Source organism: Mycobacterium paraseoulense (assembly GCF_010731655.1).
Lineage (GTDB): Bacteria > Actinomycetota > Actinomycetes > Mycobacteriales > Mycobacteriaceae > Mycobacterium > Mycobacterium paraseoulense.
This window is the reverse complement of record NZ_AP022619.1, coordinates 1,031,361-1,087,168: the sequence shown is the minus strand read 5'-3', so window position 1 is coordinate 1,087,168 and position 55,808 is coordinate 1,031,361. Positions and strand designations below refer to the sequence as shown.

General features: G+C 66.1%; 56 protein-coding genes and 1 pseudogene (2 of these 57 cut by a window edge). 24 read left to right on the top strand and 33 right to left on the bottom strand.

Annotation, left to right across the window (positions count from 1 at the left end):
• Nucleotides 1–41, top strand: the 3' end of a protein-coding gene (locus G6N51_RS04770; protein WP_083170876.1) for an aldo/keto reductase. The gene continues 931 nt to the left of window position 1, outside the view; only the last 41 of its 972 coding nucleotides appear in the window; its start codon lies beyond the left edge, outside the window; the stop codon is at nt 39–41.
• 57 nt (nt 42–98) lie between these two features.
• On the opposite strand, the gene G6N51_RS04765 is transcribed toward G6N51_RS04770, so the two are convergent.
• From G6N51_RS04765 to G6N51_RS04755, 3 genes are all read right to left on the bottom strand, one after another.
• Complete coding sequence (locus G6N51_RS04765) at nt 99–1,199, bottom strand: NAD-dependent epimerase/dehydratase family protein (RefSeq protein WP_083170874.1); 1,101 nt, start codon at nt 1,197–1,199, stop codon at nt 99–101.
• Nucleotides 1,196–1,726, bottom strand: a complete 531-nt coding sequence (locus G6N51_RS04760) for a nuclear transport factor 2 family protein (protein WP_083170872.1) — start codon at nt 1,724–1,726, stop codon at nt 1,196–1,198. Before G6N51_RS04760 ends, G6N51_RS04765 begins: the two co-directional genes overlap by 4 nt.
• Before the next feature lie 62 nt (nt 1,727–1,788).
• Entirely contained in the window at nt 1,789–2,589 is an 801-nt protein-coding gene (locus G6N51_RS04755) for an acyl-CoA thioesterase (protein WP_083170870.1), read from the bottom strand.
• A gap of 123 nt (nt 2,590–2,712) precedes the next feature.
• On the opposite strand from G6N51_RS04755, the gene G6N51_RS04750 reads away from it, so the two are divergent.
• The 3 genes from G6N51_RS04750 to G6N51_RS04740 all read left to right on the top strand — a co-directional run bounded on the left by G6N51_RS04750 (nt 2,713) and on the right by G6N51_RS04740 (nt 5,671).
• A complete protein-coding gene (locus G6N51_RS04750; protein ID WP_083170868.1) occupies nt 2,713–3,942 on the top strand; it encodes an acyl-CoA dehydrogenase family protein in 1,230 nt (409 codons plus the stop codon).
• A gap of 12 nt (nt 3,943–3,954) precedes the next feature.
• Nucleotides 3,955–4,821 (top strand): hypothetical protein, encoded by an 867-nt coding sequence (locus G6N51_RS04745; RefSeq protein WP_083170866.1) that lies wholly within the window; start codon nt 3,955–3,957, stop codon nt 4,819–4,821.
• 67 nt (nt 4,822–4,888) lie between these two features.
• The gene (locus G6N51_RS04740) at nt 4,889–5,671 is read left to right on the top strand and encodes an SDR family oxidoreductase (RefSeq protein ID WP_083170863.1); all 783 of its coding nucleotides are present in this window, start codon (nt 4,889–4,891) and stop codon (nt 5,669–5,671) included.
• On the opposite strand, the gene G6N51_RS04735 is transcribed toward G6N51_RS04740, so the two are convergent.
• From G6N51_RS04735 to G6N51_RS04720, 4 genes are all read right to left on the bottom strand, one after another.
• The gene (locus G6N51_RS04735; protein ID WP_083170860.1) at nt 5,664–8,579 is read right to left on the bottom strand and encodes an MMPL/RND family transporter; all 2,916 of its coding nucleotides are present in this window, start codon (nt 8,577–8,579) and stop codon (nt 5,664–5,666) included. The two genes, G6N51_RS04740 and G6N51_RS04735, sit on opposite strands and share 8 nt — an antisense overlap.
• A complete protein-coding gene (locus G6N51_RS04730) occupies nt 8,576–9,010 on the bottom strand; it encodes an MmpS family transport accessory protein (RefSeq protein ID WP_174814293.1) in 435 nt (144 codons plus the stop codon). Before G6N51_RS04730 ends, G6N51_RS04735 begins: the two co-directional genes overlap by 4 nt.
• A 197-nt stretch (nt 9,011–9,207) precedes the next feature.
• Nucleotides 9,208–9,828 (bottom strand): TetR family transcriptional regulator, encoded by a 621-nt coding sequence (locus G6N51_RS04725; RefSeq protein ID WP_083170854.1) that lies wholly within the window; start codon nt 9,826–9,828, stop codon nt 9,208–9,210.
• 81 nt (nt 9,829–9,909) lie between these two features.
• Entirely contained in the window at nt 9,910–10,839 is a 930-nt protein-coding gene (locus tag G6N51_RS04720; protein ID WP_083170851.1) for an alpha/beta hydrolase, read from the bottom strand.
• A 137-nt stretch (nt 10,840–10,976) separates the two neighbouring features.
• Between G6N51_RS04720 and G6N51_RS04715 the strand changes: the two genes are divergently transcribed.
• Nucleotides 10,977–12,344 (top strand): aldehyde dehydrogenase family protein, encoded by a 1,368-nt coding sequence (locus tag G6N51_RS04715; RefSeq protein ID WP_372510250.1) that lies wholly within the window; start codon nt 10,977–10,979, stop codon nt 12,342–12,344.
• 78 nt (nt 12,345–12,422) lie between these two features.
• Here the strand turns inward: G6N51_RS04715 and G6N51_RS04710 are convergent, their stop codons facing one another.
• Nucleotides 12,423–13,082 (bottom strand): maleylpyruvate isomerase family mycothiol-dependent enzyme, encoded by a 660-nt coding sequence (locus G6N51_RS04710; RefSeq protein WP_083170848.1) that lies wholly within the window; start codon nt 13,080–13,082, stop codon nt 12,423–12,425.
• 1,137 nt (nt 13,083–14,219) lie between these two features.
• Between G6N51_RS04710 and G6N51_RS04705 the strand changes: the two genes are divergently transcribed.
• Nucleotides 14,220–15,368 carry a cytochrome P450 gene (locus G6N51_RS04705; protein WP_142274900.1) on the top strand — a complete coding sequence of 383 codons (1,149 nt, stop codon included), beginning with the start codon at nt 14,220–14,222 and terminating at the stop codon, nt 15,366–15,368.
• A gap of 234 nt (nt 15,369–15,602) precedes the next feature.
• Here the strand turns inward: G6N51_RS04705 and G6N51_RS04700 are convergent, their stop codons facing one another.
• Nucleotides 15,603–16,337, bottom strand: coding sequence for an MBL fold metallo-hydrolase (locus G6N51_RS04700; RefSeq protein ID WP_083170842.1), 735 nt, complete (start codon nt 16,335–16,337; stop codon nt 15,603–15,605).
• A gap of 97 nt (nt 16,338–16,434) precedes the next feature.
• Here G6N51_RS04700 and G6N51_RS04695 point away from each other — a divergent pair, with 97 nt between their 5' ends.
• The gene (locus G6N51_RS04695; RefSeq protein WP_083170839.1) at nt 16,435–16,830 is read left to right on the top strand and encodes a winged helix-turn-helix transcriptional regulator; all 396 of its coding nucleotides are present in this window, start codon (nt 16,435–16,437) and stop codon (nt 16,828–16,830) included.
• A gap of 268 nt (nt 16,831–17,098) precedes the next feature.
• Here G6N51_RS04695 and G6N51_RS29400 read toward each other — a convergent pair whose 3' ends face one another.
• The gene (locus G6N51_RS29400; protein WP_264054588.1) at nt 17,099–17,221 is read right to left on the bottom strand and encodes a hypothetical protein; all 123 of its coding nucleotides are present in this window, start codon (nt 17,219–17,221) and stop codon (nt 17,099–17,101) included.
• Between the two features lie 66 nt (nt 17,222–17,287).
• Here G6N51_RS29400 and G6N51_RS04685 point away from each other — a divergent pair, with 66 nt between their 5' ends.
• Complete coding sequence (locus tag G6N51_RS04685; RefSeq protein ID WP_083170836.1) at nt 17,288–18,250, top strand: alpha/beta fold hydrolase; 963 nt, start codon at nt 17,288–17,290, stop codon at nt 18,248–18,250.
• 275 nt (nt 18,251–18,525) lie between these two features.
• On the opposite strand, the gene G6N51_RS04680 is transcribed toward G6N51_RS04685, so the two are convergent.
• Both G6N51_RS04680 and G6N51_RS04675 read right to left on the bottom strand, forming a co-directional pair.
• Complete coding sequence (locus tag G6N51_RS04680; RefSeq protein ID WP_163750646.1) at nt 18,526–18,981, bottom strand: lipoprotein LpqH; 456 nt, start codon at nt 18,979–18,981, stop codon at nt 18,526–18,528.
• A 154-nt stretch (nt 18,982–19,135) separates the two neighbouring features.
• Nucleotides 19,136–19,381 carry a hypothetical protein gene (locus G6N51_RS04675; protein ID WP_083170831.1) on the bottom strand — a complete coding sequence of 82 codons (246 nt, stop codon included), beginning with the start codon at nt 19,379–19,381 and terminating at the stop codon, nt 19,136–19,138.
• A 417-nt stretch (nt 19,382–19,798) separates the two neighbouring features.
• On the opposite strand from G6N51_RS04675, the gene G6N51_RS04670 reads away from it, so the two are divergent.
• The 3 genes from G6N51_RS04670 to G6N51_RS04660 all read left to right on the top strand — a co-directional run bounded on the left by G6N51_RS04670 (nt 19,799) and on the right by G6N51_RS04660 (nt 21,835).
• Nucleotides 19,799–20,128, top strand: a complete 330-nt coding sequence (locus tag G6N51_RS04670; RefSeq protein WP_232078206.1) for a hypothetical protein — start codon at nt 19,799–19,801, stop codon at nt 20,126–20,128.
• 206 nt (nt 20,129–20,334) lie between these two features.
• Complete coding sequence (locus G6N51_RS04665; RefSeq protein ID WP_232078204.1) at nt 20,335–20,766, top strand: hypothetical protein; 432 nt, start codon at nt 20,335–20,337, stop codon at nt 20,764–20,766.
• Between the two features lie 250 nt (nt 20,767–21,016).
• A complete protein-coding gene (locus G6N51_RS04660) occupies nt 21,017–21,835 on the top strand; it encodes an alpha/beta fold hydrolase (RefSeq protein ID WP_083170822.1) in 819 nt (272 codons plus the stop codon).
• A gap of 109 nt (nt 21,836–21,944) precedes the next feature.
• On the opposite strand, the gene G6N51_RS04655 is transcribed toward G6N51_RS04660, so the two are convergent.
• From G6N51_RS04655 to G6N51_RS04635, 5 genes and pseudogenes are all read right to left on the bottom strand, one after another.
• Complete coding sequence (locus tag G6N51_RS04655) at nt 21,945–24,209, bottom strand: putative bifunctional diguanylate cyclase/phosphodiesterase (protein WP_083170819.1); 2,265 nt, start codon at nt 24,207–24,209, stop codon at nt 21,945–21,947.
• 248 nt (nt 24,210–24,457) lie between these two features.
• Nucleotides 24,458–25,543: a methyltransferase gene (locus G6N51_RS04650; RefSeq protein WP_083170816.1), complete on the bottom strand. Its 1,086-nt coding sequence runs from the start codon at nt 25,541–25,543 to the stop codon at nt 24,458–24,460.
• A 425-nt stretch (nt 25,544–25,968) separates the two neighbouring features.
• Nucleotides 25,969–26,352: a DUF4267 domain-containing protein gene (locus G6N51_RS04645; protein ID WP_083170814.1), complete on the bottom strand. Its 384-nt coding sequence runs from the start codon at nt 26,350–26,352 to the stop codon at nt 25,969–25,971.
• A gap of 45 nt (nt 26,353–26,397) precedes the next feature.
• Nucleotides 26,398–26,587, bottom strand: a pseudogene (locus G6N51_RS29535) (NIPSNAP family protein); the annotation flags it as partial.
• A gap of 53 nt (nt 26,588–26,640) precedes the next feature.
• Nucleotides 26,641–27,117 (bottom strand): DUF1772 domain-containing protein, encoded by a 477-nt coding sequence (locus tag G6N51_RS04635; RefSeq protein ID WP_083170799.1) that lies wholly within the window; start codon nt 27,115–27,117, stop codon nt 26,641–26,643.
• A gap of 98 nt (nt 27,118–27,215) precedes the next feature.
• On the opposite strand from G6N51_RS04635, the gene G6N51_RS04630 reads away from it, so the two are divergent.
• Nucleotides 27,216–27,806 (top strand): TetR-like C-terminal domain-containing protein, encoded by a 591-nt coding sequence (locus G6N51_RS04630; protein ID WP_083170770.1) that lies wholly within the window; start codon nt 27,216–27,218, stop codon nt 27,804–27,806.
• Between the two features lie 83 nt (nt 27,807–27,889).
• On the opposite strand, the gene G6N51_RS04625 is transcribed toward G6N51_RS04630, so the two are convergent.
• The 4 genes from G6N51_RS04625 to G6N51_RS29040 all read right to left on the bottom strand — a co-directional run bounded on the left by G6N51_RS04625 (nt 27,890) and on the right by G6N51_RS29040 (nt 30,985).
• On the bottom strand, nt 27,890–29,425 hold the full coding sequence (locus G6N51_RS04625; protein WP_083170768.1) for a hypothetical protein: 1,536 nt from the start codon (nt 29,423–29,425) through the stop codon (nt 27,890–27,892).
• Nucleotides 29,426–29,470: 45 nt separating this feature from the next.
• Nucleotides 29,471–30,280 carry a PPOX class F420-dependent oxidoreductase gene (locus G6N51_RS04620; RefSeq protein ID WP_083170766.1) on the bottom strand — a complete coding sequence of 270 codons (810 nt, stop codon included), beginning with the start codon at nt 30,278–30,280 and terminating at the stop codon, nt 29,471–29,473.
• 120 nt (nt 30,281–30,400) lie between these two features.
• Nucleotides 30,401–30,631 (bottom strand): DUF167 domain-containing protein, encoded by a 231-nt coding sequence (locus tag G6N51_RS04615; RefSeq protein ID WP_083170764.1) that lies wholly within the window; start codon nt 30,629–30,631, stop codon nt 30,401–30,403.
• Nucleotides 30,632–30,664: 33 nt separating this feature from the next.
• A complete protein-coding gene (locus tag G6N51_RS29040; protein ID WP_083170761.1) occupies nt 30,665–30,985 on the bottom strand; it encodes a hypothetical protein in 321 nt (106 codons plus the stop codon).
• Nucleotides 30,986–31,134: 149 nt separating this feature from the next.
• On the opposite strand from G6N51_RS29040, the gene G6N51_RS04605 reads away from it, so the two are divergent.
• Nucleotides 31,135–31,833 (top strand): DUF899 domain-containing protein, encoded by a 699-nt coding sequence (locus G6N51_RS04605; protein WP_083170758.1) that lies wholly within the window; start codon nt 31,135–31,137, stop codon nt 31,831–31,833.
• A gap of 14 nt (nt 31,834–31,847) precedes the next feature.
• Here the strand turns inward: G6N51_RS04605 and G6N51_RS04600 are convergent, their stop codons facing one another.
• Together G6N51_RS04600 and G6N51_RS04595 are read right to left on the bottom strand one after the other, a co-directional pair.
• The gene (locus G6N51_RS04600; protein ID WP_158086207.1) at nt 31,848–33,938 is read right to left on the bottom strand and encodes a putative bifunctional diguanylate cyclase/phosphodiesterase; all 2,091 of its coding nucleotides are present in this window, start codon (nt 33,936–33,938) and stop codon (nt 31,848–31,850) included.
• A 399-nt stretch (nt 33,939–34,337) separates the two neighbouring features.
• Nucleotides 34,338–34,694: a DUF732 domain-containing protein gene (locus G6N51_RS04595; protein WP_232078203.1), complete on the bottom strand. Its 357-nt coding sequence runs from the start codon at nt 34,692–34,694 to the stop codon at nt 34,338–34,340.
• Nucleotides 34,695–34,835: 141 nt separating this feature from the next.
• On the opposite strand from G6N51_RS04595, the gene G6N51_RS04590 reads away from it, so the two are divergent.
• Nucleotides 34,836–35,171 (top strand): hypothetical protein, encoded by a 336-nt coding sequence (locus G6N51_RS04590; RefSeq protein ID WP_083170750.1) that lies wholly within the window; start codon nt 34,836–34,838, stop codon nt 35,169–35,171.
• A 1-nt stretch (nt 35,172) separates the two neighbouring features.
• Nucleotides 35,173–35,733, top strand: coding sequence for an FKBP-type peptidyl-prolyl cis-trans isomerase (locus G6N51_RS04585; protein WP_083170747.1), 561 nt, complete (start codon nt 35,173–35,175; stop codon nt 35,731–35,733).
• A 25-nt stretch (nt 35,734–35,758) separates the two neighbouring features.
• Here G6N51_RS04585 and G6N51_RS04580 read toward each other — a convergent pair whose 3' ends face one another.
• The 3 genes from G6N51_RS04580 to G6N51_RS04570 all read right to left on the bottom strand — a co-directional run bounded on the left by G6N51_RS04580 (nt 35,759) and on the right by G6N51_RS04570 (nt 38,112).
• Entirely contained in the window at nt 35,759–36,202 is a 444-nt protein-coding gene (locus G6N51_RS04580; protein WP_083170744.1) for a limonene-1,2-epoxide hydrolase family protein, read from the bottom strand.
• A gap of 213 nt (nt 36,203–36,415) precedes the next feature.
• The gene (locus G6N51_RS04575) at nt 36,416–36,637 is read right to left on the bottom strand and encodes a hypothetical protein (protein WP_163750569.1); all 222 of its coding nucleotides are present in this window, start codon (nt 36,635–36,637) and stop codon (nt 36,416–36,418) included.
• A gap of 41 nt (nt 36,638–36,678) precedes the next feature.
• Nucleotides 36,679–38,112 carry an FAD-dependent oxidoreductase gene (locus tag G6N51_RS04570; RefSeq protein ID WP_083170742.1) on the bottom strand — a complete coding sequence of 478 codons (1,434 nt, stop codon included), beginning with the start codon at nt 38,110–38,112 and terminating at the stop codon, nt 36,679–36,681.
• Nucleotides 38,113–38,386: 274 nt separating this feature from the next.
• On the opposite strand from G6N51_RS04570, the gene G6N51_RS04565 reads away from it, so the two are divergent.
• Together G6N51_RS04565 and G6N51_RS04560 are read left to right on the top strand one after the other, a co-directional pair.
• A complete protein-coding gene (locus G6N51_RS04565; protein ID WP_083170740.1) occupies nt 38,387–39,070 on the top strand; it encodes a GAP family protein in 684 nt (227 codons plus the stop codon).
• Nucleotides 39,071–39,122: 52 nt separating this feature from the next.
• A complete protein-coding gene (locus G6N51_RS04560; RefSeq protein ID WP_083170732.1) occupies nt 39,123–39,896 on the top strand; it encodes a class I SAM-dependent methyltransferase in 774 nt (257 codons plus the stop codon).
• Between the two features lie 12 nt (nt 39,897–39,908).
• On the opposite strand, the gene G6N51_RS04555 is transcribed toward G6N51_RS04560, so the two are convergent.
• Together G6N51_RS04555 and G6N51_RS04550 are read right to left on the bottom strand one after the other, a co-directional pair.
• Nucleotides 39,909–41,144 (bottom strand): osmoprotectant NAGGN system M42 family peptidase, encoded by a 1,236-nt coding sequence (locus G6N51_RS04555; protein WP_083170729.1) that lies wholly within the window; start codon nt 41,142–41,144, stop codon nt 39,909–39,911.
• 194 nt (nt 41,145–41,338) lie between these two features.
• Nucleotides 41,339–41,566 carry a hypothetical protein gene (locus tag G6N51_RS04550; protein WP_083170727.1) on the bottom strand — a complete coding sequence of 76 codons (228 nt, stop codon included), beginning with the start codon at nt 41,564–41,566 and terminating at the stop codon, nt 41,339–41,341.
• A gap of 612 nt (nt 41,567–42,178) precedes the next feature.
• Here G6N51_RS04550 and G6N51_RS04545 point away from each other — a divergent pair.
• Complete coding sequence (locus tag G6N51_RS04545) at nt 42,179–42,925, top strand: sensor domain-containing protein (protein ID WP_083171025.1); 747 nt, start codon at nt 42,179–42,181, stop codon at nt 42,923–42,925.
• Nucleotides 42,926–42,950: 25 nt separating this feature from the next.
• Here the strand turns inward: G6N51_RS04545 and G6N51_RS04540 are convergent, their stop codons facing one another.
• Nucleotides 42,951–43,832, bottom strand: coding sequence for an HpcH/HpaI aldolase/citrate lyase family protein (locus G6N51_RS04540; protein ID WP_083170724.1), 882 nt, complete (start codon nt 43,830–43,832; stop codon nt 42,951–42,953).
• Between the two features lie 157 nt (nt 43,833–43,989).
• Here G6N51_RS04540 and G6N51_RS04535 point away from each other — a divergent pair, with 157 nt between their 5' ends.
• Nucleotides 43,990–44,913, top strand: coding sequence for a class I SAM-dependent methyltransferase (locus G6N51_RS04535; RefSeq protein ID WP_083170723.1), 924 nt, complete (start codon nt 43,990–43,992; stop codon nt 44,911–44,913).
• Nucleotides 44,914–44,994: 81 nt separating this feature from the next.
• Here G6N51_RS04535 and zwf read toward each other — a convergent pair whose 3' ends face one another.
• Complete coding sequence (gene zwf / locus G6N51_RS04530) at nt 44,995–46,494, bottom strand: glucose-6-phosphate dehydrogenase (RefSeq protein WP_083170722.1); 1,500 nt, start codon at nt 46,492–46,494, stop codon at nt 44,995–44,997.
• Nucleotides 46,495–46,658: 164 nt separating this feature from the next.
• On the opposite strand from zwf, the gene G6N51_RS04525 reads away from it, so the two are divergent.
• Nucleotides 46,659–46,841: a hypothetical protein gene (locus tag G6N51_RS04525; RefSeq protein WP_083170721.1), complete on the top strand. Its 183-nt coding sequence runs from the start codon at nt 46,659–46,661 to the stop codon at nt 46,839–46,841.
• On the opposite strand, the gene G6N51_RS04520 is transcribed toward G6N51_RS04525, so the two are convergent.
• Nucleotides 46,807–48,336, bottom strand: coding sequence for an FAD-dependent monooxygenase (locus G6N51_RS04520; protein ID WP_083170720.1), 1,530 nt, complete (start codon nt 48,334–48,336; stop codon nt 46,807–46,809). The genes G6N51_RS04525 and G6N51_RS04520 overlap by 35 nt on opposite strands.
• 124 nt (nt 48,337–48,460) lie before the next feature.
• Nucleotides 48,461–52,354, bottom strand: a complete 3,894-nt coding sequence (hrpA, locus tag G6N51_RS04515; protein ID WP_083170719.1) for an ATP-dependent RNA helicase HrpA — start codon at nt 52,352–52,354, stop codon at nt 48,461–48,463.
• Between the two features lie 177 nt (nt 52,355–52,531).
• Between hrpA and G6N51_RS04510 the strand changes: the two genes are divergently transcribed.
• The 4 genes from G6N51_RS04510 to G6N51_RS04495 all read left to right on the top strand — a co-directional run bounded on the left by G6N51_RS04510 (nt 52,532) and on the right by G6N51_RS04495 (nt 55,699).
• Entirely contained in the window at nt 52,532–53,494 is a 963-nt protein-coding gene (locus G6N51_RS04510; RefSeq protein ID WP_083170717.1) for a GGDEF domain-containing protein, read from the top strand.
• A 135-nt stretch (nt 53,495–53,629) separates the two neighbouring features.
• Nucleotides 53,630–54,403, top strand: coding sequence for an enoyl-CoA hydratase/isomerase family protein (locus tag G6N51_RS04505; protein ID WP_083170714.1), 774 nt, complete (start codon nt 53,630–53,632; stop codon nt 54,401–54,403).
• A gap of 95 nt (nt 54,404–54,498) precedes the next feature.
• Entirely contained in the window at nt 54,499–55,176 is a 678-nt protein-coding gene (locus tag G6N51_RS04500; RefSeq protein WP_083170711.1) for a cutinase family protein, read from the top strand.
• 268 nt (nt 55,177–55,444) lie between these two features.
• The gene (locus G6N51_RS04495) at nt 55,445–55,699 is read left to right on the top strand and encodes a hypothetical protein (RefSeq protein ID WP_083170708.1); all 255 of its coding nucleotides are present in this window, start codon (nt 55,445–55,447) and stop codon (nt 55,697–55,699) included.
• A gap of 35 nt (nt 55,700–55,734) precedes the next feature.
• On the opposite strand, the gene G6N51_RS04490 is transcribed toward G6N51_RS04495, so the two are convergent.
• Nucleotides 55,735–55,808 carry the final stretch of an MOSC domain-containing protein gene (locus G6N51_RS04490; RefSeq protein ID WP_372510284.1) on the bottom strand. It continues 739 nt past the right edge of the window, so only the last 74 of its 813 coding nucleotides appear in the window; the start codon falls outside the window, past its right edge; it ends in the stop codon at nt 55,735–55,737.

The window sequence follows — 55,808 nt, the reverse complement described above, 5'->3', positions numbered from 1 at the left end:
GCCATCACGCCGACGCGCAGATGGGATGGATCGACCGCTGATGTCGACGACGTGTGAGACATGCTGCGGCGCAAGAGCTTTTGGATGGAGCGGACTAGCTACTCGGCGGCGGCGAGCGCCGCGGCGCCGTAGTGCTTTTCGATGAGCGTCCACGGGTCGGCGTAGGGGCCCCGTCCCTCGAGCCGGCGCTGCACCTTCAGCACGGTACGCAGGAGCGGCCGCAATATCGGGCTCAGCAGTCGCACCACTGTGCGCGTGCGGCCCTGGGTTTCGGCGATCCAGGCCAGGGTCTGCGACCAGTCGTGTTGCTGGAAATCGAGCAGCGCCTGCGCTTCGGTGGTGTCATACCAGCCGGTGAAGCTCCAGCCGCGGTCGTCGCTCGGGTCGCCGGGCAGGCTGGCGGATGGGCCGAGGCCACCAAGGCCGACGGCTTCCATCAGGCCGTCCTCGAGTTCGCGCTGAGTGAGCACGTACGACTCGTTGCCGCCGATCAGTATCACCTTGCCCGCGATGCTGGCTTGCCGATCGACGCCGTTGGCGAAGGCCAGCGCAACATCGCGCGCATCCACCGCGTGCATGCGGTTGTCGCCGGGCATCGATCGCATCAGGAGCAGGGAGTCGCCGTTGACCGTCGTGTGCGTGTCCGGCGAGATGACCCCACCCAGCCGGAAGAGCGCAAACGGCAGGCCGCTGGCGCGGATCGCCGCCTCGGCGAGCACTTTGTCCTGACCGTATTGATCGATGGGATTGACCGGGGTGTCCGGGGTGATCCGCTCGGGCTGGCGGTAGGGGTTGCGAGAACCGTAGACCGCGGCGCTGGACGCCATCAGGAACAACGGCGGTCGGGGGAGTGCGGTGCACGCCGCCAAGAGATTCTCGGTACCGCCCACGTTCACCCTGCGGGCCAACGCGGGTTTGCGATACGACAGCGGGGACACGATCGCGGCGAGGTGAACGACCGCGTCGGGCTGATGGGTCGCGACGAGATCCCGTACTGCCTCGGCGTCCAGCAGATCGGCATAGGCGGGGATCAGCGTTCCCGAGTGCCGGGCGGCGACCAGCTCCCGTTCAACGGCGAGGGTGTTGTCGCTGCGCAGATCCATCGCGATGACGGTGCGTTCGCGGTCCAGCAGGATCTGCGTGCAACGTTTGCCGATTTGTCCGAATGCGCCGGTGACCAGAACGGTGGAGGCCGTCATCGGCTCATCACCACATTGGCGACTCGGCCGATCGTCCGGCGGATTCGGTCAGAGACGTAGAGGGAAAACACGGGAGTGACGATATCCTCTCGCAGTCGAGTTAGCTTGGAGCTCTTGATGAACCACTGCCCGGCGATGTTCTGGTAGGTCTCGTGGTAATGGCCGTAGCCCACCAGGGTCACGCCGGGGCCGAATCGAACCACGTCCTGCAGCGCCCACACGCCGCGCGCGGTCGTCGGGGACGTGAGCGTGATTTCGGGGGCATGCACCTGGTGGGCGGTGGCCTGGCCCGGCCGCCCGAGGGCCCTGCGCGTGAAGGTCACGAACTCGTCCGCACCGTCGATCACCTTGCCGCCGGCCTCGGCCGTGTCGCTGACGAAGTCATCGGTGAAGATGGTTCGCCACGCCGCCCAGTCCTTGGCGTCGAGGTGCCGGCAGTAGCGGGCCTTGAGCTGCTTGATGGATTCGATGGCCAGCAGCGCGCCGGCGTCCGCTTCGGTGACGCTGGGCTCCGCACGCTCGGTCATTGCGCCTCGATTCTTTCCCTGAGCATCCCGGCGTGACGTTTCACTGGCGAAGTGTAAACCTCTCAGCCTTTGAAGTAGACGACCTGATGCGTGGTGGCCAGCAGCACTCCGTCCCGTGCCCACACTTCGGCGCTCTGGTCGAAGTAGCCACCGCTGAATGTGTTGGCGTGCGCGGTGCACAGCACGAAGTCGTTGCCCAAGCCGTCGAGTTGCTGCTGGTCGGCGTGGAAGTAGGTCGTCAACGAGATCGTCCCCGCCGGGATGACGCGGCCGCGCCGCAGGAAGATCCGCGGGTAGAAGATGTCGCACAGCGCGGCCAGCGCCGGGTAGTCGACGGGTCGTTGGGCTCGGTCGCGCACCCACAAGGTGGTCGTCGAGGAGGCGCTGGGTTGCCCGTTCTTGCCGGGCATCGGACCTTCGACGTACCGCATGTCATAGAGGCTCGTCCATTGCACCAGGCCCGGATCGGTGGCAGGCAGCTGCTCCGGGTCCGGCACGCTCGGCGGGGCACTCTCGGTATCGGCCCAGCCGTCGCGGCGCACAGCGAACAGCGCCGTTGCCGTGGTCTTGACGCCGCCGTCCTGGCTGAGTTCGGCGATCCAGTGCTGGTTGGTGCGGTTGGTGCGCGCGGCCCGAAGTGAGAGGTCGAAGTCCCCGTCGGCGATGGGCGCGGCGTAGTTGACCGTCAATGCCAGCGGCTCGCCGACGCGCTCGGGTTGCGACTCGATGGCGCGCAGCATCACGGCGGCGGTGATACCGCCGAAGGGCCCCACCATGTTGGCCCATTCCGGATGGGTGCGCCCGCGCCGCACGTGCGTGCTCGTCGCTTCGAGGCGGATGGCGTCGTCGAAGGGATGTGTCATGAGTCGACCGCAGACTACCGACGGCGGACGCGCCGCCTCGCCGAGGGCGGGGTCTCGACTGCCTCAGCGCGCTGCTGTACAGTCGCCCAGCACAAGGTCGACGCTCGAATGAGAGGTCATCCGGTGACGTCGGAGTCGGTTGAGGAATTCCGGGGACGGGCCAGGGCGTGGCTGGCCGAGAACCTGCCGCGGCTGGATTCCGGAGACGCGATGGTCCTGCAGCGCGACGAACTGACCTCCTGGCAGCGCGCCCGCGAACTGCAGAAGAAGCTGTACGACGGCGGATTCGCCGGCATCTGCTTTCCGCGCGAATACGGCGGCCTGGGCTTGGGTTACGAATACAAGAAGGCGTTCGATGCCGAGGCGCTGGCCTACGAGACGCCACTGATGCTCAACGTTCCCTCTTTCGCCATCTGCTGCGCGACGATCCTCGACATGGGCAGCGAGGAGCAGAAGCGCACGCACATCGCGGCCGCGTTGCGCGGCGACGAAGTGCTGGTGCAGCTGCTGTCCGAACCCAGTGGGGGATCAGATCTGGCGGGCATCCTCACCCGCGCCGACCGCCGTGACGGGCGGTGGGTCATCAACGGCGCCAAGACGTGGAGCACGTGGGCGTTCGCCGCCGACTACGGCCTGTGCCTGGCCCGGACTGACTGGAACGCGCCCAAACACGAAGGGCTGACGATGTTCCTGGTGCCGCTGCGGCATCCCGGCGTCACGATCAACCGCATCAAGCAGGTCAACGGCTCGGTCGAGTTCTGCGAGGAGTTCTTCGACGACGTCGACGTGGGCGACGACGCCGTGGTGGGGGAGCCGGGGAAGGGCTGGGACGTCGCGTCGCGCCAGCTCTACCACGAACGCCGCAGTATGGGCGACGGATCGGAATACACCAGCGGACCGGGAATCGCTGAGGCTGAAGACATTTCGGTTGACCTGCTGGCCGTGGCCGAGAAGGCGAACCAGGCCGGCAGCGAACGAGTCCGCGAGATGGTGGGCAGGGCCCTGGTCCATCGGGCCGTGCACGGACAACTCAGCGAGCATGTCTTCCACGCGGTGACCGACGGATCCCTGCCGCCCGCCGCGGGATCGATCATCCGGCTGTTCATGGCCGAGGTGCACGACGTCGAAAACGACACCGCGTTGGCCGTCGCGGGCCCGGCGGCCGTGGTCGACGACGAGGCGGGGCTGCTCGACATCGGCGTCCGCTACCTGGGCCGTCAGATCGCCAGCATCGGCGGCGGAACCACCGAGATGGCGCGCAACGTGATCGGGGAGCGGGTCCTGAACCTGCCGCGCGAATACGCCGCCGACCGTGGCGTGCCGTTCAACCAGGTGCGGCACGGAAAAGCCTGAAGGGGGCCGGAATTGGGCGACCAGCTTCGTGACATCCGCGAGTTGGCGGGCGACTCCGAGGCCTACCGCGACGAACTGTATCGACGCTGGACCGGCCTGCTCAGCTACCGCTACATCGGCCGCAAACACTCCTCGATGGACCTCGGAGAGGTCGACGACACCGTCACCATCCGCCGGGACATGCGCAACGAAGCCGGGGGAATCATGGTGGCGCCGTTGGCCATTTCCTCCCCGGAGGGCTGCCAGACGGACATGGTCGCGGTCCCCAACCCGGTCATCGCGTCGGTTCAGATCATCGACCCCGGCTACGACGTCAACCGAGTCGAGATCCTCGGCTCCGGCATCGTGCACCAGGGCCGCACCATGGGTTACGGGCGATGCAAGATCGTCGACGCCGACAACCCCGGCCGGGTGATCGCCTTCAACGAGGGGCAGGGGGCGATCATCGGCATTCCGCCGGAAGGCCTGGGCCGGATGGACGTTTCGGGCACGGAACTGGTGATCGAGGACTCGCCGGACCTGCCGCCGCTCTGGCGGGCCTTCGGCGCCAGCAGGCGCACCGACGGCTACTGGGTGCTACCCGAGCTCAGTACCGAACTCGCTTCCCCGGATGCCGCGCTGCACATCGGACCGCAACACGTCGTCCTCGAGACCGCGGCGATCGATCTCGCCGCCGACATCGCCGGCACGCGAAAGCTGCAGGTGGTCAGCTGGCACGTCATGTTCATGTCACGCGGCAAAGTGGGCCCCTTCCGCGTCGAGGGCAGCGCGTATCGGGGCGGCCCGGGACGCGTCGGCGTGCGCATGCTGCTGCACGACGAGGGGAACGCGGACAAGGCCGTCACGTCGGCCGCGGCGATCTTCGACATCGTGGGCTAATCAGACTCTGGTCATACATCTGCCCGCGTCTGTATGGTGCTAAAGACCCACACGACAGGAGTACGCAGTGGCAGAACGGTTGGCCGGCAAGGTCGCGCTCATCAGTGGGGGCGCGCGGGGGATGGGTGCCTCGCACGTGCGGACGCTGGTGGCCGAGGGGGCCAAGGTGGTGTTTGGTGACATCCTCGACGACGAGGGCAAGGCGGTCGCGGCCGAGGTCGGGGACGCGGCCCGCTACCTGCGCCTCGACGTGACCAAGCCCGAGGACTGGGACGCGGCGGTAGCCACCGCGCTGAACGAGTTCGGCGGCATCGACATCCTCGTCAACAACGCGGGCATCATCAACATCGGCACCTTCGAGGACTACGCGTTGTCGGAATGGCAGCGAATCATCGACATCAATCTGACGGGTGTGTTCCTCGGCATCCGCGCCGTGGTGAAGCCCATGAAGGAAGCCGGGCGGGGATCGATCATCAACATCTCCTCCATCGAGGGGATCGCCGGCACGATCGCCTGCCACGGGTACACAGCCACCAAATTCGCCGTCCGGGGGCTCACCAAGTCGGCGGCACTAGAGTTGGGGCCCAGCGGAATCCGGGTGAACTCGATCCATCCGGGGCTCATCAAGACGCCGATGACCGAGTGGGTCCCCGAGGACATCTTCCAGACCGCGCTGGGGCGGATCGCCCAGCCCAAGGAGGTCTCCAATCTCGTCGTCTACCTGGCCAGCGACGAGTCCAGCTACTCGACCGGCTCGGAGTTCGTCGTCGACGGCGGCACCACCGCGGGCCTGGGCCACAAGGACTTCTCCGCGGTCGACACCGCAGGGCAGCCCGACTGGGTTACCTAGCGGGAGCCAGGGATTCGGTTTCCTGGGACACCTTCTCGTCGCTCGGCTTGGGCCAGGGCGAGGGCACCGGGCGCTGCCGCACGCGTTGGGGCCACCAGAACCACTTGCCCAGCAGGGCGGCGATCGATGGCGTCATCAGCGACCGCACGACGAGGGTGTCGAACAGCAGGCCCAGTCCGATGGTGGTACCGACCTGGCCGATGACCGTCAGCTCACTGACCGCCATCGTCATCATCGTGAAGGCGAAAACCAGGCCCGCCGAGGTGACCACCGAGCCGGTGCCGCCCATCGAACGGATGATCCCGGTGTTCAGGCCGGCGTAGATCTCCTCCTTGAACCGCGCCACCAACAACAAGTTGTAGTCCGCGCCCACGGCAAGCAGGATGATGACCGACATCGCGAGCACCATCCAGTGCAGCTCGATGCCGATGAGGTGCTGCCAGATCAACACCGACAGACCGAACGACGCGCCCAGCGAGAGCAGCACGGTGCCCACGATGACGGCCGACGCCACCACGCCGCGGGTGATGAGTAGCATGATGATGAAAATCAAACACAGCGAAGAGATCCCGGCGATCAGCAAGTCATAGGTGTTGCCGTCGCTGAGGTCTTTGTAGATCGATGCGGTGCCCGCCAGATAAATCTTGGAGCCCTCCAGCGGCGTGCCCTTGAGCGCCTCGTAAGCGGCCTTCTTGATGGCGCTGATGTGCGAAATGCCTTCTTGCGACATCGGATCACCGTCATGGCTGATGATGAAGCGCACTGCATGGCCGTCGGGGGAGATGAAGTTCTTCATCCCCTTCTTGAACTCGGCGTTGTTGAAGGTCTCCGGCGGCAGGTAGAACGAGTCGTCGTTTTTGGACGCATCGAACGCCTTGCCCATGGCGTTGGAGTTCTTCTGCGCCTCGTTCTGCTGATCTTGCAGGCCCTTCTGGGTCGCATACATGGTCAGCATCGTCGTTTTCATGGCCTTCATGTTCTCGATCATCGAAGGCATCAGCGCCACCATCTGGGGCATCAGCGTGTCGAGATGATCCATGATCGGCAGCAGGCTCTCGATATCGTCGGTCATGATGTCGATGCCGTCCAGGCCGTCGAAGACCGAGCGCAGCGACCAGCACACCGGGATGTCGTAGCAGTGCCGTTCCCAGTAGAGATAGCTGCGGATGGGCCGGAAGAAGTCCTCGAAATCGGCCATGTGCTGGCGCAATTCGTTGATGTCGATGGTCATGTCATGCATCTTTTTAACCATCTGATGCATGTCGTCGGCCATCTGCGCGGTGATGCTGGACATCTTTTCCATGCTGTCGATGGTCGTCTGCATCATGTCGGCCTGGTGCAGCATGTCGGCCATCTGGTCTTCCTGGTACTTCTGGTTCATCTGCTGGGTGACGCCCTGCATGCTGATCTGGAAGGGGATCGACGTGTGCTCGATCGGCGTGCCCTGCGGCCGGGTGATCGCTTGCACCCGGGCGATTCCCGGCACCCGGAAGACGGTCTTGGCGATCTTGTCGATGACCAGGAAGTCCGCGGAATTGCGCAGATCGTGGTCACTCTCGATCATCAGGACTTCGGGATTCATCCGCGCCTGCGAGAAGTGCCGGTCGGCGGCCGCGTAACCCTCATTCGCCGGGAGATCCGCGGGCAGGTAGTTGCGGTCGTTATAGTTGGTGCGGTACCCGGGCAAGGTCAGCAAGCCGACGAGCGCGATCCCGATCGTCACGACCAGGATGGGACCGGGCCACCGGACCACAAGGGCGCCGATCTTGCGCCACCCGCGAATTCGCTGGGCACGCTTGGGCTCGAGCGTCTTTCGGAAGCGCGACGCTACCGAAATCACCGCGGGGCCGAGCGTCAACGCCGCTGCGACCACCACCACCATGCCGATGGCCAACGGGATCCCGAGCGTCTGGAAATAGGGCAGGTTGGTGAAGTGCAGGCAGAAGGTGGCGCCGGCGATGGTCAGGCCCGACCCGAGCACCACGTGGGCGGTGCCCTTGTACATGGTGTAGTACGCGTCTTCGCGTGACTCGCCCACGGCGCGGGCTTCCTGATATCGGCCGATCAAGAAGATCGCGTAGTCGGTGGCTGCCGCGATCGCCAACGTGACCAACAGGTTGGTGGCGAACGTCGAGAGCCCAATGATCTTGTAATAGCCCAGAAAGGCGACCATTCCGCGGGCGGCCGACAGTTCGAGCACCACCATCATCAACGTAAGTAGCACGGTGACGACCGAACGGTAGACCAGCAGCAGCATTCCGATGATCACCGTGAAGGTGGCCGCGGTGATGAGCTGCAGGCTGCGGTCGCCGGCCGTGTGCTGGTCCGCCGACAGGGCCGCGGGGCCGGTGACGTAGGCCTTCACCCCCTTGGGTGGGGTCAGGCTTTTGACGATGCTCTGGACGGACTCGACCGATTCGTTGGCCAGGGCTTCGCCCTGATTCCCCGCCAGATACACCTGGACGTAGGCGGCCTTGCCGTCGTTGCTCTGTGCGCCCGCCCCGGTCAGTGGATCGCTCCACATATCCTGCACGTGCTCAACGTGTTTGGTGTCGGCGTCGAGCTTCTGCACCATCTTGTCGTAGTAGGCGTGAGCGTCGGCGCCGAGCGGCTTTTCGCCCTCCAGCACGATCATGACCGAGCTGTTGGACTTGTACTCGTTGAAGATCGCGCCCATCCGCTTGGTCGCGACGACAGATTGCGCATCGTCGGGGGCCATCGACACCGAGCGCATCTTCCCGACCTCGTCCAGCTGGGGGACGACGACGTTGAGCACCGCGATGATCGCGATCCAGCCCAGGATGATGGGCACGGCGAAGGTTCGGATGATTCGCGGAATCTTGTCCCGCACCGGTTCTTGGGCGACGGGGATGGTGTCGGTGCGGGCGTCGTCGGGGTGTGCGCTCATGCGGATTTCACCATGCAGAAGGTCAGGGCGTGCACGCGGTTGGTCAGGTTCTCGGCCTTGACTTCGTCGTCGATGGTGATGCGACAACCGAGGGAATCACCGTCGCTTTGCGCCGAGAGGTTCGGGAAGACGGAGGGGGCGGTCGTGCTGAGGACCAGCGTCCAGGGCAACGGCGCGCCGTCGACCCGCTTCGGGTCGGCGGACAGGTCCAGGTAGTTCACGTTGGCGGTGCGGGCCGAGCCGAAGACCTCGTACTTGACCACTTTCGGCTTGAACGGCTTGGAGTCATCCAGCCTCGGGCTGGTCATGATGCCGGTGTCCTGGGCGCCGAAGAAGGACTTGACCCTTGCGACGGCGAAGCCGCCGACCACCAGCACCGCGACGATCAGCAGGGGCAACCACGCAGTGCGCACAACCTTCGATATCTGCACCTGGGGGACTCCTCCTCATCATCCGATCATGATGCGGTCAGTTGTGCGCAACGACTTACGGTGCACCGCAACGGTTTCGACGGCGACCATGGTCGGTACAGGTTCGACGGTCAGGAGCAACGAGTGCCGCAAGGAGAGCATAGTACATACTGTGCATATGTTGCACACCATGCAACAATTGCTCGCGGTGTTTCAAATCACTCGGTGAAGATGCTGTTGACCAGCGCGGCGGCGCGTTCCACGTGCGGCATCGGCGTGTCGTCGTCATCGCCCGCCTCGCCCCTCGACCACCGTTCGATGCCCGACCGCACCGCCGTCAGCGCCAGGGCGGCGATCAACGCGACGATCTCATCGTCCGGCCGCATGCCCTGGCGGCGCGCGACCACGTCGGTCAGGTGAGTCTGAAACCGCTCCAGGTCTGCGAGGAACGCCGCCAGCACGGCGGGGGAGGTCTTGGCGAGTTCCAACATGTGGGCCGCGTGTTCGCGGCGGGGCGGCACGTCGCGAAGGTGGTGTGCCGCCAGCGTGATCAGCTCCGCCAGCACCACCGAATAAGGAGCCGGACCAGCGGCGACGAACTCCGCGACCAGCTCGGGAGGTATGTCCGACGGGCCGTAAGCGATCGCCGACTCTTTGTTGGGGAAGTAGTTGAAGAAGGTGCGCGTCGATATCCCCGCCTCGGCGCAGATCTCGTCGATGGTGACCTTGTCGAATCCGCGGTCCAGCGTGAGGCGCACCGCGGCGTCGCGGATGTCAGCGCTCGTTTGGCGGCGACGGCGCTCACGCAGACCCATCTGATTGACGACCACGGCCTCCATCGTTGCACATTCTGCACACTTTGCAGTCAAAAGGCGCGGCTGCGGTCACCCGATCGCCTCTCGAACTGCCGGGGCTCGCGGCTATGCCGCGGATGCGGCGAGGGCGTCCCGCAAGTGCTCGCACTGGCTGTCGAAGAATTTGACCGACAACGGCGCCTTCTCGGCGATCTGGTCGAAGGCGTGAAAGGCGCCCGGGGCAATCTCCTCGTGCACCGGAACGCCCGCCTCGCGCAAGCGTCGCGCGTACTGCACGCATTCCTCATAAAAGAGGTCCAACGTGCCGACGCCGATCCACGCGGGTGGCAGGCCGGACAGATCGCGCCGGCGTGCCGGAGCGGCCTCTTCCGGGTCGGCGCCGTTGAGGTACCAGCGCCACGCCAGTTGGTTGTCGGTCTCGGTCCACATGATGCGCTTCTGGCCGCTGTGTTGGGCGCCGGTCCGATCGTCCAGCATCGGGTACACCAGCATCTGGAAGGCCAGCTTGACGTCGCCGCGGTCGTGCGCCCGCTGCGCCAGCGCGGCCGCGAAATGCCCGCCGGCACTGGCGCCGCCGACGGCGACCCGCGCCGGGTCGGCCCAGGGTTGGCGCGCCAGCCACAGCAGCGCCGCATAACAGTCCTCGATCGGTATCGGATAGGGATGCTCGGGGGCGAGTCGGTGTTCGACCGCCGCGACCGTGATGCCCGTGCGGCCGGCGAGCTTGCGAAGGTACTTGTCGTCCTGGGAGGCGTGGCCCATGATCGTGCCCCCGCCGTGGACCCACAGCAGGGCCGGTGCCTGACTCGGCGGATCGACCGGACGATGCAGGCGAACGGTGACGTGCTCGTTGACCGTCGCCTCCGGCACGTCGCGCAGTCGTCCGGCGCTAGCGAACAAGTTCATGATCGCCCGCTGGACCTTCAGTCCCCGGTGCAGGGCATATCCGCGCGGCAGGAATCGGGCAATCTTCCGCAGATCCGGATCCAGCGCCTGCCGTGACGTAAAGGCATTGTCCGGGAACCTGTTTGCCATCGATCCCTCAATCCCTCAAGCCGGCAGACACGCTGACCATACAGGGCCAGGATTGCCCCGAGGCATCTTCAGCCCACTGACCAGCGACGCGTCCGGGGCGGCTGATTGGTCGGCCCGGTGACAGGGTATCCGCAGGCGTGGCTTCGACCCTTACCAAGATCATCAGCGTCCTGGACCCGCGTACCGGCGACACCGTCACGCAGGTGCCCATCACCGAGCCGGCCGACTGCGACGAAGCGGTCAGGCGCGCGGCGGCAGCGGCCGGCGCCTGGGCGCGCACCCCGCCCGTCGAACGGGGCGCCGCGATCGCGGCGGCAGCGGGCGATGTTCGGGACGCCGCCGACGAACTCGCCGAACTCAACGAGCGGGAAACCGGCAAGTTGCGTGACGAGGCGCGCGCCGGCGTGGACGCCGGAGTGGCCACGCTGTTGCAGTACGCCGAACTCGGGCCGCTGCACTGCGGGCGCGCCCTGCAGGGGGGATGGTCCGCCACCGATCTGATGGTTCCGCAGCCGCGCGGGGTGGTCGCGGTGATCACGTCGTGGAACGATCCCGTCGCGGTGGCGGCCGGGCTGCTCGGTGCCGCGCTCGTGACCGGAAACTCCGTCGTGCACAAGCCCAGCGAGCGGTCGCCACAAACCGGCAGGCGCTTCGCCGAGCTGCTGGCCGCCCGGCTGCCCGACGGTGTCCTCGAGATCGTCGATGGAGACGGGACGGTCGGGGAGTACCTGGCCGCCGCGGAGTTGGTCGATGTCGTCGCACACGTAGGCACCAGCGTCACCGGCCGACAGATCGCCCGGGCTTGCGCCGAGCGCGGCGCCAAGGCGCTGCTCGAGAATGGCGGGAATGACGCGTTGATCGTCGACGCCGACGTGGACGCGGCGTGGGCGGCCGGCCAGACCGCGCTGGGTGCGTTCGCGAACGCCGGACAGATCTGCGTCTCGGTGGAGCGGGTGTATGTCGTGCAATCGATCGCGGACGCGTTCCTCAACGCGTTGGTCGACGAGGCGATCTCATGGGCCGACCGCATCGGACCGCTGGTCGACGAGCGGCACCGTGAGCACGTGCACGCACATGTCGAAGATGCCGCGCGGGCCGGGGCCCACATTTTGGTCGGCGGCGAGCCCAAACCCGGACCGGGCTCGTTTTACCCGCCCACGGTGTTGACCGACTGCACACCCGACATGCAGATCATGCGCGAGGAGACGTTCGGCCCGATCGCGCCGGTGCGGGTCGTGCCGGACTTCGCCGCCGCGTTGACCGAAGCCGCCGATGACCGCTACGGCCTGGCCGCCACCGTACTGACCGGCAGCATGGCGCATGCACAGGAGGCGTGGCGCAGCCTTCCGGTGGGTACCGTGAAGGTCAACGCCGTCTTCGGCGGGGCGCCCGGCGGAGCGGCCGAACCGCGGCGTGCCAGCGGCACGGGCTTCGGCTTCGGCCCCGAGCTTCTCGACGAGATGACGGCCACCAAGGTGGTGCACTGGTCGCCGCCCGGCGACTGACCGGCCGGACTACGTAGCGACATGACTGTCCGTTCTCATTGAATCCGGGGCACGGTGTGGCCTCTGACCAGCCCCGGACTACCGCGGACGAGACCGCGCCCGATCATGAGTCCGGCGTTGTCGGCGCACGAGGCGCCGGGCCAGCACCCGCTGCCCGGGACCGGCCAACTCCACGATGGCACTGTGCCGACCGGAGACCGCCATCAGCACGGCTTCCGCCGGTCCGGTCAGCTCTGGCCCCCTGCCGTGACTCCAGTCCAGGTCGGTCGTTGTCAGGCGTACGCCGCGGGCGAGGTGCCACCCAGGCAGCTCAGGGGTGCGCAGGCTGTCACGCAGCACACAACGCAGCCGTTCGGCCGGGATCTGGCGCGGCAAACCGAGCGGGCGGCGGATGTCTTGATGATGGATGGTGACGTCGAGCAGCGCGAGCCGGCCTCCGAATGTCGTGGCCAGCCCCTGCGGCCGCAGCCGAGCCTGCAGCCGGTCGAGGAGCTGTTCGGTGCTGAGCGATGCGAGTTCGTCGACCCACACTTGATTGGCGTCAATGCTCCGACCGCGGATGACGCGGCCAATCATGCCGAGCAGACTGACGCCGTCGAAGCTCATCACATGAGCGACCACGTCGCGCACCCGCCAGCGCTCACACAATGACTGCGCCTCCCACTGCTCGGGCGTCAGAGTCGCCAGCAGATCGGCCAGGTCTGTCCGCTCGGCGGTGGCCATCTCGAGACCGTCCATGGGGTCAACTCTTCCTGACGCTTGTGCTGACTGGTTCACCTATCATGTGACGTCGGGACTGGACACGCCAACGTGCCGCCGCTCGGAGTGGTGAACCGTACTACCAATACCGCTGGGGCAGTGCATAATTCGTCACAGTGACGTAATGCGGGCATGCGCGCGGACGTTGGCTGCATCCGTTGTGCGGCGGCTGGCCGACCCAATCCTGGCGTTTGGGTTTACGTCGGCGCTTGACCGTCATGCCGCTACGCGAGAGCGGGGGCCTAGCGGCCCACGCGGTACACGAGCGCGTCATGGCGTTCGGGGCGTGAACGGCCGGCGCTTGATCACCGCGTGCGGGTCCGGTGCGGCGATCGGCGGTTGGGCGGCCGCGCAGTGCGATGGTGAGGCGGTTGAGCCCGCACCGCCAATACCGCTGGGGCGGTGTTCAATTCGTCACCGTGACGTATCGAGGCTGCCCGCGTGGAAGAGGGGCCGGGCGCATCCGTGGCCGGGCTAGCCGCCCAATCGGGCCGCTTGTTGTCTTCGGCCGCCATAGCTGGTCATCGAGCGCTCCGAGTCGTGGTTTGCACGACATGGGAAATGCGTGCGAGTGTCGCCGGAATGGCGTGCGAGTGTCCCTTCGTCTGGGGTGCCTGGTAACCGTTGTGCCGATAAGCGACATTATGTCAAGTTGGGCACTGCATGGTGCATCTGATGAATCATCGCCAGTCTCCTTATCGACCACCACCCTCTCCCCTGAAAGCGGGATCGAACTGGACTGCCCTTTTCGAAACCAGCTTCGGCAACTGCGCTCGGCGATCAACCAGACGTTGGCGCGGATCAAGACCGATGTTCCCGAGGCGTCGGGTACGGTGGGTGGCGTAAATCAGGGCCGCCGTGCGGCGATTATCCGCTGGCGCGGGAGGGGCGCCTGATGCCGCGCCGGCTGTCGACTACGAGCGGTGTGCGGCAACGGTTGATCGACACCATGCAGGCGTCATGGGACCGGTGGCGCATTGAAGGCCGGATGTGTGAGCTGGATCTCCGGGAGTGAGTTTGGGCGCGCCGGGTTGCCTCACGGAGGGAGCGGCGTGCGCGTGAGCGGCTGTACCTGTTGGACGAGTTCGACCAGATCCGCGAGTACTTCGGCGATGTGTGAGTGTGCCGGCGCAGGTGCGGCCTGGGATAGATCACCTCTCACCGATCGGCGACAAGTTGCTGCCTGATTTCTTCACAGAGGATCGCAGCGAGCTTTGGGACGCGCTGCGCAAGCGCGGGCCGGTCGTGTTGATCGAGGACGGCGTGTTTATGAATGGCTATTGCCTGACACGGGCCGATGACGTGCTCGCAGCGCTGCGTAACCCGGAAGTATTTTCGCTTAACGCTTTGGATCGGCCGGACCATGCGCGTTGGCGCGCAATCTTGCAGCCGTTATTGAGTTCCCGCGCGGTGAAAGAGATGCAACCCGCGTTGCAAGATCAGGCCGCGGCGGTGGTCGAAGCGGTGGCCGCGCAGGGTAGTTGTGAGGTGATCGCCGACGTTGCGGAGCCATTCGCGGCTCAGGTTCTTCTCACAGTGTTGGGGTTGCCGCCGCAAGACGGGGATAGGTTGCTGCGCTGGGAGAAAGCGCTTTGGGCGATCCAGCGGGCGCCTCTGACGGTCGAAGGTGTCCGTTTCGAGGATGTGGTGCAAAAAGTTGAGATGCTCGCCTATTTGGCGGAGGCTTTCGCGCAGCGCCGCGCCAGCCCTGATATTGCGGGTGTGATGTCCGGGTTGGTTGCCGGTGACGATGGGTTCGACGACGCTGACGCGTGCGCGGTAGTTGAGATGCTGATCGCTGCGGGCATTACGCCGTTTAGGAGCGCGGTGGGTTTCGTGTTTCTTGACCTTGCCCGCGACCCGCGGCTATGCGCTTCGCTGCGCGAAAACCCAGCAGGGATTGAAGGATTCGTCGAAGACGTGCTGCGCCGCGAGCCGCCGGCCCCGATGATTATCCGCAGGGCCGCTCAGAACGTCACCGTGGCGGGTGTCGAGATACCGGCAGGGGCCCGGGTCGGGCTGTGCGTAGGGGCGGCCATCCAAGAAGACATCGCGGACGGCCACGGGTCGCGGGCGGACTACTGGGCGTTCGGCGGGGGCCCGCACCGCTGCGTGGCCGTCAGTCTGGCGAAAACAGCGTTGACTGTGTTGGTCGGCGAATGGTTACGCACGATCCCCGCGTTCGGGTTAGATGCTGAGTCCGTGCCGCCGGTTATCCTCGAAGATGCGGTCCGGCTGTCGAGTTTGCCGCTGCGCTGGCATTAAGTCAGACCGCGGGCGGGTAATTGCCGTAGATGCCACGCTGGTCGCCAGTTTCAGCTCAGCGCCGCGCGACACACAGTCCAGGTACGGCCGCCGCGCCCGTGGCCGTAGCGACCGTGATGAAGCCTTCCGTTTCGCCGCGCCGCTCCCCTGCCGGAGGCGCGTTTCGAGGACAGTGGATGGGAATGACCCTCCATGTCGACCCGGCGCGATCGAACTCCGTGCGCAAGTGCCACGTTAAGCCGTGGTCGTTCGGCGATGACGGCGGGCCCGGTGGCTCAGTTGACGATCCAGCCAGCGTTGCACATCGGCGGCGGGCATTGGGCCGCCGTGTCCGATGTGCAAGGTGTGCGGACCCATACGCAACGCCGCCTGCAGGCTGTCGAGGGCCTGATCCGGGTCATCGTGGAATGGCGGATTGGACGGGCGGTACTGCAGCAGACCGAGGAAGCCGCCGGTAAGCATGTCACCGGCGATCAAGTCGCCCTCATCGAGCAGGATCGACACCGAGCCTGCGGTATGGCCGGGAGTGTGAATGATGCGGGCGTCGAGTCCGTGGTCGTCTAGACGGTAATCGCCAGTCAGTACGAAATCGGGGTGCAACGGTCGAGTCACTTCGTTAGGCGGCGGCGTCCGGGTAAAGACGTGTCCGAACAGTCCGATCGGTTGGCGCTGAGAACGGTCGGAGTGCCCGGCGCGGTATGCCGCCAGATCGCCCTCGTGAGCCGCCACGGGAGCGCCGGTTCGCGCCTGAAGTTCAGCAGCAGCACCGAAATGGTCGACGTGCCCGTGAGTGATGACGATCATTTCGAGATCAGTTGGGTCGACACCGGCAGCGATGACGCCGTTCCAAATGCGGTCGGCACTGTTAGGCATTCCGCAATCGACGAGAATTGGGCGCCGGCCGATCACAAGGAAGGTGTTCACGAGGTGGTCGCCGAGGACCGGAATCTTGACAGTCTTGCTGTTCACGAGGTTCTTTCCGCCTTTGTCCTGATTACTTCCAAAGTGGAAGTCATCCCGAGCGTAGCGCGGTTGCTTCCATAATGGAAGTTGCTATCGTGGAGCAATGCGGAACTCCCTTGCTGCCGACAACTGTCCCGCAGCGCGCGCGTTGGACGTCGTCGGCGAACGGTGGTCCCTGCTCATCGTGCGCGAGGCGCTCGGCGGCGCTCGCCGCTTCGACGACTTCCGAGGTCGCCTACCGATCAGCGACCACACGCTGAGCCGCCGACTGGCCGAACTCGTCGAGCGAGAGATCCTGGAACGTCGGCCATACCAAACCGAACCGGCTCGCTATGAGTATGTCCTGACCGACCGAGGGATGGCATTGGTCGATGTACTCGCAAGCTTGGCGGCTTGGGGCGACCGGTGGACGGACCCCGATCCCGCCGGGCCGACACCGCCTCCGATCCCGGCCTGGCTGCCTGCCGCCGCCAGTTTCTGCGAGACGCCTGACAGCTGATTCACCGGACGCGTACCCGCCCCTTCGGGAGTCGTTCGTTCCGCCCAGATTTGATTGAGCAGGCGGTTTCCGTGGCCCCCATGTCGGGCATGCCCAGCGTCGTTCCGGGGTGGTTTCGAGGCGTCGTCAACACACCGCAACAGGTAGGCACACGGCAGAGTCGAATATGGCGGGTTACCGCGCACGCACTGCGTATTGCTTTGGCGCCCAACAGTTCTCGCCTATCGAGCTGTCGGGGTCGCATCGGGCCTGGCGGTGTTCTCGGGCGTCACCCGAGCCTGCGAGTGCGCCACCGCGACAGATCCGCGTCGAGCACCGCAGGATCCCGTTCGGGAAAGACCTCTTCAGTGATCTCCAGGTGCAGGATGCGGTCGAGGTGAAATCTCTGCACGGGGCCACGAACACGCGCGTACGGTAACGTGTCGGCGGGCGACGCTGCCGGTTGGAGGGATCGCGGGTGAGAACAGGGGTGGCGGCGGGGGTCGCGCTCGGGGCGACCGCGGTGGTGAGCTGGGCCGCGGGACGGGAGATCACCATTCGCATCGGGCGAAACCCCGACCCCGTCCCCCGTGAACGGCTGATCGTCGAGCCCACCGGGAAGCGCGTCACGATCTCGCGCCCTGACGGTACCGTGCTGCATGCGTTGGTGGCCGGCGAGGGCCCGCCGGTGCTCCTGGTCCACGGCTACAGCGCTAACGTCGTGGAGTGGAACCTTGTGTGGGATGAACTGCAGGCCCAGGGGTTTCGCGTCATCGCGTTCGACCAGCGCGGCCACGGTCGCTCGACCCTCGGCTCCGACGGAGTCGGATCGGAGCCTATGGCGGCCGACTTGGCCGCAGTCGCAGAGTATTTCGATCTTCGCGACGCGGTCCTTGTTGGCCACTCGATGGGCGGGTTCGTTACCATCCGCGCGGTGCTCGATCACGTCGGCTTGGCGGCCCGGCTGCGCGGTCTCATCTTGTTCGCCACCTGGGCGGGCCGCATCCTGGACGAGGCGCCGCAGAACCGGTTGCAGATCCCGTTGCTGCAACTGGGCATCATGCAGCGGTTAATGCGCAACAGTACGGTCGCGACGCTGTTCGGTGCCGCGCAGTGCGGAGCGCGCCCATCGCCGGCCATGATCTCGGTGTTCGTCGAATTCTTCAACCGGCACATGCAGCACCACGGGCCACTACTGCCGATCGTACGGGCGTTCTCGCGTGAGGACCGCTACCCGCGGCTGGGCGAGATCACGACACCGACGGTGGTGATGGTCGGCACCGCCGATCGCACGACGCCGCTCAGCCATTCGCGCCGGCTCGCCGAGGGCATTCCCGGTGCGCGACTCGTCTCGGTGCCCGACGCCGGACACCTGCTGAACTGGGAGGCGCCCGACGAGCTCGTCGAGACTGTCCAATTCTTTGCCCCGCAACGCGTCTAATCTGGCTCTGGGCGATGCCCGACCGAGGTAGCCTCGGCATCCGATCCACTATGTTCGAATGGCGAATGCTGTTGTGCATCAGTACCGTTCAGTATTTACCCAATCGCCGGAACTAGTGCTGCCTCGTGCGGCCCCTTGCCGCACCGCCTTCCAGAGCGCGCGGGAATGAGCCGTCGGGACGACAAGGTTTCATCAATGAATCAACCCTGATGGTCCTACGACGGTTCGGCGACCGGGCCGCCGTGGTCGAGGAACATGCGCATGGGCGTGGATGCTCAATGCGGGCAGGTCGCTCTGAACGTGAAATCAGTGAGCTTGGTGTAGTCGTGAAGCTGTTTGATCTTCCCAGTCACCGTGTAATTGTCACCGTCGTGTGTCAGCGTTGGGGTCGGCGCTCCCCCAGTCGATGTCGGCTCCCAGAAGTAGGCGATGCCATCGGCGCTGAAGTCCAGAGTTTCGAGCTTGCCGCCCGCGGCGTCGACGATGACACTGTCGCCGGACTGCGTTTTGGCCGTGACGAGCACCGCGTCGCCCATGCTGCCGCGGCATTGGACGTCGTGCAGTGGGGAAGCTTTGCCGGCCAACGTCAATGAGTCGCTTTGCGCGGTGGGCGTGGTGGTTGAGTTGACCGAGGCAGCCGGTATCGCTGGGGGTTGATGGCCGCAGGCGGTGGACGGCGTGCTAGCGACAAGAAGTAGCAGCGCAACTGTAGCTGCACCGGCGGACGTCAATCTGGGCAATGCTGAGAGCCGTCCTCTGCAAAATTATTCGCAAGCGAACTGCGCACCGACATTCCGGAAGTATCGGCAGCATAACGGATACAGAGGTCGTCAAGGTCGCGGACTCGCAGTTGCAGCGGTGGAAGCAACCTAAGCAGTGCCGCTACTAGCCCATTGTCAAGATCGCGACCGCCGCGACGCCGATCACCGCCGCCAGGGCTACCAAAATCACCGTGATCGCCGCGCGCACGATCTCTTCTTCCGTGGGTCGCCAGCGCGGCTTCAATTCGGCGGGAACAGTGTGCCCTCGCCAGGCACTACCGTTGACGCTCGCTACCGCCAAAGCAGCATCGTCGTGCGCGTGCGACGCGTATTTCTCGATTGGCTCGTGCGCGGCGATTGCGCTCGTCATATCAGCCCTCCAGGCTTGCGGACGCCGATCGGCGTATTTGAGTTGGAAAGCGTCGGGTTTCTCGTAAACCCAATGATAGGAGTGCGCAAATCACGATTGCGGTAACGATCCTTAACGGTCACAGCACAGAGTCGTGCTCCGCGCCAACCATCCCTCCGACTGACGGCGCCCCTACCTCGCCGTGGCGGCGAAATGGGTTGGATTTCCGGCCGACCGGGCGCTCGCCCACCGCAAGGAATTCGCAAGCGGACCGGCAGCAACTGATGGTGCCTCCTATAGCCGAGCGCGGGTGCCGACCATGGCGGCACCAAGGCCGAGATTGGGATTGGTAGCGACGGCCACGTTATCTACTTCAACTCGAAAGCGGCCCACCACGGGCGCGCACCCGACGGAAAGGCAATCATGATGCGACGAATCGTGCGGTTAGCGACCGCCGCCCTGGTGGCCGGCGGTTTGGGGGTCGCGGGTGTCGGGCTCGCCGCGGGCACCGCCAACGCCGATGGCGGTCCGCACCGCTGGTGCCCAGGGGAACCTCTGCCGCCGACCGGTAACCACGTCACCAATCCGGTCATTTGGGACAACAACATCTGCCACACCTACTACTACGTTTACTTCGGGCAGGGCAACGTCGCCCAGAACATTTGGGACGGCGACAACCCGCCGGCACCGCCGCCCCCGCCGCCGCCTGGGCTCATCAATAAGGACAACTGCCAACAGATCCTGGGCATCTTCTGCCCCCACGCGTAACGGAACGGCGCCCGCCGGCTGCGTCGCGACGCAGTGACACCGACCGCCCATGACACCTGCCGTCCCCGGCGGTTGACAGAGGACGGCTGATCGCCGACGACGTGGTTCCGCGCGGCACGGTCAACGATTAGGTTGATCGCGTGGCCGCAAACAGTCTCCGTACACGCAGGACCGCCCGGCGGTTGCTGACGATATGGTGCGCGGCCGTGGCCGCCGCGGGTCTGTTCGTTGCGTGGCGCATCGATGAGCGGGCGCAACCTTGTTGGAGTGTGCGGCAATTCATCGATTTCAATCGCGACATGCAGGCCTCGTTGAAAGCCAAGACACGGTTCGCGCCGCCGGGTTCCTACGAACAAAACTCGGTACCCGCTGACGCCGACTATCAGGCATGGCTCGACGGCCTCCAGCGGCGAGCCGACCAGGTGACCGCGCCTGGCCTGTCGGGCCACGCGCAGCGGGCTGCGGCGCTGGCGCGCGAATTCATTGAAGACGCCAACCAGATGAACGACGACCTGGGCAAGCAAGACCCGCTGAAAGCGCAATTGCCGCCATCGGCGAAAGCGGTGGCCCGGGTCAACCAGGAGTTCGGCGACGAGATGGCCGCCTTGGCACGCGCCTGCCCCACCAATGCGGCATAGGCACCTCGAAGGTATATGGCGGGTGACAATAAGAACTGCGAGTTCGCGTCTGACACTGCACGACCCCGCCGCGTAGCTCTATTCGACTGCAGCCCAAGGGGTTCCGGCTCTGTGGTCCCAATGCGGTTGACGATTCGCGCCATCTTTCCCGGCGGACGGCGCACCTGGCTCCCATGTCAACCTGGCGGTCACACTGGCGTTCACAGATCGCGGGAGCGCCCGAAAGAGGCGACTGTGATAGGAAACGACTATGCCTACCATCACCACGTCGGACGGCGTCGAAATCTTCTACAAGGACTGGGGCTCTGGCCAGCCGATCGTTTTCAGTCATGGCTGGCCGCTGACGGCCGACGACTGGGACGCGCAGATGATGTACTTCCTGCTTCAGGGCTACCGGGTGATCGCTCATGACCGGCGCGGGCATGGCCGATCCGAGCAGGTCGGCACCGGCAATGACATCGAGCACTGGGTGGCCGATCTGGCCGCGCTGACCGAGCGGCTCGACCTGCGCGACGCCATCCACATTGGGCACTCCACCGGCGGCGCTGAAGTGGCCTGCTACGTGGCGCGCCACCAGGAGCGCGTCGCCAAGGCGGTACTGGTGTCCTCCCCGACCCCGAGCATGATGCAGGCCGAGAACAATCCGGGCGGGCAACCCCAGGAGTGGTTCGACGCGGTGCGCGCGGGGGTCTTGGGAAATCGGTCGGAGTTCTTCCGCGCGGTGCCAGAGGGGCCGTTCTACGGATTCAACCGCCCGGGTGCGGAGGCTTCCGAGGCGGTCATCGCGAACTGGTGGCGTCAGGGCATGTCCGGCAGCGCCCAGGCTCACTACGAGACGGTGGTGTCCTGGCTGCAGGACTACTCCGAGGAGCTGACGAAGATCACCGTCCCCGTCCTGGTGATGCACGGCGATGACGACCAGATCGTTCCGTTCGCCAGCGCGGTGCCCCGAGCGGTCGACCTACTTCCGAACGGCGTGTTGAAGACCTATGCCGGCTACCCCCACGGCATGCTGACCACGCACGCGGATGTCCTCAACCCGGACCTGCTCGCGTTCATCGCGTCGTGATCGGCAGCGCCGCACCGGGTGGACGTCAATCGGCGGCCGGGCGATGACGCCAAGTAGCCGCTACGGCTCCGCTTTCGATCCCCGATAGTCGATTGCCGACGCCCGGCGGCTAGGGCGCGACGATGTCAGTCAGGTCGGTGGCCCGACCGAACAGATGGCCTTGCGCCAAGCCGCATCCGGCCATGAAGACTGTCTCAGCCTGCTCGGCGGTTTCGATTCCTTCAGCAATAACGTTGAGGCCCAGGGCTTCACAGAGCCCGATGACTGAGCGATACAGCGTCAGGTTTCGTCCCGGCTCGACACCCATCGCCAGCCCGCGGTCGAGCTTCACAATCTGCACCGGCAACTCGTGCCAATAGGTCAGCGAATTGTATCCGGCGCCGAAGTCGTCCAAGGCTACTCTGATGCCGAGGTCTTTCAGGCGTCTGATGGCCGCCGCGGCGTCGGCGAGATCCACTATGGGAACCGTCTCGGTGATCTCCAGGACGACTCGTTGCGGCGGCAGCCCGTGCCGGGCAAGCGTGCGGCTGATGACCCGTTCGAAATCGACGCTGCCCAACCGCGCGGCGCCGATGTTGATATGAACGTCCAAGCCAAGGCCGGACGATTGGATGTCGGCGCAGGCCCGATCGAGGACCAGGGCATCGAGTTCTGCCCCCATGCCGTTGGCTTCGGCCAGGGAAACGAAGGTCTGGGGAGGAATCTGTATGCCGCTCGGTGTGGTCCAGCGCGCAAGCGCCTCGACGGCGACCGGGTTGCCCTGTGGAAGACCGACGATGGGTTGGTATTTCAGCCGAAAGCCTTGTGGAGCACCACCTTTGGCTTGCCGAAGCGCGGTCGGAAAATCCTCGGCGACAGTGAACGCCGGCCGGTAGACCACCGCGGTGTCCTTACCCAGCCGCTTTCCGGTGTACATCGAGATGTCGGCCTGCCTCAGTAGATCATCGGAGGTGCGATGCTGGCCGTCGCATCCGGGACTGACCAGGCCCATGCTGGCGCGCACCCGCACCGACGTCCCGTGTACCGAGAACGGGCTGCGAAGCGCTACCCGCAGCTGGTCGGCGACGAGTTCGGGTGCCTCCACGACGCCCGAGATGAGGATGGCGAACTCGTCTCCCCCGACACGAGCGAGCGTGTCGTCGGCACCAAGACAACTCCTGAGCCGTGCACTGATCGCGCACAGCAGCTCGTCACCGGCGGCGTGCCCGAATCGGTCGTTGACCTCTTTGAAATCGTCGATGTCGACGAAGATCAGCACGAACGGTCCGTCGCGTATCGCATCGTCCAGCCGCTGCGCCAAGAACAATCGATTGGGTAGGTGGGTCAACGGGTCGTGGTGAGCCTGATGGGCGAGGCGGCGTTTGGCGTCGATGAGCTGTTCGGTGAGCATCCGCTGCACGCGCATCGCCACCAAGTATCGGGTCGAGACAAGCACGGCCATCGCAACGTAGGTGCCGATGAAGACGGGGTCGACCCGGCGTCCGATGAGCTCGTGGAAGGTGACGAGAGCGGTGCTGCCCATGAACCCCACGTAGGGCAGGGTGAGCTGCGCCCAGTTGGTCGGCATTTCGTCGTCGTGCTCGGGGCGCGCGCGTGGAGGAAAATCCAGCAAACTCCATGCGATCAGCAGCGGAGCCATGACGAATCCGGTGCCGACCCACAAGTCGAGCTGCGCCACTTCGACGCTGCGGAGGTAGGCCAGCAGCCGGTCCGAAGACGTCAGGGTGATCACCGCGGCGGCAAGCAGCATGTAATTCGTCCGGCCCGGCCGATACGGCGGATACCACATCGCCAGCAGAAGGGCGCTCACCACCACGACGAGCTCGACCGCCGCGATACCGGTTACGACTGCGGTGTTGGTCGACCTGGGCAGCGCGGCTCCATGCATGGCCCCGAGCCGGGCGACATAGACCAGGTGGAAGAACGCCAGTGTCGCCAACAATCCATCAAGGCCGGCGGTAATTACGCGCTGCCGTCCCCACACCCAAGTTCGCGCCGGCGCCCGGTGGCCGGACCGTACCAGCAGAACTATCGCCACACCGAACAGCAGTCCGGCAACGAAATAGCCGACGACCGCTGACGGCGGTGCGGTCGCGCCGCTATCGGCCGCCCGGAGTCGCTGAGAGAGGGCCTCAGCGGCCAGAAAGGTGGCGATGGCCGTCAGGAGGGTCACCCGCCACCACCGCGCGAGGCCGGCCACCCGCCGAAGGACAAGCAGCCCGGCCAGTAGCGCCACAACGCACAACGTCGCCTCGAGGACGAACTGCACCCGCTGTGCCGTCGCCACTCCCCACAAACCGAGCGCGTTGAATCCTGCCGCAGCAACGACGACGGCAGACAGCCCGTAACCCGTGCGGCGGCTCAGAAACCGCAACGCGCCCCCTCCAGCCCGCGGTATGACGTGTAAATCTTGGCAGAACCGGGCGGCACCGGGACCGTTATCGCTGATGCCAGAGAAACGTCAGCGCCTTTTCAGCAAAGTGGACGCAGAATCGCCTAAAACGCCAGTCAGCATGAGCCGGTGGACCCGGCATCGGCGTCGGGTCTGCGCCGGGCCGAAAGTTAAGAGTTCGAGCCCGGACGGTGAGCGAGCATGTGCCGGTCGGCCGTCGCGGGCCTTGGCTACACCGCGGTCGCCTCGACGATGCTGAGCGGCGACACGGTGTCGATGACGCGGTTCAACCGGAAGCCGGCGTCGTCGAGCAGCCGGCCGTACTCGTCCGCGGTGCGTTCGCGCGCGCCGGCGACGACCAGCATTTCGAGGTCCACCCACTTGCCGTGGAAGTCGCGATCGTGGCCGGGAATGACGAACTCGCAGAGCAACAGTCGCGCGCCGGCGCGGGCCGCGACGCGAATGTTCTTCAGGATGCGCACCGCGTCATCCTCGGGCCAGTCGTGAATGACGTTCTTGAGCACATATGCGTCGCCGCCCTCCGGAGCGGAATCGAAGAACGACCCCTCTTCGATCCGGACGCGGTCGGCCACACCGTACTTGCGAAACAGCTCTGGGCCGTCCGCGACGACCTCCGGAAGATCGAACAGCACGCCGCGGGAATTCGGGGCCGCCTCCAGAATCGCCGCCAGCAGCCGACCGTGTCCGCCCCCGACATCGACGATCGTGCCGAATGCACTGAAGTCGTAGGCCGCGGTCAAAGGCGCGATCGCAAACTCGGACACATTGGTCATGGCGGAGTTGAAAATCCCACCCAGTTCCGCTTCGTCGGCCAGGTATTCGAATACCGGTTTGCCGCGGAGTGCTGGGACCACCGGATTCCCGTTCCGGATCGCGTCGGTGAGGTGGCTCCAGTGCTCGCGATGCTGAGGCGACCCGACCCACCGCGCCATCCCGGCCATTGACACGGGTGCGTCGGTGCGCAGGGTTGCCGCGAGCGGGGTCAGCGCGTAGCGCCCGTCGCCGTGTTGGCGGAAAATTCCGATGCCGATCAACGCGCGCATGAGTCGCCTCAGTGCGTCGGCGTCCGCGCCGACCCTCTCTGCCAGTTGCTCGCCGGACAGAGGGCCACCTGCCAGGGCGTCCGCCACGCCAAGGTCCGCCGCGGTCGTGATCGCCTGAGCCACCCACGCGTTCAGAATCAATTCCATCATCACCGCCGCAGGCGGAGCGGAGCGCTGGCGCAGCCGCGACAGGTGGTGGCGGGCCCGTTCGACGGCTCGCGCGACCTGGGGCGGTGGAACCTTTGATGCCAAGTGATTACCTTCTCCCGCTGCGGGACCGATCGATCGGTCCGGATAGGAACTATGCCGGGAATCCGGCTATATTTCAATAGCAGTTGAAATACATGCCGGTCGCGTCTAGAGTCTCGACAGGAGTCGGATGAACGGAGTCGCCATGTCTCGTCTAGCCACGAACGCCGTCGTTGCGGCGATGCTCGTATTTACCGCCGCGGCAGCGACCGGATGCGTTCCCACGGCAAGTGTCCCGGTGGTCCAGGTTCCCCCGGACGGGGTTGCAGCGGGGTAAGGCTGCATCGCAGGCGGGGCCGAAAACCATGGGCCCGTGCCTCTCCCCTGCCTGCGGCCAATGACCACACTGCATCACTCCGCTGCCACACGTCCGGCGGGGCGGCCAGCAGTTGCCGAGGGCGAGTCGCAGGCGACGAGCCCAGTCGTTCCTAGGGGGCAAGCAGGAGCGCGGTCGTGACGAGCATGACGGCGGCGGTCACGCCATGGACTCCCCAGGCGACCGACTTCGAGCCGCCGTTGCGTAGCACGATGGCGGCGTCGACGAGCGGAATGACGGTGGCGGCCAACATCACCCAGCCGACCAGATGGGTCGCGCCTGCGACCATCATGATGATGACGAACAGCCCGGTCGCGATGTCGCGCACGCCCTTGACGCTCAAATAGGCGCCCGCGCCCGGCTCGTCCAGATCCGGTAGCACGCCGTAGCCGGCGGCGGCGACGCGCGGCGCGACGAGAAAGCGTGCGCCGATGAAGATGATGCCCGCGGCGAGGAGTCCGGCGAGAACGTAGCCAACGATGGCGGGGGTGGTCATTTCGAGCCCTTCTGAGTTTCGCTAGTGAATGGGTGAAAACGGTGTCGGGTCACTGCCCGGCGGATAGCCGATCAGCGCGACGAGTCGATTCGCGCCGCCGCTTGCCTCGGTCCACACACCGTGGGTGGTGACGCCGAATGCCGGGAAGGTTTCCAAATGGCGGGCCCAGGTGAACTGTCGCGTAGTGCTGCAGGGCTTCTGGTGATCGCAGGGTGTAGATCCTGAGCTGAAACATCGAAGACCGCTCTCCTCGGTGGAAGTCGGTTGGGTGGGCTTGAGCCGGGCGTGTCAGGCCATCAGCGCCACGCACAAGGCCGCCACTGCCAGACCTTGCAGTGTCGCGCGGACGTTGATGATTCGGTCCCAGTTTGCTTGCAGCGCACGCGCGTTCGGTAGCGACTGGCCGGCGTCGGCGGCCGCGGTGAGTTGCCGATTGATGGGTGCGCTCACCCGCGCATAGAGCACAATCCACATCAGTAGCAGGATCAACGCGGCGCCCGCGGCGATCGCCTGTACCCGGTGTGCGGCGACCGTGGCCAGCAGCGCGCTAGTCGCGGCGGCGACAACCCCGAGCGCTCCGGGCACCGGCATGCGCCGGTCCCCGTACCGATGGACGCTACCCGCGACCGCGACCAACGCACTGTCGTCGATCAATGCCAACGCCGGTCGCAGCACGATTGCGCAAAACACGTCGGTGCCGTAGACGACCCCGGTGCCCAGCACCGCGATCAGTGCGGCGGCCCGTGTGATGACGTCCAGATTCATGACCGACTCCCCTTATTCGCAACTGCTAGCAACGCTAACCCCCGTCCCCCTCGCTGTCAATAGCGTCGCTAGCATTTCTATCGGTGCTACCATGGGGTATGGCTATCGAGGACCGTCGTGAACGCGAGCGGGCCGCCCGGCGGCGGCTGATCGTGGCAACTGCCCGCAAGTTGGCCGAGGCCGAAGGGTGGGAGGCGGTGACCACCCGTCGACTGTCCACCGAGATCGAGTACAGCCAGCCGGTGCTGTACAAGCACTTCAGCGGCATGGAACACATCGCTGACGCCGTCGCCGTCGACGGGTTCGGTGAGCTTGGCGATACGCTTCGTGCCGCCCGCTCCGGCGCCGGCGCGGCCAACGACGTCCTGACCCGGATTGCAGGCGCGTATCTCGACTTCGCCCGCGACAACCCGGCGGTTTACGACGCGATGTTCACCCGCGCGACCAACTTGCGCTTTGCCGCCGACGACACACCGCCGCAGCTGGAGGACGCCTTCGCCGAGCTGCGCGCGGCGGTCGGACTCGTCGCCGACGAACAGGACGCAGACACTCTCACCGAAGTGTTCTGGGCCGCACTCCACGGACTGGTCACCCTGACCCGTGCCGGCCGACTACGCCCTGGCTACGACTCGGACCGTCTTCAGCTGCTCGTCAACCAGTTCACCGGCAGACGGGAGCCGGCGCGCTAGGCCGGACAGAACTTTTCCTACCTACTCGAGGGTTCAAGAGCTGCAGGGCGAGAAACGCCGTGGGTGCGGCGAGGGGCGACCCCTTAAGTTTGCGGCGAGCTAAGCAAACTCGGATCCTTGAGAATCGCAGCTCCCGCTCCCAGGAATTCCCTGCACCACGAATCGCCTACCGCGACAGACCAGTCGGGCAGCACCGTGGACCTGTGTCCTCTATCCAATGCGACCTGAACGAGGGGGCCGAGGACCTCGCCGAATGCCGCACCGCATGGCGATTCAAGATCTGCCTCGCCTGCAGACACCATCCATGGCTCCAACACGCTCCCCAAGTCCGCATCCGCGGCACGGTCAAAAGACGCAAGGTATTGCCCGACAACGAGCGGCGCCACGGGCCGACTCACGACGTGGGCGCGCTCGAGGGCGGCCGTGCCCTCGTCCGAATTGCGCTGAGCTTCCACCTCGCGGAGGTCAAGTTCTACGGACGCCACGCGTCGATAGTCGGAAGCCACCTGTTCTAAGAAGAGTCGTGCTGTCATCCCGGGGTTGGCGCGCTCCGGCATATCGGAACTCGATGGCAGGAGCGGGCGGGAGAAGCGGTCGACCCGGTCCAGCTGACCGTCCCAGGCCAGCGATGCGGCCGACACGACACGAACCATCTCTGATTCCCGTGGGTCATTCGTCGAAGGTGCGGCCATCACAACGCCGGCGCGCAACGTGCGCACCTCGTCCTCGAGGGTTCGCTGTTCGCCTCCGGGCGTCATCGAGATTCCCAAGAGGGTCGCGATCGCGCCAACCAGCTCGGGCAAACCTGCTCGCAGAAAGCCGAGTTGATCCTCCTCGGTTTGATCTGCTTTGTCGCTGAGGGCATCCGTGACGACGCGCAGGACAAGCACGCGTTCGCACAAGCCCAACGAGCGCATGGCAGAAGCGATACCGAAGGACTCCATGTCGACGAGGACGGGGTGAGTCGCCATGCCGGAGTACAGCGCAAGCGCCAGAGAGTATGTCCAGTCCTCCCTGGCGTAGACGGGACCGCTGGAGGGGGTCTCGATTGGCACGGGCGCCACACCCGGCGAGACCTTGATTACCTTGTCGGTCGCCAGAACGTGGGCGTCGGGAAGATCCAGCCCCGACACGGAACCCGGGGCGCCCGCTGAGCCGGCCCGCATCTCAATCGCGTCAAGCGGTGCCTGATCGTCGGGCTGTGTGCGGACGATCCACTTGTTTTTCAACTTGACGACTTCGCCATCGGGCGAGGCGATCACCACTCCCAACGACAGGTATGACACCCTTGCGGCCCGAAACACCTGGCCAACCAACCTCGCGTCGAGGGTTCCACAGCAGCCGTAGAAGACGTAGTAGTCCGCCCGGTTCTCCCGGGTTGATCTGCTCAGAGCGGCCGCCGCGACGACATTCCCCTGCGCGCTCAATGGATGGTGCTCCACCCTGGCGGTCCGGCCGTCGGACAGGCGGCCCTCCAGAGCCTTCTCCCCGTGCTCCGTCGGCGTCCATACCGTTGTTCCCAACACCGGTAGGTCGACGTAAAGGCGTGCCAGCAACTCGGTTACGGCGGTCGCTTCGTTCCTGGTGAACGTAAAGATCGCCACGGTCACATCCGCCACGGCGACATCGTAAGCCTGCGTAACGCACGTGTGCGGCGTTATCGGCTATCGCTGAGATTCAGCCAACGGAGTCAACTCCGCGTGGATCGTGCCGCCATACTTGGACCGCATGAGCCGGTGCGCGGTCGGCACCAGCACGCCATGCAGGAAAGGATATTTCTGCCGCAGCAGACGTGCTGCCCTCTGACATTCGGGCCCCTCAAGCAGACGCGCGCGGCCGGGTAGCGCGGCCCCCGTCGGCTTGCCGGATGCCGTTGCCGGGCCAAATTCGACGCCCGGATTACGCCGGATTCGTCGCACTTTGACGGCCCGCTCGAAACTTCGGAAGTAGGCGTGGTCGCCGTCCACCACAATGCTGACCGGACTGGAGCCCGGAGTGCCGTCCTTGCGAAAGGTGGTGAGCGCGATGGTCTTCTGGCGCACGAATGGCGCCAATGCTGAATTAGCTGCTGTTCCAACGGAACCCAGCACGTAGCCGAGTTGACGGAGTCGCAGGACGAACGCGAGGGCAAGGGCAACGGACACGACACCGAGCGCCCACGCTTGCCCGACGGAACCGCCCACGTCGAGGTCCACAAAGTGGTTCACCGTGTGTACGGTATTCGCCACAATGAATCCGGCGAGCGCCGTGGCCAGCGCGTCCGCCCAGATCACGGCAAGCAGCAGGGTCACGCCGAGGCCCAGCTGGAACGCGCCCACGTCATGTAAGAAGTGCCGGTGCGCGTCGAATCCGACGGCACGGGCAAAGGAATTCGGGTCGCCGATGCACCAGATCCCAATCCCGGCGGTGACCGCCCCCACTGACGCTGTCACCGCGACCAGGTAGATCCGCGCCGGCGTGCTCAAGCGATTCATCGTGTCCTCCTTCGGTGGATGCTGCCCGCTCACCTCCTCGCTAGACGGAATTGGACGTCGCTATGTGACACGACCAGCGGCGGTGTGGGCGGCCCACCGCCAAACACACCCACGCGACGCTCAGCGGCTCACGCGGAAACGTTTGAGGCGCGAGGTCGTTCCGGATATCAATTCGACCCGGCTTCTTGGCAATCGAAGGTGAGCTGCCAGCACCCGGGCGACGGCGTCATTAGCCTTGCCGTCAATCGCAGGCTCCCGGACATAGATTGTCAGCGCACCGTCGGGGCCGGCCTCGACAAAGGGTCCCTTTCGGCTGCCGGGCTTGACCCTGACGACGACGGAGTCGGTCATGGCGCGCAAGGGTACCGGCCGGGCGACACCGCACTAACCGGGCGGTGGTACCACCGGCGGACGGCATTCGTTCGCGCCGGGATCCCACCACCAGCCGTTGTCGCACGCCAGAGGTTGCGGCCCGACACCGAGCGGCCGGCATACATTGGCTGTCGGGTCCCACCACTGCCCCGGGTCGCATGCCAAGGGTTGTGGCCCGACCCCGAGCGGTCGGCAAACCTTGCCCGTCGGGTCCCACCACTCGCCGTCCGCGCAGCCGGCCGAACTCACCGGTGGTGTCGCGATCGTCACGGCTGCCATCGACGCAAAGACCATCATGGCGACGACTGCAAGGTGGCGAACGAATGTCCTCATGGTGGGCTCCCCTCGTGCCTAACCATCATCGAAGCGAGCCCGGGCATGCGGGTCAAGACCATCGTGCACGTCGCAAACGCCGCGATGAATTCCGGCCACGCCACCGGTCAGACCTTCCAGACGGACAAACCGAACGAGAAGGTGGAACCATGTCGTCCCAACACCCGGCCCTGCCGCCAGTCGTCGATCAGCCAACCTGGCGCCGCGCACTCGATGAGTTGCGCAAACGCGAGAAGGCCGCCACCCGCGAACTGGATGCGATCGCCGCCCAGCGTCGGCGTCTGCCGATGGTCGAACTGGCCGACTACGTGCTGGTCGGCGCTGACGGACCGATCCGCCTGGTCGACGTGTTCGACGGCCGATCGCAGCTCATCGTCTACCACCACATGTGGTCCGATGGCGCCGAATGGCAGTGCGGCGGGTGCACGGGCTTCACGTCGCAATTCACCCGGCTGGAGTTCCTCGACAACTACGACGCCCGGTTCGTCATCGTCACCAACGGACCGATCGAGGAAGCCCTGGCCTACAAACGGAAGGTCGGCAATCGCATGGAGTGGTATTCGTCTTCGGAAAGTCCCTTCGCCGCCGACATGGACGCGCCGCCCGGCGGGGGCTTCGGGGTCAACGTGTTCCTGCGCGATGATGACACCGTGTACCGCACGTGGCATACGGACGGGCGGGGCACCGAGCAACTCAGTCACACGTTCGGGCTGATCGACCTCCTGCCGTGGGGACGGCAGGAGGAGTGGCTCGATTCACCTGAAGGGTGGCCCTCGCGCCCCACTTACTCGGGGTGGCTCGGCTCCGCCGACATTGCAGCCGCCTATGGCCCCAGGGGTGACTCATGACACGCGCCGCCGAATCACTGCGCAGCGAGCATCGAGTCCGCAGGGATTCGCGGGATCTCGGAAGCGGGTAGCGGGGGGCAAAAGAAGTTCCCTTGCACCGCGTCGCAACCATATTCCTTGAGTCGCTTGGCTGTTGCGTAGTCTTCGACCCCCTCGGCAACGCTGGTGATGCCGAAACCGGATGCCAGCTCGATCACCGAGCGCGCGATGGTGGCGGCGCGCTCGTCGTGCAAGATCGGTGCGACGAATTCCCGACCGAGTTTGACTTCGTCGGCCGGCAGCTCCCGCAGATAAGTCAAAGTGGCATAACCGCTGCCGAAGTCGTCGATCGCGACCCGGATGCCGTTCTCACGAAGACGATTCAGCACTGTGCGTGCCTTCGCCATGTCGGCCACCACCAAATCCTCGGTGATCTCGATCGTGAGGGAAGTGGGAGACATTGCGTAGGTGTTGAGCACAAACATGATCCGGTCGGGCAGCGCGTCCTTGTCGAGGGACGGCGCTCCCAAATTGATCGCGACGGGGATGGCGGCGTTTGCCGCCTGCCACGCGGCCGCGTCGGCGACAGCCTGCCACAGCACCAGCTCGGTGAGCGCATCCATCAGGCCGTGCTCTCGGACCAGGGGCAGAAACTGATCCGGCCCCAGGATGCCGAATCGTGGGTGCTGCCATCGAACAAGCGCCTCGACTCCGGTCACGTTTCCGGTCCACATGCCGAATTTCGGCTGGTAAAGCAGGGTCAGCGAGCCGTTCTCGATGGTGCGTCGCAGTTCGCCGAGCAGTTGCAACCGCGCCATGGCAACGTCATGCGCCGCCGCCTGGCCAAGGTGGCCGTCCATCTCGGGCGTGAACACCCGCACGTTGGTCGAGCTGGCCAGCCGGGCCCAGGAGCGTGCCGCATCAGCCCGTCTCAGGAGATCGCCTGGCGCCGGGACGGTGACGAGTTCTGATCCCGCAGAGGCCACCCCGATGCTCAGACGGACGTCCAGGCTGTGATCCTCGAGGTCGACGGGCTCGTCGAACGATCGGGCCAGCCCGTTGGCAACCTCCACGGCAACGTCGGGGCGGTCTTCGACCAGGATGGCGAATTCGTCCCCGCTCATCCGCGCGACGGTGTGGCTGTCGTTGACGTTGGCCTGGATCCGCTCGCCCACGCCGCGCAACAGTTGGTCACCAACGTCATATCCGAGCGTGTCGTTCACCAACCTGAAATCGTCGACACCTACCGTGAGCACGCTGACCGGCACGCTGTGCTGAACGTGTAAGCGCAGCGCATGCGCCAGGCGCTCATCGAACAACCGCTGATTAGCCAAACCGGTCAGCGGGTCCCGCAGGGCGGCATCAGACACCGCGACAAGCAGACGTCGCTTGCGGTCTAATAGCAGGACGTGACGGATCAGGGTGGTGAGGACCAGCACCACACAAACCAAGAAGATGAACCCTTCGCCCCGGTACTTGGGCCAAAAGTGCACGGCGCCAACGATGATGGCCAGCAGCACGGGCAGGTACGGCAGCCACACCGACACCCTCGACGAGGGCTGAGAAAACCCGAGGTCGGCTTCCGGCGTTGGCCGAGAACTGATTCCGGACAATGCGAAGAAATACGTTCCGCCGACCCAGCCGAGAACGACCAGGTTGTTGGGCACCTGGTCGGTGTAATCCTGGTAGACGTGCACTATCCCGGCCACCGCGATCACTCCCCAGCCCAGCGTCATCAGGGTTGTTGAGAGCTTGCGGTCCGCCTCCGCCTTCTTGACGATGATGAAGCTCATGACGACCAGCCCCACGTACACGCCCGCGGCTGTGGCCAACAAGATCCGTGGAACGCTGAGCGTCTGGGAGGGGTGTGCCGCGTGACCTAATGGCAGAAGGACGATAACGACCATCAGCGACGCTGTGATCAGGATGCCGTCGAGCAGGAGGCCGATTCCGAATCTGGAGTCGTCCCGACTGGGAATCGCAAGCGCGGCGACCAACGCGCCCAGCGGCAGTATCAGGTAGCCGATGTTGGCCGCGGAGAGCTCTGCGGCCGGAAGAACGCCACCCACGGCGACGTACCACCAAACCGCTTCGCCGGCCGTCCAACCGACCAGAGCGATTGACATGACGGTCCACGCAAACCGTTGGCGGCCTCGAGACATGTAGGCGGCAGTGAGCGAACAAGCTGTCGCGACTATGCCCCCGATAACCGTCCCCGCCGATGCGATCACCGCGCGGCGCGAGGCATCGCTGGCGCCGAACAACATAGCGGCGAACACGAGAACACCGATGGTTGCCAACACGACTACCACTCGTCGGCTTCGTGTCACTGACAACGTTCCCCTCGATCGGTTGGGTGGCGTTGCAAGCAGGATATGGCTATGTCCACATCGCAAGAGCAGTTCTGCTCATTGCTGGCGTGTTTCTCGGTCAGGGCGCGCCGGACTAAAGCGGCCCTCCCCGGCCCTGCCCGCTCTTTCGATCCGCCCCTTCGGCGATTGAACGTTGTCTCCCCCGGCGCGCCCTCATGTGCACAGGGACGGGGCGTCGCACACATTGCCGGGGCAATACACCGAGTGAGCGGCGTCGACCATGGTGCCGACGTCTAACAGCGTGACACCCCTGGCGTTCAAGTGCGCATGAACGTCGTCGGCGATCTGTTGCGGCGTCCAACCCCAAGTGAGGTCGTAACAGATGAGGTGGGCTTCCCCGATGAGCGCCTCTTCCGTCTGGGGTGGCCAGGAGAGACCGACGGCGCGCAGTTGCGCAAGGTACGCCTCATCTTGGGGAGTGGTAGCGCTCGCGAGGGCAGCACCGCCGACCAGGGCGGCGCCGGCCACCAGGGGGACGGCGAGTCTGGCCGGCCAGCGAAGTGAGGGCATTCGATCCCTTCCTTTCTGCGCGGCAGCCGGTCAGCGCGGTCGCCGGTCGGCGCGGCCGAAAGCAATACCGAATATGAAGAATAACCAAAGCTTGGAAAGGTGGCGCGCCGAAATTGGATCACGTCGCTGCAGTGTATAAGCGTGCGCCTCTATCTCTACGGCGCGATGAAGGCGAACAATGTCGGTGTGGACGTCAAAGCCCGGTCGCATTGGCTGTTGGGATATGGATTACCGCGTGCGCTGCTGAAGCTGCTCGCTCACCGGGGTGATCCTTTTGCCCAGCTGTTGATCGACAGCAGCCGGCCCCAGAACGTTTACGGCCTCGTTGAGCAGATCCGCCGGCGGGGGCGAATCTCCCCGGTGGTCGGTCATGGCTGGGTGACCGCCGACGCGCGGATTGTCCGTGATGTGTTACGTGACAGCAGGTTCCCACGTCGGGGCGGGGCCACCAATAACAGACTCGGTGACCGGCTGTAGCGTGACGGCCGTGAAGTCCTCCCTGGTGTATTCCTCCGTCGCGGCTTGTGTCGCGGCAACCGTCCTGGCGATTGCCGCGTCGGACCACGCAGCGGCGGCCGGTTCGTGCCCAACCGCGCCACCGCAAGGCGGTGGAACGCCGGAGTGGACCCTGACCGGGGCCACCGGCAGCGTCGCGGTCACCGGATCCACGGATACGACAGCGCCGCGCATCGACGTGACGGCACCGTTCAGCGTGACCCAGACCCAGGTGCATACGCTGCATGCCGGAGACGGACCGGTGGTCCCCGGCACGGCGACGGTTTCCGTCTGCTACATGGGCGTCAACGGACGTGACGGGTCCGTGTTCGACAGCAGCTACCAGCGGGGCGCCCCGATCGACTTCCCGCTCAACGGTGTTGTGCCGGGCTTCCAGAAGGCGATCGCGGGACAAAAGGTCGGGTCCACGGTCGCCGTCGCGATGACCTCGGCGGATGGCTATCCCAACGGTCAGCCCAGCGCTGGGATACGGCCGGGCGACTCGCTTGTTTTCGCGATCAAGATCCTGAGCGCCTCGGGCTAGCTCCGCGCCCCAAATCCCCTGCCGCTCAATTGCTCAGCGGCGCGAACATGAGCGCGGGATCAATGCCGAGTTGCGCAGCGACGTGGGTTGTATCCCAATACTCACGCCAGTAAGTGATCGCGCCGTCGCGAACTCCGAAGAACGCCGTGACGTAGAACGTGACGGTGACACCGTTCATGGCGTTCACGTCGACGCGTTCGACGACGACTGTGTCACCGTCGGACGGGATCGTGCGGATCTCACTTCCCTCGACCATCCCCGTCGACAACGTGTTGTGCTTCTCGAGTTCCGCGCGCGCCGCGTCGCGTCCCCGGACCACGGGCGACAAGGGCACGTGCAGTTGCCAGACAAAGTCGTCGGCCATGAGCGCGGCCATCGCGTCGATGTCCATGCTTTGGCCGTAAGCGGCGTGTATGAAATCGAGCACGACTTTCTCGTTGTCATTCTTGGCCGCAACACTTTTCGCCATCGCATTTCCTTTGAGGTGTCCGTCCGTTGTTCGCTGAACTGTAGACGGCAACAGTCGCTTGTGTGTGGCTTCGCGTGAGTTCCGCCGTCATCTGATCCGTGGTCATGGCCTACTTGGGTCCGGGACGCTCACCGAGGTCGGAGAGGTCGGCGTGTACCGAGCTGACGGCCGCTCGGTATTGGTCATCGGTCAGCGTTTCGTTGTGGTAGCGATTCATGCGCAGCCGGTATTGCAGATCCGGCAACTGCCGCCTGCGAGGTATTCGAAGTACGGCTTGAGGTACGCCCGGCGACGCCGGGCGGATAGTGGCGAGATTTCGACCAGGTCGTCGACGGTGGCTGAAGCGGGGAAGACCCAGAAAACTCGATGGGACTCCACGTCGTCGCCCATCGCGACGCTGCCTCGATTCGGCGTCACGTGTACCGCATCCGTCATGCGTGGGATTATGTCTCGACGTCAGACGCGCACGCTGTTCACTAGAAGTTGAGTCCCGAGAACATGATTCGGCCGGGATCGTACTTCTGCCGTACGGCGGTCAGCCGGGACAGATTCGAGCTGAAATAGCGCGAGGCCGGTTGGTTGGCCTCGATGTAGTTCACATATCCGCCGACCGAATACGGTTGCACGGCTTGGTGCGCGGTGTTGAGCCAATTGGTCGCCGCCTCCGCGTCGCCGGTTTCGACGTACCACTGCACCAGCGCATACTGGCGGCGCCACGGGAATGCGGTGGCGCCCGGCGCCACATCGGCGAGGGCGCCGTCCAGGGCATGCATGATCGCCAACATGCGGCCGGCGCCCCGAGGGAACGCCCCGACCGCCTTGGCGATCCCCTGGGCGGTGGCCGCGTCGACGACGGGCAGCACGTCGGATCCGCCGACGTATCCGAGTGGTGACGGGTTGAGGTTCCCGACGGCCAGATACCGCACCAGGTCCAGATAGTTGAAAGTGTGGTTCTCGGTCCCCGTCGGTTGCACGCCAACGGCTTTGGCGATCGCGGCCGCCGCGCTGCCTCCCGATCCGACCGGGCACGTCGCCATGATGCGGCAATGCGTTCCCGTGGGATCGACGGTGGCATCCGCCAGCGCCCAGCTGTTCCGGTCGGCGGTGCGAAGCCAGTTCTGCCAACCGACTAGAACCTGCGCGAACGCCTCGGGCGCAAAGTTGAGGTTTACGACGTCGAGGTCGGTGGTGGGAAACGTGGCGAAGGTCAGCGAGGTGGTCACCCCGAAGTTGCCGCCCCCGCCACCGCGTAACGCCCAGAGCAGATCGGGATTGCTGGAGTTGGATGCGGTCACCGCCTGGCCGCCCGGCAACACCACCGACGCCGACACCAGTTGGTCACACAGCAGGCCGGCGTGGCGGGAATTGGCGCCCAGTCCTCCGCCCAGGGCGTGCCCGGACGCGCCGACCGACGGGCAGGTACCCGTCGGGATGCCCCGCCCTGCGCCGGCCAACGTCTGGTGCATGGCATACAAGCTGGTCGCGGGCGTCACCGTGACGGTGCCGGAGGCGGCGTCGTAGTTGATTCCCCCGGGCAGCTGGCGCAGGTCGAGCACCATCACGCCGTTTGCCGTGGACGCGCCGATATAGGAATGCCCGCCGCTGCGTGGAGCCACTTTCAGGTTGTGGGCGGCGGCGAAGGCCATCGCCTTCTGCACGTCGGCCGGCGACGCCGGAGTGACGATCGCGGCCGGCGTCAGGCCGTTGTAGTTGGTATTGAAGACCTGCTTGGCCGAGCCGAAAGCACCGTTGTCCGGGAGCAGAACCTGCCCCCCGATGGCGGTCGACAGACCCTCCCAGCCGGTTGGATTGGGAGCGGCGGTGGCCCGGGCCGAGCCGAAGACCGCGCCGGCGGCCAGTGCACCGGCGGTGCCCCGCAGGAACGTCTGCCGTGAGAATTCACGCGCCACCGTCGGGCTCCCGCGTCTGCCTCATGTCCCGCATTGTCGGACGCGCGACGAGCAAAGCCGCGGTGCCCCATGCCGTGTGACCGGATCGACACTGATGCGAGCTGCCCTGGTGATGTGCCCGCCGAGCCCGGCGCACGCAACCTCGGACAGACACGCCGCTCTGCGACTCGTATTGTCTGCAGCATGGTCGCCGCTTCGATGGTTGTGCCGTTGGCTGAGCTCAGCCGGCTGCGGGCCCCCGGCGAGTTCGTACGGTAGGCCGGGGCTCAGTCGGGTGGGACCTGTTGTGCTGGCGCTTGCGGGTCTGGCGCTTCTCGACTCGTTGAACGTCCTCAATCTGGGCGTGGTCTCCGCGGTTATTTTCGACAGCCGGCTGAGTCGCCGGTCACCGGTTCCGGGCGCTCTGAGCTTCATCGTGGGCGTGTTCGCCGTGACAACCACGTTCGGGCTGTGCACGGTTCTCGGTCTCAGCTTCTTGACCCATGCCGTTGGCTTCCACGTGACACCGGCCATCCGTTTTCGCGGCGAGCTGGTGCTCGGCCTGGTGCTGACGGGGCTGGCTTACTTTCCGTTGACCGCCCAATCGTCGGCTCCCGGCTGGGCATTGGCTGCGATGCGCCAGCGTCCATGGCTGCTCGGGTTCCTCGGGTTGGCGATCGGCAGTGGCCAAGCGCCAACCGCCATCCCCTATCTCACCGGGCTGGCCATGCTCGCCGCCCTGCACCCGAGGCCGGCGCTGTGGCCGTTGGCCATCATCGCCTACTGGGTGATCGCGCTTTCCCCGCCGTTGCTGATCCTTGCCCTCTCGATGCGGAAGACGATGCGAGCCAAACGTATTCAGCGCCGGCTCGTGCGCGCCCTCACCCGTTACGGTCCGATATCGGTGCGGCTGTTGTTCCTGGTTTTCGGAATCGGGCTGGTGGCCGACGCACTCGTCAATCATAGTGCGCTGTGGTGAAGCACAAATTGTTCTCATGTCTTGCCCAGCGGGCCCGATTACCTTGGCGGATATGACTGATCGCCTAGAACGCGCGATGTCCTTCGGCTCGATCGCCGAGGACTACGACGGCTTGCGTCCACAACCCCCGCGCCAAGCGGTGGACTGGCTGGTCCCGCCCCGGTGCGGTGTGGCCGTCGACCTGGGCGCGGGCACGGGACTATTTACCCGCGCGCTTGTAGGCAGGGCGGCCGAGGTGATCGCCGTCGAACCTGACGCCCGCATGCGGGCGGTGCTGACCGAGCGGTCTCCCGACGTTCGCGCCGTCGAAGGAACGGGCGAAGCTATTCCACTGCCCGATGCGACCGCGGATGCTGTCTTTGTCTCGTCGGCGTGGCACTGGATGGATCCCCAACGCGCCGTTCCGGAGATCGGCCGGGTACTGCGCGATGGCGGGCGATTCGGCCTCATCTGGACCAGTCGGGATCGTGATGTGGATTGGGTCCGCGACCTCGACCTGCTGCCCGGCGAAGACACGCCCGAGGCGGAATCACCCGACCGCTTCCGCCGGCGTCACGAGAACGTCGCGCTCCCCGACCCGCAGATCTTCCACGACATCGCCCGAGCGACGTTCACATTCACCAAGACCATGAAACTCGACGACGTCGTCGCAATGGTGGGCACCTACAGCCGGCTGATCATGGCGTCTGCGGACGAGCGCACAGAGCGACTCGCCAACGCGCGCACCGCGTTGCATCGTCGCTTCGCCGATGCCGAAGCGATCGATATCCCCATGCAATCCCGGTGTTGGCGCGCCGACCGGATCCCCCGTTGCGGCAACCACTAAGGCGTCGAGGCCTCAGGCCTGGGGACCCTCCGACGGCGGCCAGACCGATCCCGGCGACGCCTCGCCGGGTAAGTCGAGTTCGCCACGGGCCAGCGGCACCCACCGCTCGCTCGGGGCGGGTTGCTCGGACGACGGGAAGTCCCGCAGCTGGCCCGACGGCTTGGCGTCCCATTTGGCGAAGGTCAGCGGCGTCTGCAGCCAGGTATGCAGCAGGCAGTACACCGCCTGCAGCGAATCCAGATGGGTGCGCTCCCAACCGTGGCTGCCGTCGAGCCCGAAGCCGACGAGCGCTGCGCGGGTGCCCGCGCCCGCCTCGATCGCCGCGGCGGCATCGGAGCGGTAGTAGCGGAACACATCCCGCGCGCAGGGGATGCCCTGCTCCGCGGCGAGCCGGCACAGCTTCCGGGTCAGGTGGTAGTCGAACGGGCCGTGCAGATCGGCCATCGGAATCGTCACGCCATCCTCGATGGAGTGCTGGCCGGGGGCACACACCGCGTTGTCCACCGAAACCAATTCGGCGACGTCGGCGGGCAGGCCATGGCTCGCCCCGTGACCGACCTCCTCGGTGATGGTGATCATGAGCATCGTGCGGTGCGGCAGCACCACGTTGTTCTCGGCGAAGTTCTTGGCCAGCGCCAGCGCGACCGCGACGCCCGCCTTGCCGTCGAGGTGGCGGGAAACGATGTAGCCGTCGGCGGTCAGTTCGGGGCTGGCGATAAAGGCGACGAAGTCGCCGATCTGCAGGCCGAGACGGATGAGGTCCTCGCGCGAGGAGACCTTGCGGTCGACGCGGACCTCGACGTGTTCCCAGTCGGTGGGCTGCAGGTCGATCTCGTCACCGAACGCGTGGCCACTGGCCTTGAGTGGCATCACCGTGCCGGTGATGAACTCGTCCGGGTCGTCGGAGAAGATTCGGACCCGGGCGCCCGCGGCGAACCGGGCCGAGAAGGTGCCGACCGGAATCACCTCGAGGCGTCCGTTGTCCTTGAGCCGACGCACCATGCAGCCGATGGTGTCGGCGTGAACGACGAGCGCGCGGTCGGTCGTCGCCGACGCTCCCGGGAGTTCGGCGGTCAGCGCCCCGCGGCGCGTCAACGAGAACGGCACGCCGAAGCCGTCGAAGATGTCGCCGATGTGCTGCATCACCGCGTCCGTGCGTCCCGCCGGGCTTGGCGTTTGCAGCAGCGCGAGCAGCGTGTCGACCATCCACGTACGGTCGGCCTCGGTCATGGCCGCGGTTTCGCGCAAGGTATCTCCTCTCGAATCACCCGGGACCGGGACTAACCTACCGCGTGGTCACCGTTGATCCACCGGCCCGGGCCGCGAGACCCGCGCCGCAAGAGGGCACCCGTCCCCCGTTGCCATCACGGTAGAGGACGTCGTATCCGGACGCCCGTTGGCGCAACCCGATTCGCTGGCGCAGAAGTGGCGGACTTAGCGGATCAAGGGTTCACGTTGGGGCATACCTGCTTGATCCAACTTGTGAGTGCGTCCCTGTTGGCGTTGAGGTCGGGATCGTTGGGCTGCGCGCCGGAGGTGGTGACGAAGTGCTCGATCGCCGCCTTCACGTTGTCGGGCGGGCCGTACTTCTCCAGTGTGTCGGCGTACTTGCGGGCATTTTCGGGGTTGTTGGCCACCATCAGATTGTCTTTGGCGAAGGAGATGTCCAAGCAGGTGGATTGGTCTAGAGGGCCGCCCTGTGCGGATTGCGAGGGTGGCGTCGTCGGCGCTGACGAAGTGCTTGACGCCGGCGAACTCGACGGCGTCGTTGAGCTGGACGAGGAGACTGACGACGATGAGCCGTTCGAGCACCCGGCCGTGACGATTGCGAGGGTGACCATCGCTGCGAACGTAGTTCGGTCTAGCCGCATCGGACGCTCCTTATCCCGAGAATGTGTTTGCTGTAGGCACCTTACCGGCAGTTGGCATCCGGGCGGACCTGTTTCCGCGGGTATTCAAATCAGAGATATTTTCCAGAGCATGAGCTGGCGGGATCCATACCATTCGCTTCTGTTGCCCTAGGAAACCCTTGAAGTGCGAACCATTCTCTGGCTTCTGACGCGCACGTCCCCTCGTCTTCAGCGCTCACTCTGAGCGCGCGATGACATGCCGGCGCGAACTATGAGCGCTCGAACAATAGCCCAATGAAATATATTGCGTTGATTGACGCAATTTGCTGTCCCAACAGATATGCTGCGTCCACCCCCAGCATTGGAAAGCGGATGAGCCCGGCCGCACTGAAGCTCGAGGGCTCAACGCGACCACAGAGGGTGAGCCACACCATGCGCCAACTATCAGCCGTAGTCTCTGCCGTCGCCATCGGGTTTCTGGGTGCCGCGTGCGGCAACAGCAATCAAGGCGGCTCCGGCTCGTCGACCACGACCTCGACCCGCCCCCCGGTCGCACAAGCGGCGCTGGCGGGCTTCTTGCTCACCTCGGCGGAGATGGACAGCGCGCTGGGCGCCACCGGATCGAAGAGCAAAGAGAAGAACGACAAGCTGCAAGACGACAACGCGAAGCAGCCGTGGCCCGCGGGCTGGAAATTCCCTGATGACTGCCTCTACGCCATGGGCCCCGGGGAGGCTCCCGTCTATGCCGGCAGCGGCTACACCGCGGCCAGCGGTGACGAACAGGTGGCGACCCTTCCCGCGAATTCCAACGAACCCGACCCCGAGGTGGACCAGGTGCTGGTGCTCTTCCCGTCGGCCAAAGAGGCGAACGCCTTCTTCACCACCTCGGCGCAGCGATGGCCGGCATGTGCCAACCGCCAGTTCACCACACCGGCGGGAACGGACACCCCCGAGACGGCATGGCAGGTGGGACCGGTCTCCAACGCCCGCGGGGTGTTGAGCACGACCCTGACCATGACACTGCGCGACAACGGCAACGTCCTGCTGAGCATGACCTGCCAGCGCGCGCTGACGGTGCGCAACAACGTTGCCATCGATGTCGGCGCGGTCCGCAAGGACCCCGCGGACTTGGCTGTCAAGCTCGTCGGCCAGATCGCCGGCAAGGTCGACAAGCAATGAGCCGCCTGCGCTGTACGCCTGGCGCCTAAGAGGCGGATGCCAGTTCGGCGATGAGGTCCGCAAGGGCGAGGATCCGCTCGGCGTTGCGGACGTGCAGGCTCTCGATCATCCGACCGTCCACCGTGATGACGCTGGTCCCGGCCGCCCGCGCCTCCTCGTAGGCCGCGACGACCTTGCGCGCATCGGCGAGTTCCCGTTGCGAGGGACCGAACAGGTCGTTGGCGGGGCCGATCTGCGACGGATGGATCAAAGTCTTGCCGTCAAAACCCATTTCACGGCCTTGTCGAGCCTCGGCTCGGAAGCCGTCCTCGTCGGTGATGTCGTTGAACACGCCGTCGAGGATCGCCTTTCCGGCCGCCCGGGCTCCCAACACCGCCAGCGATAAGGCGGGTACGACCGGCGCGCGCCCGGGCACGTGCACTGCGTGCAGATCGTTCACCAGGTCGTTGGTGCCGACCACCAGCGCGGCCAATCGATCGCTGGCCGACGCGATGTCCTCGGCCCTCAGAAAGGACCGCGGCGTTTCGATCATCACCCACAGCTGCAACGACTCCGGTGCCTGGAGCTGATCCAGCATTGCGGCCAGCGCTTGCACCTGATCGCCCGACTCGACCTTCGGCACCAGCACGCCGTGAGCGGTCGAGGCCGCCACCGCTGCCAAGTCCGCGTCGTGCCACTCGGTGGCTAAACCGTTGATGCGCACCACGACCTCGCGGGCCCCGTAACCGCCCGACGAAATCGCGTCGCACACCACCGCCCGCGAATCGGCTTTGGCGTCGGGTCCGACGGCATCCTCGAGATCGAAGATCACCACGTCCGCGGCCAGCGATTTGCCCTTCTCCAAGGCCCGGGGCTTGTTGCCGGGCAGGTATAAGGCCGAGCGGCGCGGGCGCAGGGTCGGTGCCATCAAGTGATTCGCTTCCTGTCGTCGGGCTCAGTGGGGGCGCGGCATAGCCAGAAAGTACCCTCGACAAGGATGGTTGAGCCGCACGGCCCGTCCGCGGTGAACCTCGCGAAACGCGAATCGGCCGCAGCGGCGGCGGTATCCCCGGAGGGAGTGGCAGGTGTCAGCACTTGGTTCGGCGCGCGCCGAGGGTGACAGCTGGGATTTGGCCTCCAGCGTCGGGGCGACCGCGACGATGATTGCCGCGTCCCGAGCGCTGGCCTCCCGCGGGCCGGATCGGCTGCTCGATGACCGGTTCGCCGAACCGTTGGTGCGCGCGGTCGGACACCCCTTCTTCGTGCGCATGCTGGACGGCGAAATCCCGCTCGACAGCGACGACATGCCCTTGACCCTGCAGCAGCGCCGCGAGCAGATCGCCGCGCGCACCAGGTTTTTCGACGATTTCCTCACATCCGCGACCGGCGCGGGCATCCGGCAGGCCGTCATCTTGGCCGCCGGACTCGACGCCCGTGCCTACCGGTTGTCCTGGCCGGCGGGCACCGTGGTTTACGAAGTCGATCAGCCCGAGGTCATCGCGTTCAAGAGCGACGCGCTGGCCCGGATCGGCGCCGAACCGACCGCCGAACGCCGAGCGGTAGGCATCGATCTGCGCGATGACTGGTCGACAGCGTTGCGCGACAATGGTTTTGACGCGGCAGCGCCGACGGCCTGGATCGCTGAAGGGTTGCTCCCCTACCTGCCGCCGCAGGCCCAGGACCGGCTGTTGGACAACATCACCGCGCTCAGCACACCGGGCAGCCGGCTGGCCACCGAGAACATCACCGACATGGGCGTGTTCACCGACGAACGTGCCAGGGCGATGCGCAGCACCTGGCGCAAGCACGGGCTGGACATCGACGTCGCCGACCTGGTGTGGCAGGGGGAACGCCAAGCCGCGGCAGAGCAATTGGCCGCCCACGGCTGGGCCGTCACCCCCTACCCCACCGAGCAGCTGTACGCCGAGTACGGGTTCGCCGTTCCCGACAACGAGATCCTCGAGGCATTCCGGCATGCCGTCACCTACATCAGCGCCCAACTGGGCTGACGGCGACGTCGTCGGTGGTGTTGGTTCTACCCGTCAGGTGCCCCGGGTTGCCCAGGACCGATCCGGCTGACCCGGGTGTAATTAGCCCCTGACGTCACGCCACTCCCGCTCGAAGGGCAACCGCCACGCGTTGGGTGCGATCAATTGATGAATGGCGTTGGGGCCCCAGGTGCCAGGCTGGTACATCTTTGCCGGCGGCGGGTCGTCGAGTAGCTCTTGCGAACGCTCCCACAATGATTCGATGCCCTCCGCAGTGGTGAACAGCGTGTGGTCACCTCGCATCGCGTCGAGAATGAGCCGTTCGTAGGCCTCCAGCACGTCCACGACGGTGCCGATCTCCTGGGAGGAGAACTGCATGGACAGCTTGTCCAGCTTCATACCGGGGCCCGGTCGCTTGCCGTAGAAAGACAGCGACACCTTCGAGTTGTCGGCGAGGTCGAACGTGAGGTGATCAGGACCCTGAGTGCCGACCCCGGAGCCGGGGGGAAACATGGTCCGGGGTGCCTCTCGAAACGCGATCGAGATGATGCGGATGCCTTCGGCCATCTTCTTGCCGGTACGGAGATAGATGGGCACGCCGGCCCAGCGCCAGTTGTCGATGCCGACCTTGAGGGCGATGAACGTCTCGGTGTCGGAATCCTGCGCCACGCCTTTTTCGTCGCGGTATCCGTTGTACTGGCCGCGCACCACGTTGGAAGGCTTGACCGGCAGCATCGACCGGAACACCTTGTTCTTTTCTTCGCTGATGGCAAAGGGTTCAAGCGCCGTCGGCGGCTCCATGACCACGAACGCCATCACCTGAAACAGGTGGGTCACGACCATGTCCTTGTAGGCGCCGGTCTCCTCGTAGAAGTTCGCCCGCTGATCGAGGCCGAGGGCTTCGGGGATGTCGATCTGGATGTGGTCGATGAAGTTGCGGTTCCAGATCGGTTCGAACAGGCCGTTGGCGAAGCGGAACGCCAAGATGTTCTGGGCGGCCTCCTTGCCCAGGAAGTGGTCGATGCGGAAGATCTGGGATTCTTCGAACGTCTCGTGCACGAAGTCGTTGAGCGCCACCGCGCTGGCGTAGTCGGTCCCGAACGGCTTTTCCATCACCACCCTCGAACGCTCGACGAGCTTGGCGTCGCTCAGCATGGTGATGACCTCGCGCGCCGCCTTCGGCGGCACCGACAGGTAATGCAGACGCCTGACGTCGGGTCCCAGTTCGGCTTCGGCGTCGGCGACCGCCGCGGCCAGTGCTTCCGGCCCGGCGCCCTGGGGGACGTAGGTGAGGATCTTCGCGAAGTTGGACCACTGCTCGGGCGTCAGCTTGTGCGCGCCGAACGAATCGATCGCGTCCTTGGCGATCTCGCGGAATTCGTCGTCACTCATGTCTTCCAGCGACGTCGCGACGATATGGATATCGGGTGCGAGCTCGGACTGGTCCAGATAGGCCAGGCCCGGGATCAGCTTGCGTTTCGCCAGATCCCCCGTCGCGCCGAACAGCACGATGACGTGCGGGTCGAGCCGTTCGGTCTGGTGGCGGCGCGGACGTCCATCGGCCGCCGGGTAAGAAATGGTCTGCGGTTTCTTGTCGGCCACACCTGCGATACTTCCATCGCCGCGCCGTTATGTCGCGTCCGTCACTCTCAGCGGCGACTGACCCGGCATATTGACATGGTGAACGCCGGATCACAATCCCCACCCGGTTACCACGCGGCCGACGGGGTACTGGTTACCGACGGGGCGGAACCCGACCACAGCCGATGGAAAGCGATATGACCACACCCGATAAAGACCTGCTCGGTCACTCCCAGAAGCTGGAGAACATCGTCGACCAGCTCGAAGAGAAAGTCGCCGACGACCGGGAAGCAGAGGGCGTTGCCGGCAAGCCCAGCGACGGGGAAAACGCCCCTACCCGCGGCTCGGACGACGAACCGCCCGATTAGAAACGTAGGCGACGCATGGGGCGCCGAACCACGCGGCGAGGGCATCGCTGAGTTTGGAATCGTCGCATCCTTCCACCCAGGCGACATGCCCGTCCGGCCGGATCAACACCGCGGCGGGAGGCCTAACCGCGCCGACCACGGGTAGCTCCCAGCTGCCCGCATATCCCGCATCGATCAGCTGGACCCGATCCGCCCACGCGGTGCTATCGAATCGGCCGGGTTCGCCGAGGTTGAGCAACACGGATCGGGCCCGGTGTAGCAGCGTGAAAACCCGCAGCGGGCCGTCTGCGGTGAGCACGTCGAGATCGGGAACGCGTCGTCCGAGCAGTGGGTGTCCGTCGCCCAAGTCGTAACGGATGTCGAGGCCCGACATCATGCCGGCGAACCGTTTGCGCGGTTCTTCCATGTCGAGGAGCTCAGACATGGTGTCGCGCAGCGCTTTCGTGCGGTCGTCCGGGCGAAGAAGCGCCATTTGCGCGATCGAGTTGCGCAGCACCCGCGCGCCGATCGGGTGCCGTTCGGCGTGGTAGGTGTCGAGCAGGCTGTCGGGCGAGAACCCGTTGACCACCTGTCCCAGCTTCCATCCCAGGTTGACCGCGTCCTGCACGCCGGTATTCAGGCCCTGTCCGCCGACCGGGTGGTGGACATGCGCGGCGTCACCGGCCAGCAGGACGCGTCCATCACGATAGGTCGCGGCCTGTCGCGCCATGTCGGTGAATCTGGAAAGCCAAGCGGGATTGTGGATCCCGTAATCCGTCCCATAGACGGCGGTGAGCGCCTCAGCCAGGTCGCGCAACGTGGGTTCGCCGCTGGGCTCGAGGCGCTGCTCGGTGACCATCACCCGCACCCGCCCATCATCCGCCGCGGCCAGGGAATGAACCCCGAGGCCATCGTGGCGAATTCCCCATTCCGGCGGTTCGCCTGTCCCCCAATCCATTTCGACCTCGCCGAGCAGGTAGCTGGTGGTCGGCTCCCACCCCGGGAAATCGATGCCGGCGGCTTTGCGGACCACGCTGCGCCCACCATCGCACCCGACGAGGTATCCCGCGCGCAGAGACCGACCGTCGGACAACGCGACGTCCACCCCGCCGCGGTCTTGGGCGATGCCCGTCACCTCATGCCCGCGATAGAACCGCACCCCGAGCTCGTCGACCCAGTCGGCGAGAATGCGTTCAATCTCGTTCTGCCACAGCGCGAGTCCGTACGGGTGGCGGGTGGGAAAGTCGCTGATGTCCAGGCGAATCTGGGAGAACCCGGTGACCTGGGCGACTTGGCCGCGGGCGAGGAACCGGTCGGCGATTCCCCGCTGATCGAGAACCTCGATGGTGCGCGCGTGCAGACCGCCGGCGCGCGCACCGATGAGGTCCCGGCCGGCGCGCCGCTCGACTATCGCCGTATCGACCCCTGCCAACGCCAATTCACCGGCCAGCATCAGCCCCGTCGGGCCGCCTCCAGCCACCAGCACCGCGTGGTCGACGTTCTCGTGCGACGACATTTTCAACCCCCCAGAACCAGAGCGAAATTCGGCTTCGGCCAGCGATTGTGCGGCATCACCCGGCCCTTGCCGCAAGCCCCCCAGTGCGCTATAGGTTGAGAGTGGGAGGGCGATGATTCGCCGATCAGCCCCAAAGCGCATCGATGGCCCGGTAGATCCGCTGCTCGCTCACCGGTCGCGGGGTGCCCAGCTGCTGGGCCCACAGGCTCACCCGCAGTTCCTCGATCTGCCGCGCAACGTCGCGGATGTCGTCCGCCGCCCGCCGAGTGGCTGGCAGCGAGTGCCACAATTCGTCGTAGGCGCGCTGGACGGCGCGCACCCGCCGCATCCGCTCTCGGTCCGCGTCGATCCCATGCGGCAGCCGCTCGAGGCGCCTGCGGATTGCGGTCAGGTAGCGGGCGAGATCGGCCAGGTGGGTGCGTCCGGTCGCTGTGACGAAACCCGGAGGCACGAGCCGATCCCGCTGAGCGCGGATGTCGGCGATCGCGTCGGCCTGTGCGGGCGGCGGTTGGCCGGGCAGGAGCAGGTGCAGTTCCCGTGCGGCGGCCACCACCTCCTGCACGCGGCCTGCGATGTCGGCCGTCGTCGACACCATATTGGCGCCCACCCGATCGCGCAGCGTGGCGAACTCGTCGCGGGTCCACACCGGCCCCGGCATCAACGTGTCGGCCGCGGCGTCGGCGCAGTCCTCGAGCAGCGCGGTCAGCGAGCCGTCCGGGTTTGCGCCCAGCGCCAGCCGCGTCTGTGGGCTTAGTTGTCGCTCAACCGCTTTGACCGGCGACGCCAGACTCAAGCGCAGCAATCGGCGCGTGCCCGGTCCCAGCATGCCGTCCCGCTCCGCCGATGTCGCAAACACCCGCAGGTTGACCGCGCCACCCGCGTCGACGAAACCGGGAAAGCCACGCACGGCGCGGCCGTCGACCGTTCGCTCGACGACTCGCGGCAGCACGTCGAGGTCTTCGGGCCAGGCGCGTAGGCCGGTGCGTTCCAGCTCGCCGGCGACCGCCCGGGCGACCGCCCGGCGAGCGGGTGCGGCCAGCCGATGTTGTAACGCGCCGAGGTCCTTGCCGCGGGCGATCTCGCTGCCGTCGGCGGATTCGACGGCGAAGGTCACCCGCAAATGCGCGGGCAGCTTGTCCAGGTCGAAGGCCTCGATGGGCACTAAAACCCCGCTACGGCGCCGTAATTCGCGCTGCACCGCCTCCAGCAGCGGCTCTCCCCCGGGATCGATCCCGGCCAGCACGGCGCGTGCCGCGTCGGGAGCGGGAACGAAGTTGCGGCGCAAGTCCTTCGGCAGTGAGCGGATGAGCGCGGTCACCAGCTCTTCGCGCAGCGCCGGCACCTGCCAGGCGAACTCGTCACCGCCCAGCCGGGCCAGCACGTCGATCGGCACGTGGACCGTGACGCCGTCGTCGGCGGCGCCCGGTTCGAACCGGTAGGTCAGGGGCAGCGCAACATCGCCGGAATGCCAGGCGGTGGGCCGCTCGGCGTCGGCGGTGTCGCCTGTGCGCAACAGGTCGGCGCGAGTGAAGGTCAGCAGCTCCGGGGTCTTGTGGCGCTGCCTCTTCCACCACGCGTCGAAGTGCCGCGCGGAGACGACTTCGGCCGGGATGCGTGCGTCGTACAGCGCGTAGACCTCGTCGTCGCCCACGAGCAGGTCGCGGCGGCGGGCGCGCTCCTCCAGCTCTTCGAGCTCGGCGCGCAGTCGCGCGTTGTCACGGAAGAAGTGGTGGCGCGTCTGCCAGTCGCCCTCCACCAGGGCGTGCCGGATGAACAATTCCCGCGCCACCGCGGGCTCGACGCCGGCATATCCGACCCGGCGGCGCGCAACCAGCGGCAGGCCGTACAGCGTCACCCGCTCGTAGGCCATCACCTCGCCGCGGCCGGCGTTCCAGTGCGGTTCGCTGTGGGTGCGCTGCACCAGGTCGCCCGCGACGCGCTCGACGACGTCCGGCTGGATGCGGGCGGCGGTGCGCCCATACAGGCGGCTGGTCTCGACCAGTTCGGCGACGACCACCCACCGCGGGGGCCGCTTGGTGAGCACCGAGCCCGGCGCCAGGACGAATCGCGAGTTCCGCGCGCCGAGGTAGTCGCGCGCGTCCTCGCGGCGCATTCCCACATGCGAGAGCAGGCCGGCCAGCAGAGCCGCATGCACCCGCGCCGGATCGGCCGGTTCATCGGACTCGACGACACCGAGATCGCGGGCGATGCCGCGAAGTTGACCGACCAGGTCCTGCCACTCCCGGATGCGCAGATAGTGCAGGAACTCGTCTCGGCACATCCGGCGAAACCCATTTCCCGACAAGGTCTTCCGGCGTTCCCGTAGGTAGCGCCAGAGGTTCAGGTAGGACAGGAAGTCGGAGTTTTCGTCGGCGAAGCGGGCATGCTTCTGGCGGGCCGCATCCTCGCGGTCGGTCGGCCGTTCCCGCGGGTCGTGGATGGTCAGCGCCGCGGTCAACACCAACACCTCTGCCACGCATCCCTCGGTCTCGGCCTGCAGGATCATCCGGCCCAGCCGGGGGTCGACCGGCAGGCGCGCCAGGCGACGGCCGAGCTCGGTGATGGCACCTTGGCCGTCGAACGCACGCAATTCCTGCAGCAACTGCACACCGTCGCGGATACTGCGCCGGTCGGGCGGGTCGAGAAATGGGAAGTCCTCCACCTCGCCGAGCCGCAGCGCCGCCATCTGCAAGAGCACCGCGGCGAGGTTGGTCCGCAGGATCTCGGGCTCGGTGAAGCGCGGACGGGCCGCGAAGTCCTCCTCGGAATACAGGCGGATACACACGCCGGCCGCGACCCGGCCGCAACGACCCGCTCGTTGCGCGGCCGACGCCTGGGAGATGGGTTCGATCGGCAACCGCTGCACCTTCAGTCGGCGGCTGTAGCGCGAGATGCGGGCGTTGCCCGGGTCGACGACGTAGCGGATGCCGGGCACGGTCAGCGACGTCTCGGCGACGTTGGTCGCCAGCACGACCCGGCGCCCGGTGTGGGGTGCGAACACCTTCTGCTGCTCGGCGGTCGGCAGCCGCGCGTACAACGGAAGGACTTCGGTGTGTTTCAGCCCAGCCAAAGCCTCTGCGGTGTCCCGGATTTCGCGTTCACCCGAAAGAAACACCAGGATGTCCCCGGGCGCCTCGGCCTCGAGCTCAGCGATTGCGTCGACGATCGCCTCGACCTCGTCACGGGTTTCGGTGCGCACGATCTCGTTGTCGGGGTCATCGGGATCCTCCCGGGGGCCACCGGTGATCGGGATCTCCAAAGGGCGATACCGGATCTCCACCGGGTACGTCCGGCCGGACACCTCCACGATGGGCGCACCGCCGAAGTGGTCCGCGAACCGGCGCGGCTCGATGGTCGCCGAGGTGACGATCAGCTTGAGCTCGGGGCGGCGCGGCAGCAGCTCGCGCAGGTAGCCCAGCAGGAAGTCGACGTTCAGGCTGCGCTCGTGGGCCTCGTCGAGGATCAGCGTGTCGTAGCGCAGCAGGCGGCGGTCGCGCTGAATCTCGGCGAGCAGGATGCCGTCGGTCATCAGCTTGACCAGGGTGCGGTCGCTGACCTGATCGGTGAACCGGACGGTGTAGCCGACCGTTTCGCCCAGCGGGCTGCCCAGTTCGTCGGCGACGCGCTGCGCGACCGTGCGCGCGGCCAGCCGCCGGGGTTGGGTGTGCCCGACAGTTCCGCGGACACCGCGGCCGGCGTCGAGGCAGATCTTGGGCAACTGGGTCGTCTTGCCCGAACCGGTTTCGCCGGCGACCACGACCACTTGGTTTGCCCGCAGCGCGTCGATGATGTCCTGCCGCCGTTCGCTGACCGGCAGGTCGGGATAGCTGATCGTCGGTACGGCGGCTTGCCGGATGGCCACGAGCGCTTCGGCGTGGGCGATCTGCTCGGCGAACTGCCGCAGGTTGCCGGGTTTAGCCTCGCGCACATTCTTCAGGCGCCTGCCCAGGCGCGCGGCGTCGCGGAGGGTGAGGCCGTCGAGACGTTTGCGCAACTGCGCGACGGACGGTTCGGCCACTCGGGTCAGGATAGGCCAGGACGGGCGAGGTGCGGCGTGCGCCGAGGCGACTGAGCGCTCCCGAGCAGGTAGTGCCAGAATGGCCGCACTCCGCAGCATCGTGCGCGACGAGGAGTTGACGAGATGGGTCTTACCCTGGCCCGCCCTTTCGGTGGTGGGGTCGCTCGCCGCAACCGTGTGCCGCTGCGCACGGACGCGGGGAGCGCCTTGTACCGCGGGCAACAGGTTCGACTGCTCCGGATTTACTTTGGTGCCACCACGTTCCTCTACCTCTACGGTGTGGTCTTCACATTGTTCCCGATCCGCCGGGGGCTGACGCTGTCGAATCCCATCGGCGGCATCGTGGCGATCGGCCTGGGTGTGACGGCGCTGGCCCTGCTGGCCGTTCGGCCCGACAAACCGGGGCTGGCGACGGCCGCTGCGATCGCGGCCACGCCCATCGTGATGGCGTTCCACCGGACGATCACCGCCGAATTCGCGTGCCTGATCGGCCCGATGTTCCTGGCCATGTATTTGCGTGCGTTCTACCCGGCACGCCGCGGCGCGGCCCTGGTCGCCGTTCTCACGGCGGCCTGCGCGGTTGCGCTGGCGGCCGCTCCCACTCCGAAACTGTTCATCGACTACGCGATCTTCGTGATCGCGATCCTCGGAGCCGCCGAGTCGTTCGGGTTGCTCATGCGGGCCCTGGTCACCGCGGCATGCACCGACCCGCTGACGGGCCTGCTCAACCGTGCCGGCTGGGAGATTGCCACCGCGGACCTGCGGGCGCGATCGCGGTCGGCATCATGCATCGTCACGGTGCTGGCTCTCGACATCGACAACTTCAAACGAATCAACGACACCAGGGGGCACCTGGCCGGGGATGAGCATCTGATCGGCCGGGCGAACCTCTGGCGAGAAGCGTTGCCGCCCAAGGCTGTTCTTGCCAGACTCGGCGGTGACGAGTTCGCGGTGTGCATCGCTGAGCGCTCCGCCGCGACACCGGCCACGGCGGAGCGGTTCATCGCCGACGTCCTGGACCGCACGCCGGGCACCAGTATCGGGCGAGCGTCGTGTGACGGCGCGAGCGCCGACATCGCCGCGCTGCACGAGGCCGCCGACACCGATCTCTACGCCGTCAAGCACAAGCGATCTCCCTGACCGGCGGCCCCGAACCCGGCTAAGCGCCGCCCGCGTCACCCGACGACCACGGGGTTGCCGAGATTCGCGGGTCGGAGCAAGAGCCGCCGGACTGAGCCGTCCCCCCGGAGCCCGCGACGAAATTAGGGTGAAGCGATGAGCCTTGTCACCTATGAGCTGGACGACCACATCGCCACCCTCACCCTCAACCGCCCCGAGGCTCGCAACGCCATCAACGGTGCGCTCCGCCAAGACCTCAACGCCGCCTGGGAGCGGTTCCGTGACGACCTGGACGCGTGGGTGGGGATCCTGACCGCGAACGGCAGCGTCTACTGCGCCGGCGGCGACCTCAAGGACGGCGAGGGCTCGGTCGGCACGTTCGGCGGCACCTTCTGGGAGAAGCCGACGATCAACTCCTTCGAAAGCGGGATGGAGCTGTTCAAGCCGACCATCGCCGCCGTGCACGGCCCCTGCATCGGCTACGGGCTGACCGGGGTACTGTTCTGCGACTTCGTCATCGCCAGCACCGAGGCCAGCTTTTGTTACCCCGAGGTGTCGATCGGCGTGCCGACGATCGTCGGCGCCATCCGGTTGCCCCAGCGGGTCGGCTGGGCCAACGCGATGGAGCTGCTGTTGACCGGCAAGCCGATGAGCGCGCAGCGGGCCAAGGAAATCGGTCTGGTGTGGAAGCTCGTCGAACCCGAGCAGCTGCAGGCCGAGGCCAAGGCGTGGGCCCGCACCCTCACCGAGGCCGCGCCCCTGGCCCAGCGGGCGACCAAGGAGGTGGCATGGCGGACGTCGGACATGGGCTGGATCGAGTCGGTCCGCTTCGGCGAGACCATGCGCAAGGTGGCCGGGGCGACCGAGGATGTCGCCGAGGGGCTGCGGGCATGGGCCGAGAAACGCAAGCCGCAGTGGCGCGGCCGCTAGGGGCGGGGCGAGAGATTGCGAGCCGAACCGTCGTCGATCCCAGGGACGAGTGGCCGCCGGGACGGCCGCGGCCGGTGATGTGACAGGATCTCGGCATGAGTGCACGCAGACTTGCTCGCATTGTTGGTGTCCCCGTGGTGGCAACGTGGGCGGGGCTGAGCGCTCCCCTGTGGGGATCTTCCGCACTTCCCGCCGCCGTTGCCGACCCGTGCTCCGACGTTTCGGTGGTCTTCGCACGCGGCACTCACCAGGAGCCCGGTCTCGGCAACATCGGACAGGCCTTCGTGGACTCGCTCACCTCGCAACTCGGCGGGAAGTCCGTCGACGTCTACGCGGTCAACTACCCGGCCAACGACGACTATCACAACAGCGCGAACGCCGGCTCCAACGACGCGAGCACGCACATCCAAGACACCGTGGCCAGCTGCCCGAAGTCCAGGATCGTGCTCGGCGGATACTCCCAGGGCTCCACGGTGATCGATCTGGCCACCAACGCGATGCCGGCCTCGGTCGCCGACCACGTCGCCGCTGTAGCCCTGTTCGGCGAGCCGAGCAGCGGATTCTCGACGATGCTGTGGGGTGGCCAGCCACTGCCGACGACCAACCCGGCGTACGGATCCAAGACCATCAGCCTGTGCGCCCCGGACGACCCGATCTGCTCCGGGGGCGGCAACATCATGGCCCACGTCTCCTACATCGACGCCGGGATGACCGCCCAGGCGGCGACGTTCGCGGCCAACAAGATCAACCAGGGTCCGTCACCGCGCGTCTGACGCCTCAGTCGTTCGCCCGCTCCTCTTGGCGCTGCCGCTTCTGGGCGGCGACCAGGCGTGTTCGCTTCCTTGCGCTCATGCGCCCGGGTCTGCTCGAGTTGCCCCTCGGGCAGGGTGATTCGCGCGCGATGCCTTAGCAGCAGTCAGCGCCGCTTGCCGTCGTCGAATTAGGCGACCTCGCGGTGCTGTTGACGTCCGGCACACCGGGTGCGGCGCTCGCCTCAGACTTCAGCGGGAAGGCGTTGACCGATCGGCTACCGTCGACGGTATGTCGAAAGTCTCCGGTAACGACCTCATCGACGACGTCACCCCTGGCGACATCATCGTCGTCGACCCCGGCTCTGGTGAACGGCCCTACAAGGTGGTGTTCAAAGACGCCACCGACGGGGGTTACGTCGTGACCTTCCAGGACGACGACGGGCAGACCTTCCAGCTCGATCTGGCCGCCGGCACCACCGTGACGAGGTCGCTGGGGTCCAAGTGGGAGTCTGCGCAAAGCCCCACGCCGCATGCCGAAGGGTAAGTAACGCCGCGATCGCGGGCCGTATCGACCTCTCCTCACCGGCTGATGGTGACGCGATCGCCGACGCGGACGACGCCCTCGGTGGTCACCGCAAGATATGCACCCGCGC

Excerpts from the sequence above, each read along its gene's own strand:
- G6N51_RS04765 (WP_083170874.1), bottom strand. The coding sequence starts at position 1,199 with ATGACGGCCTCCACCGTTCTGGTCACCGGCGCATTCGGACAAATCGGC.
- G6N51_RS04760 (WP_083170872.1), bottom strand. The coding sequence starts at position 1,726 with ATGACCGAGCGTGCGGAGCCCAGCGTCACCGAAGCGGACGCCGGCGCG.
- G6N51_RS04755 (WP_083170870.1), bottom strand. The coding sequence starts at position 2,589 with ATGACACATCCCTTCGACGACGCCATCCGCCTCGAAGCGACGAGCACG.
- G6N51_RS04735 (WP_083170860.1), bottom strand. The coding sequence starts at position 8,579 with ATGAGCGCACACCCCGACGACGCCCGCACCGACACCATCCCCGTCGCC.
- G6N51_RS04725 (WP_083170854.1), bottom strand. The coding sequence starts at position 9,828 with ATGGAGGCCGTGGTCGTCAATCAGATGGGTCTGCGTGAGCGCCGTCGC.
- G6N51_RS04720 (WP_083170851.1), bottom strand. The coding sequence starts at position 10,839 with ATGGCAAACAGGTTCCCGGACAATGCCTTTACGTCACGGCAGGCGCTG.
- G6N51_RS04710 (WP_083170848.1), bottom strand. The coding sequence starts at position 13,082 with ATGGACGGTCTCGAGATGGCCACCGCCGAGCGGACAGACCTGGCCGAT.
- G6N51_RS04695 (WP_083170839.1), top strand. The coding sequence starts at position 16,435 with ATGCGGAACTCCCTTGCTGCCGACAACTGTCCCGCAGCGCGCGCGTTG.
- G6N51_RS04675 (WP_083170831.1), bottom strand. The coding sequence starts at position 19,381 with ATGACGAGCGCAATCGCCGCGCACGAGCCAATCGAGAAATACGCGTCG.
- G6N51_RS04660 (WP_083170822.1), top strand. The coding sequence starts at position 21,017 with ATGCCTACCATCACCACGTCGGACGGCGTCGAAATCTTCTACAAGGAC.
- G6N51_RS04645 (WP_083170814.1), bottom strand. The coding sequence starts at position 26,352 with ATGACCACCCCCGCCATCGTTGGCTACGTTCTCGCCGGACTCCTCGCC.
- G6N51_RS04635 (WP_083170799.1), bottom strand. The coding sequence starts at position 27,117 with ATGAATCTGGACGTCATCACACGGGCCGCCGCACTGATCGCGGTGCTG.
- G6N51_RS04630 (WP_083170770.1), top strand. The coding sequence starts at position 27,216 with ATGGCTATCGAGGACCGTCGTGAACGCGAGCGGGCCGCCCGGCGGCGG.
- G6N51_RS04620 (WP_083170766.1), bottom strand. The coding sequence starts at position 30,280 with ATGAATCGCTTGAGCACGCCGGCGCGGATCTACCTGGTCGCGGTGACA.
- G6N51_RS04615 (WP_083170764.1), bottom strand. The coding sequence starts at position 30,631 with ATGACCGACTCCGTCGTCGTCAGGGTCAAGCCCGGCAGCCGAAAGGGA.
- G6N51_RS29040 (WP_083170761.1), bottom strand. The coding sequence starts at position 30,985 with ATGAGGACATTCGTTCGCCACCTTGCAGTCGTCGCCATGATGGTCTTT.
- G6N51_RS04605 (WP_083170758.1), top strand. The coding sequence starts at position 31,135 with ATGTCGTCCCAACACCCGGCCCTGCCGCCAGTCGTCGATCAGCCAACC.
- G6N51_RS04600 (WP_158086207.1), bottom strand. The coding sequence starts at position 33,938 with ATGTCAATCGCTCTGGTCGGTTGGACGGCCGGCGAAGCGGTTTGGTGG.
- G6N51_RS04595 (WP_232078203.1), bottom strand. The coding sequence starts at position 34,694 with ATGCCCTCACTTCGCTGGCCGGCCAGACTCGCCGTCCCCCTGGTGGCC.
- G6N51_RS04580 (WP_083170744.1), bottom strand. The coding sequence starts at position 36,202 with ATGGCGAAAAGTGTTGCGGCCAAGAATGACAACGAGAAAGTCGTGCTC.
- G6N51_RS04575 (WP_163750569.1), bottom strand. The coding sequence starts at position 36,637 with ATGACGGATGCGGTACACGTGACGCCGAATCGAGGCAGCGTCGCGATG.
- G6N51_RS04560 (WP_083170732.1), top strand. The coding sequence starts at position 39,123 with ATGACTGATCGCCTAGAACGCGCGATGTCCTTCGGCTCGATCGCCGAG.
- G6N51_RS04545 (WP_083171025.1), top strand. The coding sequence starts at position 42,179 with ATGCGCCAACTATCAGCCGTAGTCTCTGCCGTCGCCATCGGGTTTCTG.
- G6N51_RS04540 (WP_083170724.1), bottom strand. The coding sequence starts at position 43,832 with ATGGCACCGACCCTGCGCCCGCGCCGCTCGGCCTTATACCTGCCCGGC.
- G6N51_RS04525 (WP_083170721.1), top strand. The coding sequence starts at position 46,659 with ATGGAAAGCGATATGACCACACCCGATAAAGACCTGCTCGGTCACTCC.
- G6N51_RS04520 (WP_083170720.1), bottom strand. The coding sequence starts at position 48,336 with ATGTCGTCGCACGAGAACGTCGACCACGCGGTGCTGGTGGCTGGAGGC.
- G6N51_RS04505 (WP_083170714.1), top strand. The coding sequence starts at position 53,630 with ATGAGCCTTGTCACCTATGAGCTGGACGACCACATCGCCACCCTCACC.
- G6N51_RS04500 (WP_083170711.1), top strand. The coding sequence starts at position 54,499 with ATGAGTGCACGCAGACTTGCTCGCATTGTTGGTGTCCCCGTGGTGGCA.
- G6N51_RS04495 (WP_083170708.1), top strand. The coding sequence starts at position 55,445 with ATGTCGAAAGTCTCCGGTAACGACCTCATCGACGACGTCACCCCTGGC.